General features: G+C 33.2%; 49 protein-coding genes (1 of these 49 running past the window's edge). 24 read left to right on the top strand and 25 right to left on the bottom strand.

Annotation, left to right across the window (positions count from 1 at the left end):
• Positions 1–1,108, top strand: the 3' portion of a protein-coding gene (locus tag WNY60_RS14690) for an MATE family efflux transporter (RefSeq protein ID WP_145005310.1). The gene continues 227 nt to the left of window position 1, outside the view; the window shows 1,108 of its 1,335 coding nt (coding positions 228–1,335); its start codon lies off the left edge, out of view; its stop codon occupies positions 1,106–1,108.
• Positions 1,109–1,386: 278 nt separating this feature from the next.
• On the opposite strand, the gene WNY60_RS14685 is transcribed toward WNY60_RS14690, so the two are convergent.
• On the bottom strand, positions 1,387–2,028 hold the full coding sequence (locus tag WNY60_RS14685) for a 2OG-Fe(II) oxygenase (protein WP_342862839.1): 642 nt from the start codon (positions 2,026–2,028) through the stop codon (positions 1,387–1,389).
• A gap of 93 nt (positions 2,029–2,121) precedes the next feature.
• Between WNY60_RS14685 and WNY60_RS14680 the strand changes: the two genes are divergently transcribed.
• Positions 2,122–2,574, top strand: a complete 453-nt coding sequence (locus WNY60_RS14680; RefSeq protein ID WP_145005302.1) for a 6-carboxytetrahydropterin synthase — start codon at positions 2,122–2,124, stop codon at positions 2,572–2,574.
• 144 nt (positions 2,575–2,718) lie between these two features.
• Complete coding sequence (locus WNY60_RS14675) at positions 2,719–3,474, top strand: UDP-2,3-diacylglucosamine diphosphatase (protein WP_342862838.1); 756 nt, start codon at positions 2,719–2,721, stop codon at positions 3,472–3,474.
• Here WNY60_RS14675 and WNY60_RS14670 read toward each other — a convergent pair.
• From WNY60_RS14670 to WNY60_RS14660, 3 genes are read right to left on the bottom strand one after another with little or no spacing between them, the layout of a single operon-like run.
• Entirely contained in the window at positions 3,471–4,739 is a 1,269-nt protein-coding gene (locus WNY60_RS14670; protein WP_145005295.1) for an MFS transporter, read from the bottom strand. The two genes, WNY60_RS14675 and WNY60_RS14670, sit on opposite strands and share 4 nt — an antisense overlap.
• A gap of 1 nt (position 4,740) precedes the next feature.
• Positions 4,741–6,432 carry a single-stranded-DNA-specific exonuclease RecJ gene (gene recJ, locus WNY60_RS14665; protein WP_342862837.1) on the bottom strand — a complete coding sequence of 564 codons (1,692 nt, stop codon included), beginning with the start codon at positions 6,430–6,432 and terminating at the stop codon, positions 4,741–4,743.
• A gap of 46 nt (positions 6,433–6,478) precedes the next feature.
• The gene (locus WNY60_RS14660; protein ID WP_342862836.1) at positions 6,479–6,898 is read right to left on the bottom strand and encodes an OsmC family protein; all 420 of its coding nucleotides are present in this window, start codon (positions 6,896–6,898) and stop codon (positions 6,479–6,481) included.
• Positions 6,899–6,959: 61 nt separating this feature from the next.
• Here WNY60_RS14660 and WNY60_RS14655 point away from each other — a divergent pair, with 61 nt between their 5' ends.
• Entirely contained in the window at positions 6,960–7,550 is a 591-nt protein-coding gene (locus WNY60_RS14655; RefSeq protein ID WP_145005284.1) for a carboxymuconolactone decarboxylase family protein, read from the top strand.
• 58 nt (positions 7,551–7,608) lie between these two features.
• Here the strand turns inward: WNY60_RS14655 and WNY60_RS14650 are convergent, their stop codons facing one another.
• A complete protein-coding gene (locus tag WNY60_RS14650) occupies positions 7,609–7,959 on the bottom strand; it encodes a HopJ type III effector protein (protein WP_342862835.1) in 351 nt (116 codons plus the stop codon).
• A 14-nt stretch (positions 7,960–7,973) separates the two neighbouring features.
• Positions 7,974–8,648, bottom strand: coding sequence for a 16S rRNA (cytidine(1402)-2'-O)-methyltransferase (gene rsmI, locus WNY60_RS14645; protein WP_145005276.1), 675 nt, complete (start codon positions 8,646–8,648; stop codon positions 7,974–7,976).
• Between the two features lie 95 nt (positions 8,649–8,743).
• Here rsmI and WNY60_RS14640 point away from each other — a divergent pair, with 95 nt between their 5' ends.
• The gene (locus WNY60_RS14640) at positions 8,744–12,133 is read left to right on the top strand and encodes a gliding motility-associated C-terminal domain-containing protein (RefSeq protein WP_342862834.1); all 3,390 of its coding nucleotides are present in this window, start codon (positions 8,744–8,746) and stop codon (positions 12,131–12,133) included.
• Here WNY60_RS14640 and WNY60_RS14635 read toward each other — a convergent pair.
• Positions 12,122–12,505, bottom strand: a complete 384-nt coding sequence (locus tag WNY60_RS14635; protein WP_099568301.1) for a DoxX family protein — start codon at positions 12,503–12,505, stop codon at positions 12,122–12,124. The two genes, WNY60_RS14640 and WNY60_RS14635, sit on opposite strands and share 12 nt — an antisense overlap.
• A 32-nt stretch (positions 12,506–12,537) precedes the next feature.
• Positions 12,538–13,269 carry a hypothetical protein gene (locus WNY60_RS14630; protein WP_145005267.1) on the bottom strand — a complete coding sequence of 244 codons (732 nt, stop codon included), beginning with the start codon at positions 13,267–13,269 and terminating at the stop codon, positions 12,538–12,540.
• A gap of 120 nt (positions 13,270–13,389) precedes the next feature.
• Between WNY60_RS14630 and WNY60_RS14625 the strand changes: the two genes are divergently transcribed.
• The 12 genes from WNY60_RS14625 (at position 13,390) to WNY60_RS14570 (ending at position 29,768) form a co-directional block, all read left to right on the top strand.
• Positions 13,390–14,037: a thymidine kinase gene (locus WNY60_RS14625; protein WP_145005264.1), complete on the top strand. Its 648-nt coding sequence runs from the start codon at positions 13,390–13,392 to the stop codon at positions 14,035–14,037.
• On the top strand, positions 14,030–15,136 hold the full coding sequence (gene alr / locus WNY60_RS14620) for an alanine racemase (protein WP_145005261.1): 1,107 nt from the start codon (positions 14,030–14,032) through the stop codon (positions 15,134–15,136). The genes WNY60_RS14625 and alr overlap by 8 nt, the downstream gene beginning before the upstream one ends.
• A 95-nt stretch (positions 15,137–15,231) precedes the next feature.
• Positions 15,232–15,633, top strand: a complete 402-nt coding sequence (gene mscL / locus WNY60_RS14615) for a large conductance mechanosensitive channel protein MscL (protein ID WP_145005258.1) — start codon at positions 15,232–15,234, stop codon at positions 15,631–15,633.
• 149 nt (positions 15,634–15,782) lie between these two features.
• Complete coding sequence (locus WNY60_RS14610) at positions 15,783–16,772, top strand: aspartate-semialdehyde dehydrogenase (RefSeq protein ID WP_145005255.1); 990 nt, start codon at positions 15,783–15,785, stop codon at positions 16,770–16,772.
• Between the two features lie 80 nt (positions 16,773–16,852).
• On the top strand, positions 16,853–17,944 hold the full coding sequence (locus WNY60_RS14605; protein WP_342862833.1) for a hypothetical protein: 1,092 nt from the start codon (positions 16,853–16,855) through the stop codon (positions 17,942–17,944).
• Positions 17,945–17,959: 15 nt separating this feature from the next.
• Positions 17,960–20,047 (top strand): FG-GAP-like repeat-containing protein, encoded by a 2,088-nt coding sequence (locus WNY60_RS14600; protein WP_342862832.1) that lies wholly within the window; start codon positions 17,960–17,962, stop codon positions 20,045–20,047.
• An 83-nt stretch (positions 20,048–20,130) separates the two neighbouring features.
• The gene (locus WNY60_RS14595; RefSeq protein ID WP_342862831.1) at positions 20,131–22,296 is read left to right on the top strand and encodes a prolyl oligopeptidase family serine peptidase; all 2,166 of its coding nucleotides are present in this window, start codon (positions 20,131–20,133) and stop codon (positions 22,294–22,296) included.
• A 146-nt stretch (positions 22,297–22,442) separates the two neighbouring features.
• A complete protein-coding gene (locus WNY60_RS14590) occupies positions 22,443–22,865 on the top strand; it encodes a hypothetical protein (protein ID WP_028282611.1) in 423 nt (140 codons plus the stop codon).
• A 133-nt stretch (positions 22,866–22,998) separates the two neighbouring features.
• Positions 22,999–24,081: an efflux RND transporter periplasmic adaptor subunit gene (locus WNY60_RS14585; RefSeq protein ID WP_342862830.1), complete on the top strand. Its 1,083-nt coding sequence runs from the start codon at positions 22,999–23,001 to the stop codon at positions 24,079–24,081.
• 25 nt (positions 24,082–24,106) lie between these two features.
• Complete coding sequence (locus WNY60_RS14580) at positions 24,107–27,358, top strand: efflux RND transporter permease subunit (RefSeq protein ID WP_342862829.1); 3,252 nt, start codon at positions 24,107–24,109, stop codon at positions 27,356–27,358.
• Positions 27,351–28,790, top strand: a complete 1,440-nt coding sequence (locus WNY60_RS14575; RefSeq protein WP_342862828.1) for a TolC family protein — start codon at positions 27,351–27,353, stop codon at positions 28,788–28,790. The genes WNY60_RS14580 and WNY60_RS14575 overlap by 8 nt, the downstream gene beginning before the upstream one ends.
• Positions 28,791–28,856: 66 nt before the next feature.
• A complete protein-coding gene (locus WNY60_RS14570) occupies positions 28,857–29,768 on the top strand; it encodes an ABC transporter ATP-binding protein (protein WP_342862827.1) in 912 nt (303 codons plus the stop codon).
• Positions 29,769–29,958: 190 nt separating this feature from the next.
• On the opposite strand, the gene WNY60_RS14565 is transcribed toward WNY60_RS14570, so the two are convergent.
• The 12 genes from WNY60_RS14565 to pdxA form a co-directional block, all read right to left on the bottom strand.
• Positions 29,959–30,420, bottom strand: coding sequence for a 3-oxoacyl-ACP synthase (locus tag WNY60_RS14565; protein ID WP_342862826.1), 462 nt, complete (start codon positions 30,418–30,420; stop codon positions 29,959–29,961).
• A complete protein-coding gene (gene mtgA, locus WNY60_RS14560; RefSeq protein ID WP_339807416.1) occupies positions 30,413–31,099 on the bottom strand; it encodes a monofunctional biosynthetic peptidoglycan transglycosylase in 687 nt (228 codons plus the stop codon). The genes WNY60_RS14565 and mtgA overlap by 8 nt, the downstream gene beginning before the upstream one ends.
• Before the next feature lies 1 nt (position 31,100).
• Complete coding sequence (locus tag WNY60_RS14555; protein WP_342862825.1) at positions 31,101–32,213, bottom strand: FAD-dependent oxidoreductase; 1,113 nt, start codon at positions 32,211–32,213, stop codon at positions 31,101–31,103.
• Positions 32,214–32,235: 22 nt separating this feature from the next.
• Positions 32,236–33,594: a hypothetical protein gene (locus WNY60_RS14550; RefSeq protein WP_342862824.1), complete on the bottom strand. Its 1,359-nt coding sequence runs from the start codon at positions 33,592–33,594 to the stop codon at positions 32,236–32,238.
• A 6-nt stretch (positions 33,595–33,600) separates the two neighbouring features.
• Entirely contained in the window at positions 33,601–35,490 is a 1,890-nt protein-coding gene (locus WNY60_RS14545; protein WP_342862823.1) for a hypothetical protein, read from the bottom strand.
• A gap of 22 nt (positions 35,491–35,512) precedes the next feature.
• Complete coding sequence (locus tag WNY60_RS14540) at positions 35,513–36,190, bottom strand: hypothetical protein (RefSeq protein WP_145005210.1); 678 nt, start codon at positions 36,188–36,190, stop codon at positions 35,513–35,515.
• Between the two features lie 87 nt (positions 36,191–36,277).
• Positions 36,278–37,630, bottom strand: coding sequence for an acetyl-CoA carboxylase biotin carboxylase subunit (gene accC / locus WNY60_RS14535; RefSeq protein WP_145005207.1), 1,353 nt, complete (start codon positions 37,628–37,630; stop codon positions 36,278–36,280).
• 85 nt (positions 37,631–37,715) lie between these two features.
• Entirely contained in the window at positions 37,716–38,195 is a 480-nt protein-coding gene (accB, locus tag WNY60_RS14530; RefSeq protein WP_145005204.1) for an acetyl-CoA carboxylase biotin carboxyl carrier protein, read from the bottom strand.
• A 33-nt stretch (positions 38,196–38,228) separates the two neighbouring features.
• Positions 38,229–39,224: a beta-ketoacyl-ACP synthase III gene (locus tag WNY60_RS14525; RefSeq protein ID WP_145005201.1), complete on the bottom strand. Its 996-nt coding sequence runs from the start codon at positions 39,222–39,224 to the stop codon at positions 38,229–38,231.
• A 176-nt stretch (positions 39,225–39,400) separates the two neighbouring features.
• On the bottom strand, positions 39,401–39,601 hold the full coding sequence (rpmF, locus tag WNY60_RS14520) for a 50S ribosomal protein L32 (protein ID WP_028282597.1): 201 nt from the start codon (positions 39,599–39,601) through the stop codon (positions 39,401–39,403).
• Between the two features lie 9 nt (positions 39,602–39,610).
• On the bottom strand, positions 39,611–40,150 hold the full coding sequence (locus tag WNY60_RS14515; protein ID WP_145005198.1) for a DUF177 domain-containing protein: 540 nt from the start codon (positions 40,148–40,150) through the stop codon (positions 39,611–39,613).
• A gap of 72 nt (positions 40,151–40,222) precedes the next feature.
• Positions 40,223–41,269 (bottom strand): 4-hydroxythreonine-4-phosphate dehydrogenase PdxA, encoded by a 1,047-nt coding sequence (gene pdxA, locus WNY60_RS14510; RefSeq protein WP_145005195.1) that lies wholly within the window; start codon positions 41,267–41,269, stop codon positions 40,223–40,225.
• A gap of 66 nt (positions 41,270–41,335) precedes the next feature.
• Here pdxA and WNY60_RS14505 point away from each other — a divergent pair, with 66 nt between their 5' ends.
• The gene (locus tag WNY60_RS14505) at positions 41,336–41,926 is read left to right on the top strand and encodes a riboflavin synthase (protein WP_342862822.1); all 591 of its coding nucleotides are present in this window, start codon (positions 41,336–41,338) and stop codon (positions 41,924–41,926) included.
• Here the strand turns inward: WNY60_RS14505 and WNY60_RS14500 are convergent.
• Positions 41,915–42,124, bottom strand: coding sequence for a hypothetical protein (locus tag WNY60_RS14500; RefSeq protein WP_145005189.1), 210 nt, complete (start codon positions 42,122–42,124; stop codon positions 41,915–41,917). The two genes, WNY60_RS14505 and WNY60_RS14500, sit on opposite strands and share 12 nt — an antisense overlap.
• A 218-nt stretch (positions 42,125–42,342) precedes the next feature.
• Complete coding sequence (locus WNY60_RS14495; RefSeq protein WP_342862821.1) at positions 42,343–43,893, bottom strand: hypothetical protein; 1,551 nt, start codon at positions 43,891–43,893, stop codon at positions 42,343–42,345.
• A gap of 148 nt (positions 43,894–44,041) precedes the next feature.
• Here WNY60_RS14495 and WNY60_RS14490 point away from each other — a divergent pair, with 148 nt between their 5' ends.
• Genes WNY60_RS14490 through leuB form a run of 4 tightly spaced genes read left to right on the top strand, consistent with a single transcriptional unit; the run spans position 44,042 to position 48,323 of the window.
• Positions 44,042–45,217 (top strand): 2-isopropylmalate synthase, encoded by a 1,176-nt coding sequence (locus tag WNY60_RS14490; protein ID WP_342862820.1) that lies wholly within the window; start codon positions 44,042–44,044, stop codon positions 45,215–45,217.
• A gap of 2 nt (positions 45,218–45,219) precedes the next feature.
• The gene (leuC, locus tag WNY60_RS14485; RefSeq protein ID WP_342862819.1) at positions 45,220–46,602 is read left to right on the top strand and encodes a 3-isopropylmalate dehydratase large subunit; all 1,383 of its coding nucleotides are present in this window, start codon (positions 45,220–45,222) and stop codon (positions 46,600–46,602) included.
• A gap of 1 nt (position 46,603) precedes the next feature.
• Positions 46,604–47,194: a 3-isopropylmalate dehydratase small subunit gene (gene leuD, locus WNY60_RS14480; RefSeq protein WP_342862818.1), complete on the top strand. Its 591-nt coding sequence runs from the start codon at positions 46,604–46,606 to the stop codon at positions 47,192–47,194.
• Between the two features lie 10 nt (positions 47,195–47,204).
• The gene (gene leuB / locus WNY60_RS14475; protein WP_342862817.1) at positions 47,205–48,323 is read left to right on the top strand and encodes a 3-isopropylmalate dehydrogenase; all 1,119 of its coding nucleotides are present in this window, start codon (positions 47,205–47,207) and stop codon (positions 48,321–48,323) included.
• Between the two features lie 136 nt (positions 48,324–48,459).
• Here the strand turns inward: leuB and amt are convergent, their stop codons facing one another.
• Genes amt through WNY60_RS14460 form a run of 3 tightly spaced genes read right to left on the bottom strand, consistent with a single transcriptional unit; the run spans position 48,460 to position 51,036 of the window.
• The gene (gene amt, locus WNY60_RS14470) at positions 48,460–49,692 is read right to left on the bottom strand and encodes an ammonium transporter (RefSeq protein WP_342862816.1); all 1,233 of its coding nucleotides are present in this window, start codon (positions 49,690–49,692) and stop codon (positions 48,460–48,462) included.
• A gap of 6 nt (positions 49,693–49,698) precedes the next feature.
• Positions 49,699–50,037 carry a P-II family nitrogen regulator gene (locus tag WNY60_RS14465; RefSeq protein ID WP_145005167.1) on the bottom strand — a complete coding sequence of 113 codons (339 nt, stop codon included), beginning with the start codon at positions 50,035–50,037 and terminating at the stop codon, positions 49,699–49,701.
• Between the two features lie 12 nt (positions 50,038–50,049).
• Positions 50,050–51,036 carry an outer membrane beta-barrel protein gene (locus WNY60_RS14460; protein ID WP_145005164.1) on the bottom strand — a complete coding sequence of 329 codons (987 nt, stop codon included), beginning with the start codon at positions 51,034–51,036 and terminating at the stop codon, positions 50,050–50,052.
• Between the two features lie 456 nt (positions 51,037–51,492).
• Between WNY60_RS14460 and gltB the strand changes: the two genes are divergently transcribed.
• Entirely contained in the window at positions 51,493–55,989 is a 4,497-nt protein-coding gene (gene gltB, locus WNY60_RS14455; RefSeq protein ID WP_342862815.1) for a glutamate synthase large subunit, read from the top strand.
• 3 nt (positions 55,990–55,992) lie between these two features.
• Positions 55,993–57,459: a glutamate synthase subunit beta gene (locus WNY60_RS14450; protein WP_342862814.1), complete on the top strand. Its 1,467-nt coding sequence runs from the start codon at positions 55,993–55,995 to the stop codon at positions 57,457–57,459.
• Positions 57,460–57,671 lie beyond the last annotated feature (212 nt).

Below are 57,671 nucleotides of genomic sequence, written 5' to 3'. Positions count from 1 at the left end.
ACATGTTGGCGCCAATAAATTAGACCAGGTTAAAGACTTACCTGCTCAAGCTATTTTATTAATTACCTCGTTAAGCTTAGTTATAATAGCAACAACATATCCATTTACATCGCAGATATTTAAACTTTATAATGCCTCAGGTCTGATTTTGGATTATAGTATAGAGTATTATAAAATTAGAGTATTTGGTTTTCCGTTTACCTTATTTGTTATCGCAGTTTTTGGCACCTTTAGAGGATTACAAAACACTTACTATCCCATGGTAATTGCAATTATTGGAGCCTTTTTAAATGTAATTTTAGACTTTATGCTAGTGTATGGTATTAATGGATTTATACAACCCATGCATATAAAAGGTGCTGCGTATGCTAGTGTAATAGCACAAATAATAATGGCAATCCTATCTGGCTATTTACTATTAACCAAAACTAATATTCCGCTTCGGGTTAAATTCCCATTAAACAAACAAATCAGCAATTTTGCTATCATGATATTAAACTTGTTTGTACGTACACTAGCCTTAAATATCACGTTATATTTTGCAACAAAATATGCCACAGGCTATGGCAAAAACTATATTGCAGCTTATACAATTGCAATTAATCTTTGGTTTTTAGGAGCCTTTATAATAGACGGTTATGCTAGCGCAGGAAACATTTTGTCTGGCAAACTTTTTGGTCAAAAAAACTATAAAGAGCTATTAGAATTAAGTAAAAAACTAATAAAATATGGGATTTACTTAGGTAGCCTAGTAGCACTAATTGGAGCTATATTTTACTATCCAATAGGCAGACTTTTCACCAAAGAACCCGAAGTTTTAAAAACCTTTTATAGTGTTTTTTGGATGGTACTAGCCATGCAACCCTTGTGTGCTTTAGCCTTTATATTTGATGGTATGTTTAAAGGTTTAGGAAAAATGAAAGACCTACGTAACTTACTATTATTATCCACTTTTTTTGTTTTTTTACCAGTCCTTTTTATTGCAGATTATTACAACTTAAAATTACATGGTATATTTATAGCCTTTACTTTGTGGATTATAGCGCGTGGTTTTCCGTTAATTATAAAATTTAGAAAACAATTTTTGCCTCTTGCACAAAACAACTAACTTTACAACATAATAAAATCGTATGTTATTAAGCTTACTACAAGTCAATATTGAAGACAAAATTAAAAATGCTCCAGATAATAATTATCAAATCGGTATTTTAATTGGATCGTATTTGCCACTTTTTATCTTAGTAGTACTAGCTTATTTGCTGTACAGATATAATAAAAATCGTAACAAAGAGTCTTAAAATTATGAGCAATTTAATTTTTCCATTACTAGCATTATTTGTAATTATAGCTTATTTCTATAATAAAATGCGCAACAGAAGACGCTAATTAACGCGTTTTAAGCCAACCAGTAATGCTTAATCTTTTAGTATTTACTGGTTTAACTTCGTGCTCTAAAATTTGACTTTCAAATATTACCACACGACCAGGAAAAGGATATACCACTCTCTCTACCTCATTACCATTATCGTCTAAATACAATACCAATTCGCCACCATTTTCTGGTTGCCAATCTTCATGATTTAAGTAGCACACAAAAGACAGCTTACGTCTATCATCATTTTTAAACGTATCTAAATGACGTTTATAAAACGTTGACTTTGGATAAATCGCATAATGAAACTCCTTATGTAAAATTCCCAAAAAACACGTTTTATTTAAATAACCAACCAAATCATTAATCTTATTAAAAAACAAAGATTCCGCTACATTAGCTCTAGCTTCCTCAATCCATAAAATCACGTCACCTCTAATAGATTTAACTATTACCTCATCAAATTTATTACCAATAGCAGCCTTTTTAAAAGCATCCTCCTCATACTTATCAAGTATAGACCCTCTTAAAGCAACAACTTCTTCTTCAGAAAAAAAATTATCAATAATCGTAAATTTTTGCTTTGCAATATCCTCTATAATTTGCTCGTACAATGGATTTTCAACAAAATCTAAAGCCTCAAAAATCTGATTCATAACCTGTTTTATATTTAAAAAAGTGCGCAAATGTAACCTAATAACCTTTCGCTTTTACAAATTCAATATCTTTGCGCAATAAAACTTAGGTTAATGAGCAATATTCGTATTACAAAACAATTTACTTTTGAGACTGGACACGCACTTTATGGTTATGACGGAAAGTGTAAAAACGTCCATGGACACAGTTACAAACTAGATGTAACAGTAATAGGTACACCAATTTCTGATAGCAACAATGTAAAATTTGGAATGGTAATAGACTTTACAGATCTAAAAAAAATAGTAAAAGAAGAAATTGTAGACGTTTTTGATCACGCCACAGTATTTAACAAAAACACACCACATGTCCAACTAGCCAAAGAGCTTCAGGACAGAGACCACAACGTGTTACTGGTAGATTATCAACCAACCAGCGAAATGATGGTCATCGATTTTGCACAAAAAATACAAGACCGTTTACCAAACAACATCAAACTGCACTCTTTAAAACTATCCGAAACCGCAACCAGCTACGCACAATGGTACGCCAGCGATAACCAATAAATAATTTGGGCGTTACCACAAGGGTCGCGCTTTCCACTATATCTTTTTTGCGCATAAGCGCGCACAAAAAAGGATACCGTATCAATCGCTAACGCACACACCTGCTAACGATAGGCATTATCAAGAAATAGTTATCTTTACCACATGCAAATTCCAAAAGGAAAAAAAATATATTTCGCCTCAGACAATCATTTAGGCGCACCAACAAAAGAGCTCTCTTTACCTCGCGAAAAAAAGTTTGTCGCATGGTTAGACATGGTAAAAGACGATGCAGCAGCTATTTTCTTATTAGGAGATATGTTTGATTTTTGGATGGAATATAAACGCGTAATACCAAAAGGATTTACCAGAACATTAGGTAAACTTGCAGAAATTAGTGACTCCGGAATCCCAATCTATTACTTTGTAGGTAACCATGATTTGTGGATGGATGGCTACTTTGAAGAAGAATTAAGCATCCCTGTTTACCACAAACCAAAAGAATTTACCTTTAACAACAAAACCTTTTTTATAGGACATGGAGACGGTTTAGGACCAGAAGACAAAGGGTATAAACGCATGAAAAAAGTGTTTACCAATCCTGTTGCTAAATGGTTATTCCAACGTTTATTACACCCAGATTTTGCTTTACGCTTAGGACAATATATGTCTGTTAAAAACAAAATGATCTCTGGTGACGATGATGCTAAATTTTTAGGAAACGATAAAGAGTGGCTAGTGCAATATTGCAAACGCAAATTAGAGACTAAACATCGTGATTTTTTTATCTTTGGCCACAGACACTTACCGTTAAACATAGACTTAGGCAACAACTCTAAATACGTTAATCTAGGCGATTGGATAAAGTACTTTACTTATGGGGTTTTTGATGGCGAAAATATGGAGTTAAAAGAGTATTAATCCTCTTTTTCATGATCTTCAACATCTTTTGTTAAATCAAGATCACGAAGTGGTTGGTTTTTAACACCAATTATAGCAACAATTATAAGTGTAGCTGTCCCACCAAATATTACCGCTAATGGCGCTCCTAAAAGTTTAGCAGCAATACCACTCTCAACAGCTCCTAACTCATTAGACGACCCAACAAACATTGAGTTAACTGCACCTACACGACCTCTCATATGGTCTGGCGTCTTTAATTGCAGAATAGTTTGTCTTACTACCATTGAGATTCCGTCAAAAACACCTGCTAAAAACAACATTAAAACACTAAGCCACATTAATTTAGAAGCACCAAAAACTATCATACAAACCCCAAAACCAAAGATAGAAACCAGTAACTTTTTACCTGTGTTTTTTGTTATAGGAATGTAAGTTGTCGCTAACATTGTCAAAATACTTCCTGAGGATAATGCAGCATTTAAAATACCTAAACCTTTTGGCCCAGCATCTAAAATATCTTTTGCAAAAACAGTAAAAATAGCGACAGCTCCTCCAAACAAAACAGCAATCATATCTAATGTTAATGCACCTAAAACCACCTTGTCGTTAAACACAAAACTAAGTCCTGCTTGTAAGCTTTCTTTTACTGTTTCTTTATTTCCGCTATTTAAAATTGGCTTTTTATTAATTAAAAACACCAGTACTAAGGACAACATTACTAAAAAGAATATAATACCAAGTGTATGATGAACACCAATCCAAGCTATTAAAAACCCTGCAGATAAAGCACCAAAAACACTTGCTCCTTTCCATGTACTACTACTCCATGTTGCTGCATTAGGATAAATCTTTTTAGGCACAAGTAAGGCTATCAAAGAAAAGATAGTTGGACCAAAAAAGGCTCTTAAAACACCTCCAAAAAACACCAATGCATAAATACTATATAAAATAGTTGGCATTTTCCAGGTGGCTTCAATGGTATTGGAGGTCAACCAAAACAGTCCAAAGCTAATTAAAGAAAATAGCGTAATACAAAGTGCAAATAGATTTCGTTTTTCTTTTTTATCTACAATATGCCCTGCAAAAGGAGCAAGAAAAAAAGCTGGTAAAAACTCGCATAAACCAATTATAGCAAGACTTAATTTATTATTAGTCATAGAGTAAACTTGCCATTCTATTACCACAAATTGCATAGACCAACCAAAGACTAAGGCAAATCTTACTAATAAAAAGATATTAAACTCTCTTATTCTTAATGCTGCGTATGGATCATTTTTAGCCATATTATTCTTTTAAATCTCTTAATTTTAATTGCAAAGACACATTGCCTTGCCAATGATTTTCATCCACCGAATAGACCGCTTTAAAACGTTTTTTATCTTTTATAAGATTTAATTTATCGCCTAAATTAAAACCAATACACACAAATTTTTCTCTGCCAGATTGGGTCACTGTACATCTAATATGCTTATCATCCTCTCCAACACATTTACCATAACCTGTATCTTTTAAATCTTCCGACATAAAAATAGGTGTCATGTTTCCAGGTCCAAAAGGCGCAAACTGTTTAATAATACGCCAAAATTTATCATCAATAGCACTTAACTCTAAAGTCGTATCAATTTTAATTTCTGGTGTTAGTAAATTTTTATCTATGGTTTTAGAAACCTCATCTTCAAACGCTTGTTTAAAAGCTTCGTAGTTTTCTTCTTTAAGCGTTAAACCTGCAGCATACATATGACCTCCAAACTGTTCGATATGGGCACTACAAGCCTCTAAAGCATTATAGACATCAAACCCTGACACTGATCTTGCAGAAGCTGCTAATTTGTCTCCACTTTTAGTAAACACTAATGTTGGTCTGTAATACGTCTCTATTAATCTTGAGGCCACAATACCAATAACCCCTTTGTGCCAATCTTCTTGATACACTACGGAGGTTAGTCTTTGTTCTTCTTTGTTTTCTATGATTTGTGCTAACGCTTCAACTGTAATTGTTTTATCAGTTTCTCTTCGGTCAGAATTAAATGCTTCAATTTCTTCAGCATAGGTAACCGCTGTATCAAAATCGATTTCCGTTAATAAGTCTACCGCATATTGCCCATGTTTCATGCGTCCTGCAGCATTAATACGTGGTGCAATAGTAAACACAACATCCGTAATAGTTAACGTGTCTTTTTTGAGCTGATTGATAATCGCTCTAAATCCTGCTCTCGATTTTTGATTGACCACTTTTAAACCATGGTAAGCTAAAACCCTATTTTCCCCAGTAATGGGAACAATATCTGCGCCAATTGCAGTCGCTACTAAATCTAAATACGGAAGTAAATCGTTGATAGTTTGACCATCTTTTTCGGCTAAAGCCTGAATTAATTTAAATCCAACACCACAACCACACAGTTCTTTATAAGGATAATTACAATCTGCTTGTTTTGGGTCTAAAACAGCTACTGCATCTGGTACAGTAGCACCTGGTCTGTGGTGATCACAAATTATAAAATCTATACTTTTTTGTTTCGCGTATGCGACTTTATCTACAGCTTTGACACCACAATCTAGTGCTATAATAAGACTAAAGTCGTTGTCTTCTGCAAAGTCAATACCTTGATAAGAGACACCGTAACCTTCACCATATCGATCAGGAATATAAGTCGCAACTAATGGTGTTTTTGTTTTTAAATACGATGACATTAACGCAACAGAAGTCGTACCATCTACATCATAATCGCCATATACCAATATGTTTTCATTATTAGCAATAGCGTGCTGTATTCTAACCACAGCTTTATCCATATCCTTCATTAAATACGGATCATGCAAATGGTCTAAACTAGGTCTAAAAAAAGATTTAGCGTCCTCAAAGTTTTCAATACCACGTTGCACTAAAAGCGATGCAATAGGTACATCAATTTGCAAACTATCCGCTAAAGACTTAACGATTTTAGGATTTGGTTTTGGTTTTAAGGTCCAGCGCATGTAATGGATTTAGAATATAAATTAGACTTTTTCTAAGTAAATAAGCTTACTTATTATGAAAATGCACATTGGATTTAACCTCAGAAAAACGCCTAAACATCTCCATAACACCACAATATTTTTCAATAGATAATTGTACTGCTCTATTTATTTTTTCTTCGTTTAAATCTTTACCTGTAAAGTGATAGTCTAAAATTACGGTATGATAATATTTAGGATGCTCATCGGTTAATAATCCTTCAACTTCCATTTTTAAATCATAAGTATCAATTTTCATTTTATCTAAAATAGATACGACATCTAATCCAGAACAACCTGCTAAGGACGATAACATTAGTGCTTTTGGAGATAGGCCTTCACGCGTTTTACCTTCTACATCTGTATCCATTAAAACATGATGACCACTTGGGTTATCAGAATCGAATAACATGTTTCCCTTCCAATTGGTTGTAATTTTATGCGACATAATTGAATATTTTTTCGTTTATTGATATCAATCAAAAATACTACTTAAAAACGAAAAAACGATGCCATTAGTAACACCTTTAACAGCAGATTACGATTTAGAAACTAAAGAATTGGCGACTTTCTTTAACGAGACTCTTGGATTTTGTCCAAATTCGGTATTAACTATGCAACGTAGACCTGCTATTAGTAAAGCCTTTATTAATTTAAACAAAGCGGTTATGGCTAATGAAGGTCGTGTTACCTCTGCCTTAAAACGAATGATTGCATGGGTAAGTAGTAATGCTACAGGTTGCAGATATTGTCAAGCACATGCTATTAGAGCAGCAGAACGTTATGGCGCAGAACAAGAACAATTAGATAATATTTGGGAATACCGCACACATCCCGCTTTTAGCGACGCAGAACGTGCTGCTTTAGATTTTAGCTTAGCAGCTAGTCAAGTACCAAATCAAGTAGACGAAACTATTAAAGCACGCTTACACGAACATTGGGATGAAGGTGAAATTGTAGAAATGCTTGGTGTAATCTCTTTATTTGGATACTTAAACAGATGGAATGATAGTATGGGAACTACTTTAGAAGAAGATGCTATTGATAGCGGAAACCAATATTTAGGAAAACATGGTTTTGAAGTCGGCAAACACGTGTAATTAAAGCTTACACTTAGTTAATAATAAAAAACCTCACTATATCTAGTGAGGTTTTTTATTAGATTTTCTTTTTAGTTAATGGGTTTTGGTCAAATTGCAACCCTTCAAAACCTGTTATCATAAAGTTTCTGACGTTTTGATGACCTGTTCCGTTTGGGTCTTTTAAAACGTCATCAAAATAATACTTTCCAAAACATGCCAAGGTTTCGGTTTTAGATAAAGCTTCTGCTTTTGCAAAAGCAAATACTTTGCATGAACCTGAATTTTCTCCTGCAGCATTTTGCACCAAACCATTTGCAAAAGCTGTTGGTGTAAAATCAAAATACGTATCCACGACTTGCATCGTTTCCGCGAAAGCGATAGTATTTGGTGTGTTTTTTAATTTTAATTTAAATGCTGTTATTGTCATCTTTATCCTATATATTATTTACTTTTTCCACCTACCACTATTACAATTTCACCTTTAGGTGGTTTATTAGTGTAATGGTCTAAAACCTGTTTTGCGGTTCCGCGAATGGTTTCTTCGTATAATTTAGTTAGTTCTCTAGACACTGATACTGGTCTGTCCTCTCCAAAATACTCGCAAAAATGACCTAAGGTTTTATTTAATTTGTGTGGACTTTCGTAAAAAATAATGGTTCTGGTCTCTTCGGCTAATAGCTTTAATCTTGTTTGACGACCTTTTTTTACTGGTAAAAAACCTTCAAAAACAAACTTATCATTAGGGAAGCCACTATTTACTAATGCTGGCACAAACGCAGTTGCTCCTGGAAGACAGTCTACTTCAATACCATGTTCTATACAGGCTCGTGTTAGTAAAAATCCTGGATCTGAAATGGCTGGTGTCCCTGCATCACTAATTAATGCAACAGTGGTTCCTGCTTTTAATTTTTGGACCAAATTATCCACCGTTTTATGCTCGTTATGCATATGATGACTTTGCATTTGCGTACTAATCTGATAGTGTTTTAATAACTTTCCTGAGGTACGTGTGTCCTCTGCTAAAATTAAATCGACTGCTTTTAAAACCTCTACAGCCCTAAATGTCATGTCTTTAAGATTACCAATTGGTGTTGGAACTATGTATAATTTACTCATGTTTTAACTGAATTCTAATTCAAATTTACAATCTTTTTGAGAGAGTTGAAGCAACCTTTTAGTAATTTAGACATCTATCAATAAACCAACCAACTATGAAAAAATCGTTTTGCTTAATTATGTTTTGTTTTTCATTTTTAATAAGCAAAGCGCAAACTACAGATTTATCAATAGTAGTTGCTGCACAAAACTTATCTGGCAGTTCAATTTCGCAAGTTAATATTTATCAAGATTTTCAATATATTATTACCATTTTTAATTCGGGAGGCAATGTTACTAATGCAACTTTTACACAAACATTAAATCCTAACTTAACGGTTTTAAGTACAAATAGTCAAAATCAAACTGGTGGAGCCAGCGTAATTACACCAATCACTTTAAGCGGAAACACAATATCTGGTACAATAGCAAACCTACCCTCAAATAGTAGTGTACAATTAAAGGTTGTTGTTAAGGCCTCTTTAACTCCTGGAGGTGTTGCTACCAACGCCACAGTTTTTTCGCCTGAAGGCACAACGGATAATAATTTATCCAACAACACGTCTGTTATATCTATTGACATAGTCGAACCTCCAATTAACTTTACGGTTGATTACAATCAAATTTCACCTACTTCAGGCACTTCAATAAGTGATTGGAACCAAACTATAACTTATCAATTTACTATTACAAATAATAGTGACATCCCTTTTCCATTACAAAGCTTTATAAGTAGATTTGATAATCCTTTTGGACCTTTAATTGGTGTACCCATAATACAACTTAATAGTTTAAATTGCATTAGTACTACTGCTGGTGTGCTGTGTCCTGACACCTCAACATATGCAGGTGTAACAGTTGGGATTACATCGTATCAACCTTTTTTTACCTTTACAACACCTATCGAGTTTACACCTGGAGGATCTATAACTTTTGAAATGGAAGTCCTTTTTTTAGATCCAACATGTGCGATACAGCTTGCCAATTTAGAATTGTCAAGTTTAATCGAACTAACGTTTATCCCTTCTGATATCAATCAATCTTCAGATAGTTCCAACATAATTACTAATCCATTACCACAAGGAAACCTTTGCGACATGACGGATTTATGTATAACTACTATACAAACTAATCCTGATCCTTTAGCAGAAATTAATTGGAACGAAGAAGTAACTTTTGTAACCACTATTTGTAATATGGGTCCTGAAGATGCTTATATGCGCTTTTTTCTTCAAAATTTAACCTTAAATACCGATTGGGACATTATATCCATAAATTGTGATGCTACCACAGGTCCTGTTGCCTGTACAGATTTTACTTTAACTGATCAGGATCAGTTTTGGGAAAGCAGCGAATTTTTCCTACCCACTAACACTACAATTACAGTAACTACTGTTGTAGTATTTATTGAACCAGACGACTGCTCGATACAATTAGACGATAATACTTTGGTACACGTAAGAAGTGGTGTAAATTTATTAGAAAGCACTATTATTGATCCAAATATTGGAAATAATGCTGATAGTGATTTCTTGTTATTACCTCCTTTAGAGGAATGTGATCCTGCCGAAACTGTTATGCTTAATATTACAAAAGAACAGACAAACCCAGTTTTACCAAGTGGTTTAACACCAACAAACACAATAGAATGGGGAGAAGTCACATATCAAGTTGTGGCGACTAATTATGGCAATGTAGATTCTATAATTTATTTAAGTGATTTTATTACTGAAGCCTCATCAGGAACATTAATTTCTGTAAATTGTATTAATACCACAGGTACTGCCACTTGTTATGATATTATTAATGCTAACATCGGAGAGTTTCTGGATGGTATTCCTGAAGCAGGAGAAAGCGATGTTTTTTGGGAAATTACTCCTGAAGAAAATGTGGTACTTCCTGCGCAAAGCTCAATAACCTATGAAGTGGTTGTAGATTGGCAACCAGAGTGTAGCACAGATCCTATTATTGTAAGAAATAATGTTTCAATAGAAAGCGTAGATTATAACAATGAAATTGATTTACTCAACAATACAGACCACGTTATTACATATTTAGCTCCTTGCATTGACATCGTTGTACAGACCTATCCCGAATTCACCTCTGTTGGTGTAAACAGTACATTTAATTGGATAATAGACATCACAAATAGTAACACAAGTTCAAACGCAACAAATATTGCTTTTGAAGATATATTAGGTCCAGAATTTACAATAAACGGAACACCAACTTGTATTGTGACGTCAGGCATAGCATCCTGCATGTCCGCATTTAATATTTCTGGTAATACTATTTCTGGTAATATTACAAATATGGAAGGAGGCTCTACAATACAAATAGCAATTCCGGTAACAGCTCCAAGTTATGGTGGTGCATTTACAAATACTGCACAAGCCATAGCCAACATTAACGAAAATAATGAGCTAACTCCAGACACCAACCTGTCTATTAGCAATATGCAAGTTATTGCTCCAACGGTTTTAAAAACCTTTACTCCAGACCAAATAATTGTAGGTCAACAAAGTATATTAGAGTTTACAGTATTTAATGTTTCTGGTAACGCAGCACAGTCAAATATAAACTTTACAGACAATTTACCTCTTGGATTAACTATAGCAGGTCCAATATCTTGGACAGATAGTAATGGATGTACTGCAACAATTACTAGCTCATTAGGCGGAACATTTGTTGGCGTATCTGACTTAATTATTCCAGAAGGTGTGGCAAGTTGTAGTTTTTCGGTTTTGGTCACCTCTACAATGGAAGGTATATACAATAATAACAGTAGCAATTTTAGCAATCAAAATAATATTGATAGCTCTCAAGCAGATGCAACATTAACTGTTTTAGAGGATACATCTAATGTTGATATTGAAGTATTAAAATCTGTAACTCCAACACAAACTTCTATTGGTCAAGAGGTTACTTTTACCATTAGCGCTAGTAATGTTGGAACAACCGAAGCTACAAATATTATGATTTTTGAAAAACTGCCAATTGGCTATCAACTTACAACTGCTAACACAAGCTTTGGAAATTATGACGTAAATTCGTTTTTATGGAGTATAAGCCACTTATTACCAAATCAATCAGAGAGTTTAACAATAACAGCTCAAGTTATATCTTCCAATAATCTTCTCAACACTGCTACTTTAACTGAAGTTTTACAGATTGATAGGGATGACACAAATAATCAGGATTGGGCAATAATTTCTGTTGATGATTGTTTACAAATCCCTAAAGGGTTTTCTCCTGGAAGTGATATGGTAAACGACACCTTTGTAATTCCATGCATTGAAGACTATCCAAATAATGATTTAAAAATTTACAATAGATATGGTACATTAATATACCAAAGTAACAACTATATTAATGAGTGGAACGGAATGCCAAATCAAGGTCCTTTAAATCAAAACAAAATGTTACCTGTTGGCACTTATTATTATGTGTTAAATATTTCAACAATAAAAAATCCTTTGGTAGGATATATATATTTAAACTATTAGTTTGTTTTTTTGACGAACCGATAACCCTAAAAAATAAGAGATTAAAACTATAATAACAGCATAAAAAGACATACCAAAAAGACCATGTCCTGCATTGTAATGTGCTACTGTTGCTAATAAAGCATCAAAGAAAAATCCAGCGTAAGCCCATTCTGTTAACCATTTATTTTTTCGCCATAAAATCATAACAACACCAAGTATTTTGGCTATTGCTAAAGGAATTACTAAATAGGTTGGATAATTTAGTGCTTTAAAAAAACCTTCAACCATCTCTATATTAAAAAAGTACATCTGTGCTGAATATAAAAATATCACACAAACTAAAATTGTAGCAATCCAATATAATAAGGTCTTAATAGACGTTTGTTTCATTTAATAAAATTAAAGTATTATTAACCTAAAAACTACTTAAATCTAGCTTCGATAATTTCCATAAAACGGACTTCGTAATCTTCTTTACCAACCCAATTATTGTAATCTGGTTTAACTACATTATTAATTAAATTAAACGCTTCGTCTAAAGTTGTAGTCGTATTAAGTTGTGATAATACTCTATTATAATCGTCAGGTTCGCCATCAAATAAATGCTTAATAAATGCTAATTTATCGTTTAATCCAATGTTTAAACCAGATTTAAGTTTATCGTTTAAACTCTTTTTTTCATTTATATCAGATTTTGACACAGGATCAAAAACAGGAATCTCATCAAAGCCTGCGGTTATCTCTTCAAAATCATTTTTAGTATAATTTTGCTTTGGTATAACTGCTTCAATTAGGTCATCCACTTGGTGAGTTTCTTGTGGCATTTGAGCAACCATATCCTTTATTTTCTCCATGACTGGCTCCATAATATCATCCTGATCTGCATCATCCAAATTGATATAGGTTTTATCATCTACCTCTATGTTATCACTTACTTTGTTATTAAAAGCAGAATCTAACATATCAAAAAATGAAGAGTCATTACCAATAGTCGGTAAACTATCTTCAAAGTTTTCGTTAGCAAATTTTAAAACGGTTAACTTTTCATACAAAACAGCAACTTCTGCATGCATCCTATTAACGTCTTCTTTACCAACTAGTTTTAGAATCCTGTGTGCAATACTCATTAATTCTGATTCTAATTTCTTCTTCATGGTTTTATTTTTTTTTATAATTTTTGAATTAATTGCAAGTTAGCCTTTTGATTTTTAATAAATTTGACCCACCTTTATACAAAACGTAAATGCTTTACGTTTTAGTGCTAAATTTACAAAATGTTTCTTGAAAATACAGTAAATCAAAAAGAACAATTTGGATGGATTGAAGTCATCTGTGGATCAATGTTTTCTGGAAAGACTGAAGAGTTAATCCGAAGACTTAAACGCGCTCAATTTGCTAAACAAAAAGTAGAAATCTTTAAACCAGCTATTGATGTTCGTTACGATGATGAAATGGTAGTATCGCACGATGCTAACGAGATTAGATCCACTCCTGTACCTGCTGCAGCTAATATTCCAATTCTTGCGGATGGCTGTGATGTGGTTGGTATTGACGAAGCTCAGTTTTTTGATGACGAAATCGTTCGTGTTTGTAACGACCTAGCTAATAAAGGCATACGCGTAATTGTTGCAGGTTTAGATATGGACTTTAAAGGTAATCCTTTTGGACCAATGCCTTATTTAATGGCAACAGCAGAATATGTTACAAAAGTACACGCTGTTTGTACCAGAACCGGAAACCTAGCACAATATAGTTTCAGGAAATCTGCAAATGACAACCTTGTTTTGTTAGGTGAAACTGAAGAGTATGAGCCACTAAGCAGAGCTGCGTATTATAAAGCAACACTTAGAGAAAAAGTGAAACACATAAAGGTAGAAGATGCCCAAGAGATTGACACAAAATCTAAAATCTCTAATGAATAAAGCTCAAGAAACAGTTTTAGAAATAGACCTTAAAGCACTAAAACATAATTTTAAGTTTTTAAAATCAAAACTCTCCGGAAACACCAAATTTTTAGCGGTTGTAAAAGCCTTTGCCTACGGAAGTGACGCTGTAGAAGTTGCAAAATATCTGCAACAATTAGACGTAGATTATTTTGCTGTAGCCTATACCTATGAAGGTGTAGCACTGCGTGATGCAGGAATTACAACACCAATACTAGTATTACATCCACAACCTGTAAGTTTTGACGACATTATAACACGTTGCCTAGAACCAAGTCTATACTCACAAAGAGTTTTAGACCTTTTTATTGCTTCCGCAGAAACACATAAGCAACACAACTATCCTGTACATTTAAAATTTAACACTGGATTAAATAGATTAGGTTTTGGTTTGGAAGATATTTTTAAAATAGTTGAAACAGTATCTAAAACCGAAGCGGTACACATCACCAGTTTATTTTCTCATCTCGCAGAAAGTGAAGTCTTGGATGATAAAGCATTTACTGTATCTCAAATAGAACATTTTAAAACAATATACAAACAAGTCTATGCCAAATTAGACTACAAGCCATTTTTACACCTTTGTAACACCTCTGGTATTATAAACTACCCAGAAGCACACTTTGATATGGTAAGAAGTGGTATTGGATTAAACGGTTTTGGAAACGATCCAAATGTAAACAAACACCTAAAACCAATAACAGCTTTAAAAACAAACATCTCGCAAATTCATCATATAAAAAAAGGAGAAAGCTTAGGTTATAACAGAGCTTTTATAGCACAAACAGATACAAAAACTGCAACGTTACCAATAGGTCATGCAGATGGTATTAAAAGACAATATGGTAACAAAAATGGATTTGTAACCATTAATAATCAAAAAGCATATATACTAGGTAATGTTTGTATGGACATGATTATGGTAGACATCACTTCCATAGATTGTAATGAAGGTGACGAAGTTATTGTATTTGATAACAAGTACACTGCTGAGGCTTTAGCAGAAAATGTACAATCCATTTCCTACGAATTAATTACTGCCATCTCTCAACGTGTAAAACGTGTATTTCGTCGATAAATGTCATTTACATATATTTGATAAGTACCAGTTATGTTAAAATTTTAACTAAATTCGAATATCATTAATATTAACTAACATTAAAAATTAAAATTATGCTTAAAGAATTTAAGAATTTTATCATGACAGGAAACGTAATTGAATTTGCGGTTGCTGTAATTATGGCTGGAGCATTAGGCCAAGTAATTAATGGCTTTGTAAATAACGTTGCTATGCCATTTGTAGGACATTTTGCAGGAGGAATTGATTTTGCTGCTAAAAAACTTGTACTTGATGAGGCAGTAGTAGACGCAGCTGGTGTTGTTACAAAACCAGAAAATGCAATAATGTATGGTAGCTGGATTAATACAATAATTAACTTGATAATTGTTGGATTTATCATGTTCTTAATTGTTAAAGCATACAATAAAACTAAAAAACCAGTTGAACCAGCTGCACCAGCAGGACCATCTGATAACGAATTATTAATGGAAATTAGAGATGCTTTAAAAAAGTAATCTAATTTTTAGTATTATCATAAAAAACCGATTTTAGTTTTAAAATCGGTTTTTTTATGCTCAAATTTTTACGAAAAAATTAATACTAATTATATTACTTTTTTAGTTAAATACCCTAATTTTAGCCTTTAATTTAATTTGTATTTAAAATGAGAGTAGCTGTAGTTGGAGCAACCGGAATGGTTGGAGAAGTTATGCGTAAAGTATTAGAAGAAAGACAATTTCCTATATCAGAATTTATACCTGTAGCTTCAGAAAGATCCGTAGGTAAATCACTTTCATTTAACGGTAAAGATTATAAAATTGTAAGCTTACAAGACGCTGTAAATGCCAAACCAGATATTGCTTTATTTTCGGCTGGTGGAAGCACATCATTAGAATGGGCTCCAAAATTTGCAGAAGTAGGTACCACTGTGATTGATAATTCTTCGGCTTGGAGAATGGATCAGGACAAAAAACTAGTGGTTCCGGAGATTAATGCAAATCAACTTACTAAAGAAGACAAAATAATAGCCAATCCTAATTGCTCGACCATACAAATGGTTATGTGCTTGGCTCCTCTTCATAAAAAATATAAAATTAAAAGAATAGTCGTTTCAACTTACCAATCCATTTCTGGTACAGGAGTAAAAGCTGTGCAACAATTAGAAAATGAATTAAATGGCGTTACAGGAGAAATGGCGTATCACTATCCTATCTTTAAAAATGCAATTCCGCATTGTGACGTATTTGAAGACAATGGATACACCAAAGAAGAATTAAAGTTAGTTAACGAAACCCAGAAAATATTAAACGATAATACTATTGCTGTAACAGCTACTGCAGTTAGAATACCAACAGCTGGTGGACATAGTGAGTCTGTTAATATTGCATTTGAAAATGATTTTGATTTAGCTGAAGTTAAAACGCTTTTAGGCCAAACCGAAGGCGTAGTCGTACAAGATAATTTAGACACTAACACCTATCCAATGCCTTTATATGCCAATGGTAAGGATGATGTCTTTGTAGGTCGTATTAGACGCGACTTATCTCAGGCAAACTCTATTAATATGTGGATTGTTAGTGACAACCTGCGTAAGGGAGCAGCTACAAACACTGTTCAGATTGCAGAATATTTAGTAAAACACAACTTAGTTTAGATATAACAATCTAAATTTCATTAAGTTAATACCATTTTTAGGTCAATTAATTTATATATTAGTGACCATATATTTTTTATATGGTCAAAAACTACACGAGCTTATTAGTTATTGCTTTTTTTACTTTGTTGCAATTTTCTTGTAGCTCAGAAGAAACGTATATCCCAATCCAAGAAAGTACAGAGACCTCTCCTGTTATTTTTAATCCAGAAGCAACACCTTTTAATACATTATCAGAATACCATTTTTTTAAAGACAACCTTAAAGACTTAACTCCTGTTGTAGGCGTCCTGCCATATCAACCTATTAATTCCTTATTTACAGATTACGCGCACAAAAAAAGATTTATTTGGATGCCTAAAAACCAAAAGGCAACTTATGTTAATGATTATTCAATTTTAAATTTTCCTGATGGCACTGTTTTTATAAAAAACTTTTATTACCAAAATACATTACCTAGTAATTTATCAAGGATTATTGAAACACGATTAATGTATAAATCTTCCGAAGGTTGGAAATTTGCAAATTATATCTGGAATGATGATCAAACAGAAGCATACTTTGATTTAGCTGGAAGTTATACAGATGTTACTTTTATTGAAAACGGAGTAACAAAAACCACCACTTACAGAATTCCGTCTGCTGCAGAATGCTTTACTTGCCACAAGTCTGAAGTTAACTCCATTCCAATTGGTCCAAAACCACAAAATCTAAATAAAGATTTAGCATACGCTGATGGTGTAAAAAATCAATTACAAAAATGGATAGAAATTGGTTATTTAGAAGACAACTTACCTAACACGATCAATACTGTTTCTAACTGGCAAGATGTTACTTCTACACTTAGTGACAGGATTAGAGGTTACTTAGATATTAATTGTGCACACTGCCACAGTCAAGATAGACATTGTGACTACAGACCTGTTAGGTTTGCATTTGGAGATTATCAAGGAGATACTAGTTTAGGTGTTTGTGTAGATCCAGATACACCAATAGCACCTTACTCTAAAATTGTAGAACCAAATAATATAGCACGCTCATTAATTCACTTTAGATTAAATAATACACAAGAAGAATATAGAATGCCTTTATTAGGTAGAACACTAATACACCAAGAAGGTGTTATTCTTTTAGAGCAATGGATTACTTCACTAACACAAACCTGCCAATAAACTAACCGTCTAACCATGAAAAAACCACTACTTACTATTTTAATTTGCTTAGTTACATTTATAATTAAAGCACAAACAAACAGCAACAGCTGCTTGGATACAAATACAGACACAGCTATAGTTGGTCCTGGGACATTTACCCTTAACGGAATTATTGATGGTACAGAAATACCTTCTCCTATTTGTGCAGCAAACGGAACTGGGGCAACAAATGGAGAATGGTACAGGTATATACCAACTAACGACTACTCTGTAACCATCAGTACAGACTTAACTCAAAATTCTGGTAAAGACACACGTGTACATATCTATTCAGGAGCTTGTGGTAGCCTAACCTGTGTTGCTGGAGATGATGATTCTGGAACTAATTTCTTATCTGTTGCGACATTTAATGTAATAGTTGGTACATCATATTACATTGCTTTTGATGATAAATGGAGTGACTCAGGGTTTGATTGGGAATTAACGGAAGGTGCAGTGGTTATTCCACCTCCTCCTGCTCCTGTTACATTTAGTCAACAATCACTTTCTACAAACGGTTCAAATCGTGCTGTTGTTGATATGAATGGGGATTTTCTAGATGATGTTGTTGCTGTTACAGCTACAAATATTAATATTAATTATCAATTAGCGACAGGTGGTTTTAATACTGTCAATATTGCAACCACTTCTGCTGATTTCACACCAAACTGGAGTCTTGCTGCTGCAGATTATGACGCCAATGGTTATACGGATTTATTATATGGAGCTGGACAAGGTGTAACCTTTATGAAAGCAAACGATACTGGAACTGGATTTACAGAAATTTCAGGCTCAGAATATGTTTTTTCCCAAAGATCAAATTTTGCAGACCTTAATATGGATGGTCATTTAGATGCATTTGTTTGCCATGATGTAGAGCCTACTGTGTATTATATTAACGATGGTAATGGTAATTTGCAATACTATCAATCAACCGTAGGAACTGCTCCTTTTAATTTAGGAGATTACGCATCTGGTGGACATTATGGATCAATTTTTGTTGATTATGATAACGATGGAGATAGTGATATGTTTATCGCCAAATGTGGTGGTGAAGAAGCTAGAAGAAAAAACCAAATGTATAGAAACGACTCTTATTACGATGCTTCAAATACATTAGTAGTCAATTATACAGAGGTAGCCTCTCAAATTGGATTATCAGATCCAATGCAAACATGGTCTTCATCATGGGGAGATTTTGATAACGATGGTGATATGGATGTGTTTGTTGGAGCTAGTTCTGGAACTCATAAATTAATGAGAAATGATTTAGACACAACAACTGGAATAGTAACCTTTACAGATGTTACAACTGGATCAGGAGTATTAGATATGACTGCTACAGGTATTGAAAACGTAACTTACGATTTTGATAATGATGGTATTTTAGACTTAGCTTCAAATGGAAATATATTAATTGGTAATGGTGACATGACTTTTAATCTTTATACAGGTCTATTACCTACAGCAGGATCTTTTGGAGACTTAAACACAGATGGATTTATTGATGCTTTTAGTAGTGATGGTTCAATTTACATGAATGACACCACGATTAATAATTGGATAACATTAAATACCGTTGGAAACGTTAGTAATATAAATGGAATTGGAGCTAGAATAACAATAGAAACAACCTTAGGTAGTCAAATTAGAGATGTTAGAAGTGGTGATGGATTTAGATACATGAACACCTTAAATACTCATTTTGGGTTAGGTACAGCAACCACTATTACAAGCTTAACCGTAGAATGGCCTTCTGGAATAGTAGATGTTATTTTAAATCCTACAGTTAATCAAACTTTAAATATAATTGAAGGTCAAAATCAATTAAGTATTGATGAGTTTTTATTGTCTGACCTAATACTTTACCCTAACCCAACGACTCACAGTTTAAATTTAAATTATGAAAATCATCTTTTAAAAAACACAGAGTATTCTGTTTTTGACATGAATGGAAGACAAGTATTAAAAGGAATATTAAATGCTAACGTTTTAGATGTTTCAAATATTCAATCAGGAAACTATATTTTAAAAATTATTAGTAACGGAAATATTAAAGCTCAAAAATTTATAAAGAATTAAAAAAATCTTAAAAAGCACATGTTAGTAGTTTACATGTGCTTTTTTAATTAATTTTATTCACACAATTAAACCATCCCTTCAACATGAAAAAACTAGCTATTGGTATTTTAACCGTAATAACTATTATGTCCTGTAAAAAAGAAGCAGAAAAAAAAGAAAAAAGTATTGTTGTTGAGTATCCAACAACAACCAAGGTTGATACTGTTACTAACTATTTTGGCACAAATGTTAAAGACCCTTACCGTTGGTTAGAAGACGATAGAAGTCCAGAAACAGAAGCATGGGTAAAAGCAGAAAATAAAACTACTTATGCTTATTTAGACAATATTCCTTACAGAAAAAAACTAAAGCAACGTTTAGAGAAGTTATGGAATTATGAAAAAATTGGAGCGCCTTTTGTAGAGGGTGACTATACCTATTTTTATAAAAACGATGGCTTACAAAACCAGTATGTAATCTACCGTTATAAAACAGGAGAAGACCCAAGTACAGCAACCGTGTTTTTAGACCCAAATACATTTAAGGAAGATGGTACTATATCGCTTGGAGGTACTAGCTTTTCTAAAAACGGAAAGATACTAGCCTACGCAATTTCTGAAGGTGGAAGTGATTGGCGAAAAATTTTAGTAATGGACACACAGTCTAAAACAATTATCGAAGACACCTTAGTAGATATAAAATTTAGCGGAATGTCTTGGTACAAAAACGAAGGCTTTTATTACTCAAGCTATGACAAACCAAAAGGTAGCGAGTTATCTGCAAAAACAGATCAGCACAAAGTATATTACCATAAACTAGGGACGTCGCAAAAAGAAGATCAGTTAATTTTTGGAGGAACAGCTTCTGAAAAACACAGATATATCTACGGAAGCGTAACAGAGGATGATCGATATTTAATAATATCGCCACGTGTATCGACCTCTGGAAACAAATTATACATTAAGGATTTAACACAACCAAACTCAAAATTAGTAGAGATTATTGGCAACACAGATAGCGACACTTATGTAATTGAAAACGAAGGCTCAAAATTATTTTTAGTTACAAATCTAAACGCTCCAAACAAAAAAATAGTTACTGTTGATGCTTCAAATCCGACACCAGAAAACTGGGTGGATTTTATACCTGAAACTAAAAATGTATTAAGTCCTTCAACAGCTGGTGGATACTTTTTTACTGAGTATATGGTAGATGCAGTATCTAAAGTAATGCAGTACGGCTACGATGGTAAATTAGTAAGGGAAGTAAAACTTCCTGGTGTAGGAAGTGCTAGTGGATTTGGTGCTAAAAAGGAAGAAAAAGAATTATACTATTCATTTACAAACTATGTAACTCCAGGAAGTATTTATAAATATGATATTGAAACCGGTACTTCAGAGCTATTCCGTAAACCTAATATTGATTTTAATCCTGAAAATTACGAAAGCAAACAAGTCTTTTATAACTCAAAAGACGGTACAAAAGTACCAATGATTATTACACATAAAAAAGGATTAACGCTTGATGGTAAAAACCCAACAATCCTATATGGTTATGGTGGTTTTAATGTAAGTTTAACACCTAGTTTTAGCATTGCTAATGCTGTATGGATGGAACAAGGTGGTATATATGCTGTACCTAATCTTCGTGGTGGAGGTGAATACGGAAAAGCATGGCACGATGCAGGAACACAACTTAAAAAACAAAATGTGTTTGATGATTTTATTGCTGCTGCAGAGTACCTTATTAATCAAAAATACACCTCATCAGACTTTTTAGCTATTAGAGGTGGCTCTAATGGAGGTCTTCTAGTTGGAGCAACAATGACCCAACGTCCAGATTTAATGAAGGTATCTTTACCTGCGGTTGGTGTTTTAGACATGTTACGTTACCACACGTTTACAGCTGGAGCAGGTTGGGCTTATGACTATGGCACTGCAGAAGATAATAAAGAAATGTTTGATTATTTACTAGGCTACTCTCCTGTACATAATGTAAAAGAAGGCACACAATATCCAGCTACGATGGTTACAACAGGTGACCATGACGACAGAGTTGTACCTGCACACAGTTTTAAATTTGCTGCAGAATTACAAGCTAAACAAACCGGAAACAATCCTGTTTTAATCAGAATAGAAACTGATGCAGGACATGGAGCAGGAACTCCCGTTAGTAAAACAATAGAGCAATATGCTGATATTTATGGATTTACACTATACAATATGGGTTTTGAAGTATTACCAACAGAAATCGAAAACTTTAAAGATTAAAACAAACACATACAACGTATTAAAAACCTGTAGGTTCAATATCCTACAGGTTTTTTGTATGTTATATTTCTAGTCTTAAATAACACATAAAAAACAATCTTTATTTTGGTGATATTAGTCAATTGATATAATTTTGCATCCATAAAATGAAACAAATTATCTCTAAATATTTGACGCTAATAATACTCTTGTTATTCTCAGGAGTAATAAACGTATTTGCAAATAGTACATTAGATAATAATTTCACTTTAATTAGTACATCTAAATCTGAAACAACAAACCCAGTTTCAATAGATGACATTTCAAGTCAATCCGCTCACTTTTCAATTTTCAATAATCAAGACAACCAATTAATTTTTGATTATACAGAAAGTGAAGAAGCAGAAAATGAAGAATCGGTAACAAATACCACTATAAATTCTTTTGGTAGCTATATAGCTGCATTTTTAAACGCTCAATTATTAAGCGATTTATCCTCTCAACTTCAAGCAGAGGCTAACCATTACAAACAAACTTTTTGTCAACCTTCGACAAAACTTCACATTAGATTAGAGGTTTTTATAATCTGATTTTCTTTCTTTTTTAAAACCAATTTGCAATTGGTTTATTACTTACAAAACATTTAACATAACACAAATAGCCAGTCATATGCCTTATTGGCAATGACTTGCTACAATCACATTTTATTTTAAATAAAAAATTATGAAAAAAATCTTCATTTTCATGGGTTTATTCGCATGTCTATTTCATACAAGTTGCGAAACTAAAAAAGAAGAAAAGAAAGAACATGTTGCTTTTCTTGTTACAAATCCTATCAAAAAAGACACCACTATAATTAAGGACTATGTTAGTCAAATTCACTCCATAAGACATATAGAATTAAGAGCTTTAGAGAAAGGTTATCTCAAAAGTATATTTGTAGACGAAGGTCAACACGTTAAAAAGGGACAACCTATGTTCCAGATAATGCCAAATATTTATCAAGCCGAATTACAAAAGGCTAAAGCCGAATCTAATGCTGCACAAATTGAATTACAAAACACTAAACTATTAGCAGAAGGCAATGTCGTTTCTCAAAATGAATTAGCTATGGCAAATGCCAATTTAGATAAAGCAAATGCTGAAGTTGCTTTAGCACAAACTCATTTAGGTTTTACTAAAATAACCGCACCTTTTGATGGTATCATGGACCATTTAGAAGCAAGAGAAGGAAGTCTTTTGAACGAAGGAGAGTTACTAACCACGTTGTCTGACAATAGTAAAATGTGGGTGTATTTTAACGTACCAGAAGCGGAATACCTAGATTATATAACAAGCACAGACAAAGACGTTAAAAAAGAAGTTGGCTTACTAATGGCTAATAACAAACAATTTAACCAAAAAGGCATTGTTGAAACTATAGAAGGAGAGTTTAATAGCGAAACCGGAAATATTGCTTTTAGAGCCACGTTTCCTAATCCTGATGGTATTTTAAGACATGGCGAAACTGGTAGTGTATTAATGTCTATCCCTTTTAAAGATGTTATAATTATACCACAAAAAGCCACTTTTGAAGTGTTAGATAAAACCTATGTTTTTGTAATAGATAAAAATAATGTAGTAAAACAAAAAGAAATTACAATTGGAGCAGAGCTACCACATCTATTTATAATAAGCAAAGGGCTTTCGCAAAACGACACGATTTTATTAGAAGGTATAAAAATGGTTAAAAACAATCAAAAAATAGAAACCAAGTTTTTAGAGCCAACCAAAGTAATGTCTGAGTTAGACTTATACGCTGAATAATTTTAGAATTTAATCTTCAAAAGACATGTTTAAACAATTTATAAAAAGACCCGTTTTGGCTATTGTCATTTCGGTTATCATCTTATTTATAGGTGGTTTAGCTATCAAGCAACTCCCTATATCTCAATTCCCTCAAATAGCACCAACAACAGTAAATATTTTTATAGCATATCCTGGTTCTAGTTCAGAGGTATTAGTAAACTCTACCTTAATTCCGCTAGAAACAGCCATAAATGGTGTGCAAGACATGCGTTATATAGCATCAGATGCAACAAGTGCTGGTGAAGCTACAGTACGTGTGATTTTTGAACCAGGAACAGATCCTAACGAAGCTGTTGTTAGGGTTAAAACACGTGTGGATCAGGTCATGCCATTATTACCAGAGTTAGTGCAACGTGAAGGTGTAATTATAACACCTGTGCAACCTAGTATGTTAATGTACGTTAACCTATCTAGTACAGATAAGCACAACGACGAAAAGTTTTTATATAACTATGCATATACCAAAATAATCCCAGAAATACAGCGTATTAAAGGGATTGCAAGTGCACAAATTTTAGGAAGCAGAAAATACGCAATGCGTGTTTGGTTAAAACCAGATCGTATGCGTGCCTATAATATTTCTGCAGAAGAAGTTTTAGAAGCAATGGAAGAGCAAAGCATTTTAGCTAGACCTGGTCGTTTAGGTAGAAGTTCTGGTAAAACTGCACAATCTTTAGAATATGTACTAACCTATCAAAATAGATATAACGAACCTGATCAATATAAAAACATCATTGTTCGAGCAAATAAAGAAGGTGAAACCATTCAACTTAAAGATATTGCTGATGTAAATTTAGGTAGTGAATTTTTTGACATTTATTCTAATTTAGATGGTAAACCATCCGCCTCAATAGTCCTAAAACAAACGTTTGGTAGTAATGGTAGTGATGTTATTAAAGAGGTAAAAGCCAAATTAGCAGAGCTAGAAGTAGATTTACCACCTGATGTAGATTTCCAAATTAGTTATGATGTGTCTAACTTTTTAGACGCGTCTATAGAGCAGGTTTTACATACCCTTAGAGATGCCTTTATTTTAGTAGCCATTGTTGTCTTTTTATTTTTAGGAGATTGGCGCTCGACACTAATACCAATCATTGCAGTACCTGTATCCTTAATTGGTGCCTTTTTTGTAATGCAATTATTTGGGTTGTCAATTAACTTAATTACTCTTTTTGCATTAGTATTAGCAATTGGTATTGTAGTAGACAATGCTATTGTTGTTGTGGAAGCAGTCCATGTTAAAATGGAAGAAGACCACCTCACACCCTACAAAGCATCTTATGAAGTATTAGGCGAAATTGGAGGAGCAATTGTAGCCATAACCTTAGTAATGGTTTCGGTTTTTATACCTATTTCATTTATGACAGGTCCTGTTGGTGTATTTTATCGTCAATTTTCGATTACTATGGCTGGTTCAATTGTAATTTCAGCAATTGTAGCATTAACATTAACACCAGTTTTATGTGCAATGCTACTTAAAAATAACCATGGGAAAACTAAAAAATCTATTGTAGATAAATTTATACTTTGGTTTAATAATGGTTTTGAAAAACTTACAGGAAAATACGTAGCAGTACTAAACAAAATAGTAGCGCGACGTATTATAACTTTTGGGATATTAGCAGCATTTTGTGCAGGAATATATTTTACTAATAAAGTATTACCTGCTGGTTTTATACCTAACGAGGATCAGGGAATGATTTATGCCATTATCCAAACGCCTCCTGGAGCAACTTTAGAACGTACAAATGAAGTTGCTAAAAAACTTCAAAAAATTTGTGAAGAAACCGAAGGTGTAGAATCTGTGTCATCACTTGCTGGTTATGAGATTATGACAGAAGGTCGAGGCTCTAATGCTGGTACGTGTTTAATTAATTTAAAACCTTGGTCAGATCGTCACCACTCTGTGCATGAGATAATGGAAGAACTTGAAGATGAAACCAAAGATTTAGGAGCTGTTATCGAGTATTTTGAGCCTCCTGCAGTACCTGGTTTTGGATCTTCTGGTGGATTTGCAATGCGCTTACTAGACAAAACCAACTCTACAGATTATCAACATTTTGAAAAGATTAATAACGACTTTATAGCTGCATTGTCCAAACGTAAAGAGCTTACTGGATTATTTACTTTCTTTTCTGCAAACTATCCTCAATATGAGTTAAAAATAAACAACAAAATTGCTATGCAAAAAGGAGTAACTATTAGTAAAGCAATGGAAAATTTAAATATTTTAATTGGTAGTACTTACGAGCAAGGTTTTATTCGATTTGGTAGATTCTTTAAAGTATACACACAAGCAGCACCAGAATATAGAAGACTACCATCTGATCTAGAAAAGCTTTATGTTAAAAACGAAGAAGGAGATATGGTACCATACTCTGCTTTTATGTCTATTGAAAAAAAATTAGGACCAAATGAAATTACACGATATAACCTTTACAATTCTGCGTCAATAAGAGGGTTACCTGCTTCAGGATATACAAGTGGTGACGCCATAAACGCGATAAACGAAGTAGCTAAAAAAGAGCTACCCAATGGATATGACATCGCTTGGGAAGGCCTGTCCTATGATGAAGCCAGTAGAGGTAATGAATCGACTTATATATTTATTATAGTTTTAGTATTTGTCTACTTTGTGTTAGCTGCACAATACGAAAGTTTTTTATTACCATTAGTGGTTATTTTATCACTTCCTGTGGGTGTTTTTGGATCATTTTTCCTATTAAAAGCAATGGGATTAGCTAATGATGTTTATGCACAAATTGGAGTAATCATGTTAGTAGGACTACTTGGTAAAAACGCAGTATTAATTGTGGAGTTTGCAGTACAAAAACAAAGACAAGGCGCTACAATTCTAGAAGCAGCAATTGAGGGTTCCAAAGCTAGATTTAGACCTATTTTAATGACGTCCTTTGCTTTTATTGCAGGATTAATTCCCTTAATAATAGCAACAGGTGCTGGAGCAATTGCTAATAAAACCATAGGAAGTTCATCATTAGGTGGTATGTTAATAGGGACTATTGGCGGAGTATTAATTATTCCAGGATTATATTACATTTTCGCCAAAATGGCTGAAGGAAAAAGTCTAATAAAAGATGAGTCGCTTGAGCCTTTATCTGAAGAATTTATTAGAAATAGTGAATCTGCTGGACAACAAACTAAAAAGAATACTGAGCAGATTGTTAAACTAAAAAATCTATTAAAAAAACTAAGCAAAAAAAATAAAGATGAATAATAAAACCATAAAACATCTTTTTGTTGTTAGCATCATGATTGTACTATTATTACAATCATGTGTGCCAACACAAATAGCGATAAGAGAAGAAAATAAAACCATTTCTGAGACTTACAGTAACAATAGTAGTGATACACTAAACACAGCAGTCGTAAAGTGGAAAGACTTTTTTTCCGACCAAAATTTAACAAACTTGATAGACTTGGCATTAGCTAATAATCAAGAATTAAATATGATGCTACAGCAAATTAATATGGCTGAAAACGAAATAAAAGCTAAAAAAGGAGACTATTTACCTTATGTAGGTATTTACGCTGGTGCGGAAATTGATAAAGTTGGTGAATTCACCAGAAATGGTGCTGTAGAGCAACACTTAGACATACGTGAACATGAAGAGTTTCCGGAACCATTAACCAACTTTTCGGCAGGACTTTCTGCCTCTTGGGAATTGGATATTTGGAAAAAACTTAGAAATGGTAAAAAATCAGCAGTTTTAGAATATTTAGCAACTATCCAAGGTAAAAACTTTATGGTTACGCAATTAGTTTCAGAAATAGCAAGTGCCTATTATGAGCTTATTGCTTTGGATAACCAACTTACTATAGTTAAACAGAACTTAGACTTACAACAAAGTGCTTTAAAAATGGTAAAGCTTCAAAAAGAAGCTGCTAGAGCAACACAGCTAGCTGTTAGACGCTTTGAGGCTGAGGTTTTTAAAAATAAAAGTAATAAATATCAAATTCAGCAAAAAATAGTAGAAACAGAAAATTTGATTAATTTTTTAGTTGGAAGATACCCACAAACAGTAATCAGAAATTCTAATGATTTTATAACTAAAGAAGTAGACGTTATGCACTCTGGTGTACCCTCACAATTATTAGCCAATCGACCAGATATTAGACAAGCTGAACTAGAGTTATCTGCCTCAAAGTTAAACGTAAATATAGCTAAGGCAAATTTCTATCCTTCCATTGGTATTAAAGCTGGTGTTGGATTAGAAGCTTTTAAACCTAAATTTTTAACTAGCACACCAGAATCTTTAGCGTATTCTTTAATTGGAGATATAATCGCTCCATTAATTAACCGAAATGCAATTAAAGCAGAATATAAAACTGCCAGTAACAAGCAACTTCAGATTATTTATGAATACGAAAAAACGATTTTAAATGCGTTTATAGAAGTAGAAAATCAATTATCTAATGTAGAGAATTTAAACAAAAGTTACCTTTTAAAAACACAACAAGTGGAGGCACTTACGGAAGCTATAGATCTTTCTATTAGACTTTTTAAATCTGCAAGAGCAGAATATACAGAAGTACTCCTTACACAAAGAGAAGCATTAAATTCTAAAATTGAAATTATAGAAACTAAACGCGACCAATTATTAGCTAATGTAAAACTATATCAAGCTTTAGGTGGTGGATGGAATTAAAAAACAATAATAAATTTCAAAACCGTTCCATTTGGAGCGGTTTTTTTATACTATTTTTGCACGACTATGCTAGCAGTAAAAAATCTTTCTTTTTCGTATAATAAAACACCTGTTTTAAAAGACATCTCTTTAATTGCTAATCAAGGTGAACACGTTGCTATTATTGGCGAAAGCGGTTCTGGAAAAAGCACTCTTTTAAATCTTATTTTTGGCGAATTTGACTTAAATGAAGGTCAGATTTTCTGGAAAGACCAAGAGATTTTAGGTCCTAAATATAATCTTGTGGTTGGTTATGAATTCATGAAATATGTCTCTCAAGAATTTGACTTAATGCCTTATATAACCGTTGAAGAAAACATTGGTAAACACCTTTCTAATTTTTTCCCAGAAGAAAAAAAAGAACGTACTGCAGAGTTGCTAGAAGTTGTAGAACTTACAGAGCTTGCTAAAACCAAAGTAAAAACCTTAAGTGGTGGTCAAAAACAGCGCGTCGCATTAGCACGTGCATTGGCAAAACAGCCAGAAATTATTTTATTAGACGAGCCTTTTAGTCATATTGATAACTTCCAAAAACAATCGCTTAGACGCAATGTATTTAGATATTTAAAAGACAAAAACATCACATGCGTTGTTGCAACACATGACAGAGAAGATGTTTTAGGTTTTGCAGACAGAATGATTGTTTTGTACGACAACAAAATTGTTGTTAATGATAGCCCAGAAAATTTATTCAAAAATCCAGAAGCACCATTAATAGCTTCGTTTTTTGGCGAGTTTAATATAATTAACGATGCAATAATATACGCGCATCAATTAAAAATGGTAACCAATTCTGAGCTTAAAGCTACAGTGTTGCACTCTTATTTTAAAGGACACTATTACTTAATTGAAGCCTTATTAGGTGATGACATTGTATTTTTTGAAAGTAAAACAAACTTAGAAAAAAATACTACTCAGTATTTAGAAATCACAAAATAGCATAACCGCTAAAAGCACCATGATGTGTCAACGAAAAAGAGACAGCTAACAAGACTCTATTATGCTGTAATTTAGGCACACCAATGTTGTTTTTAATACTAGTTCCTTATTCTAAATTTAAGGGAATTATATTCAACTTTTTTCTAATTCAATTTCACTAAAGATACCTCGAAAATTGTTGACTTAGACGTTAGTTAACATTTGTTATTGAAAAATTTTGTGCCCTAAAAACAATATCATCGCCAATGGTTTTACCTAAAAGCAATTGTGCAATAGGCGTATTGGCTGCAATTGCGTAAAATTTTTGAGTGTCAACCTCTAGCTCTCCAGCACTAATAGCAATGTAATAATTGGATTTTGTAGTATACACAACACTACCTAAACCTATAATTTTAGAGGTCTTTTCTGTACTTATTTTTGCTAATAATTGATTTACTTTTTGGATTTGAGCCAATTGATGTCCTGCTTTTTCGCGTTCTAATTGTACCATAGCTCGCCCAGTTTCATGCTTATCTCCAGCGCTACTTTTAGTCTCAGAGGTTAAGGATTCTTGCAGTTCTAAAATGGTTTTATTAATGGTATCCAGTCTATTTTGAGTAAACAAAACACAACCATTATGTAATGCTTGTTTAACTTTTTCAGTGCTATTCATCCTCTGTTTTATAATTTAAAGGACCATAAAAATTCATCTGTTTTATTATCCAACTTTTTCTAGAGGCTATGTAATTAGTAACAGGATTAGCCTTGTATTTTCTTGGGTTTGGCAAAATTGCAGCTATTGCAGACGCTTCCAATTTTGATAATTTAGATGCTGGTTTTTTAAACCAATATTGTGCTGCTGCTTCGGCACCATAGACACCATTACCCATTTCTATACTATTTAAATAGACTTCCATGATGCGCTCCTTGGACCAAACCAACTCTATTAAAAAAGTAAAATACGTTTCTAATCCCTTGCGTAGCCAACTACGTTCTGGCCACAAAAACACATTTTTTGCTGTTTGTTGGCTAATGGTACTTCCACCTTTAATACGTTTTCCTTTTTTATTGTTTTCGTAAGCTTTTTCAATTGCTTTTAAATCAAATCCATTGTGACTTAAAAAAATTTGATCTTCGCTACAAATCACTGCTAGTTGTAAATTTTTAGAGATATTTTCTATTGGCTCCCAATCGTGATTCAATAATTTTGGACTGTCTTTTTCAAAATATCTAATGACCATTAATGGTGTTATTGGTACAGGCATCCACTTGTATAAAATGACCACACCAACGGTTGAAATAATAAACCAAAGTAAACATTTAGCTAAAAACTTGAATATTTTTTTAAACATATTACTCTATTAGGTTTGCTAATTCTTCTCCTATTAAACTTCCAATTGCAACTCCCATTCCGCCTAATCGCACACCACAAAACACATTATTACTAAGCTGTTTTACAATTGGTTTTTTTTGAGCTCCTACACCCATAATTCCGCTCCATCGATGCTCTATTTTAAATGATATATTAGGTAAAATTGTAGTGTTTAAAAGTGATTCTAATTTATTTTGAATTAAGTCCGTTTGTTCCAAATCCGTAGTTTCTTCTGCTTTAAAATCTAGATTACGACCACCTCCAAATAGTATTCTGTTATCGATGTTTCGGAAATAATAATACCCTTCATCCAAATGAAACGTGCCTTTTATATGAAGGTTTTTTATTGGTTTTGTAATTAACACTTGTGCTCTTGCTGGTTTAACTTCAGGAATGTTTAAAACCGAAGCGAAGCCATTTGTTGCTATTAATAATTTTGATGTTGAAAAACTAAATTGATTGGTATCAACTTTTACAGTATTGGCATCTTCTGAAAAACTAGACACCGAAACATTATTAAGTATTTTAATGCCTTTTAAGAACGCTTTTTGTAGTAAAGCCTCCATCATAAGACCTGTGTCTATTTGTCCTTCAAATTGATTAAAACAGTACTGATTCTTAATATTATTAAAGCGAAAGGTATTGTCTTTTAAACTAAATACGTTGTCTCCAAAAACAGGTTTCAATAAATTATTGACTAACGTTTTTTGTTCTAGACAGATTTCAAATAAATCACTGTTAGTATTAAACAACTCATAACCTCCTAATTGTTGATAATCTATGGTTTTGTCTCCTAGGTTTTCTCTTAATTTTTGTAATCCTTTGACACGTTTTTTAACCAAGTCTAAGACCTCTTGTTCACTATGTGTTTTAAGGTCATCTACAATTTCTGACAAGCTACCAAAACAGGCAAAACCTGCATTTTTAGTACTTGCGCCTTGAGGTAAGGTACCTTTTTCTAAAATTAAAATGTTAGCTTTTGGAAATCTTTTTCTTAAATGTAAAGCGCAATTTAAACCCACAATTCCACTACCAACAATAGTGTAATCTACGTTGGTTAGCCATGATTTTATTTCCCAATAACTTAATGTCATTTTAATAAGATACTAAATTTGTTTATTCTTTTTGATTAATAAAAAATTGTGCGAGCGCATTTATGTCTTCGTTTTTTAAATTGAATTGACCATCAATTGCTATCGTTTCGTTTTTAGAATTATTTCCAACAATTTTTAAGGTTGTCAGTTTTTCTAAATAACTATTCAGTAACGGAAAATGATTCTGCTTTTGCAGCCTTTCAAAATTAACTTTTAAAGCAAAAACTTCCGAAGTTTCGCTTAATTTAGATTTTACTGTATTGGATAAATTGGTACTTGCTTGCAAACTTTTAGCGTTAGTAGAATCTATTTTAACTTGATACAAAGGAAATATATCTTTACTTAATTTACCATCTTTTACTATGGCTATTTTTTCTAAATATTTATAAAGTTTTGAAGCGTCAGATGTTAATTGCAAATTAATTTCTGGTACTTGTTTTGTTACCGTTGTTAAGGTTTCTACTTTTTCAAAATCGTCATTATACTCATAAGTTATTACTGAATCTAATTGTGTTGTCGATTTAGCAATTTCTAGAGCCATATGACCTTTATAATATGTATCTAAACTGTCTGTATCTACAGCTTGATTTTTGTGTTTAAAGCTGACATACTTTAGTGTTGAAAGTAGATTAAGATTAAATGTTACACTAGCATCTTTAGAAAAATTTGTGCTTTTATAAACTTTTGGTGTATCCAAAAATACAGGCAACACAAAATCACCTTGTATTACAGCTTTTCCAGATTGAAAATTAATAGCCAAATGATCTGTTTTTGTGAGGTAGTTAAAATGTCCATCTGCATCCTGTAATTTCTCCCATTTTACATCTAACTTTGTTAATGTTTTATGGTCTACCAATATATCTTCAAATACTTGATTTACATCTTCTTTACTTGGGTTGTAAGCTAAAACTGCTTGTGTTTTGTTAAATGCTATAATCACACTATTATTAAATAATGTTGCAACAGTATAGTCTTGGCTGTCTTTAAAATCTTCCGCTTTATAATTAGCTTTAAGGTAGCCCTTAAAGGTGTTTTGTTCTGAAATTTTAAAGGATGTAAAAACTGTAGTTATAGGTTGTCCCTTAACAGTGTATAAAAAGATGTTTGCTGGAATATTGAATCCTTTTTTTTGTTTGTCATCGTCATCATAAATAGTGTCTTTCTCTCTTTTTGATTTTAAATAAAATGAAGGATTTGCTATTGCATTTAACACTAGTGATTGAGCGATACCGTCTATATTCACCTTAACTATTTGATTGGCCTTATAATGAATCACATCTTGGTAAGACGTGTAATTACGGTACATTAAAAAGCCTTTAAAAGCCAAAAGCAGCACACTAATAATAATGGCTGCTTTTTTTAATATTTTCTTAATTTTCATTAATAATTATTTTGCAAATTTTTCGATGATATTAAAGATATATTTTAAAGCATTTTCTTCGGTTGGAGGCACACCAACAACCATTTCGCTATTAACTGTATTTCCTTTAATTTTTGATGCAGTGATATAAGCATCCTCTGTAGTATTTAAAAACCATTCTAGCTTACCACTTCTGTCAATTCCCATCTCTTCTATTGGTAGTTGTTGTGCTAATTGTTTAGCGCTAACAAATACAGAATAAGAATTGTCTAACATCATTTTTTTAGTTTTAGATGTTACTTTAGCATCAAATGTACCTGAGACGATTTTATTCATTTCTACTTGAGATGTACCTAAAAAAGCAATTCCGTCTTTAATTACAAAGTGAATAGCCAGTGGGCTTCTTGGGACTTCAAATGTGTAATAACCATTATCAAAAGTTGCCATATCTTTGTTTACAGTATATTGGATTAATTTATTAAGCATACTAGGCTCATCCGTAGATGCCATTAATAAAAAATCTGGAATTGTTTCTGTTTTTGTTTTTTCAACTTCAACATACTCATAATCGTCATTATATTGGTAAGTAGTATAGGTAACTTCTTGCTGAGATATACCTGATAATAAAAATAGTAAATCTCCATTAATTACTTCACCTACAGCTTCCTCATCTAATAATAAAGAAAATAAATCTATACCCAAACTAGCTTCTTCTCCGTAGTATGGCATGTTGCTATACATAGACTTCATTAATTTAGGATACTCTTCTAACATGGCTTCTGTGTCTATAGAGTAGCTCATAAAGCCAATCATTCTGTCTTCATTTACATAATCTAAAAACTTTTTATTAAGTTTTCTAGAGGTCATTTTTTTATAACTATCTGCCATTTGATCAGACATAGTGTACTTTGTATTTAGTACCATTTTGTCGTTTTCTAAAAACAATTTAGCTGTTAATCCATTATTAGCATACATGCTTGATAAATCAAAACCAACTAATTGATTGTAGTACATAGACCCTAACATATTAGAATATAATTGACCAAAGTCATTGACCCATAATGTAGCTTCTGCTTTACTGTCTAGACTACTTAAATATGATTTATTTTTTAAGATAGAACGATTTGGTTGTTGCGTTAAAAGCTGCTCTGCCTTTAATAAAGCCCAATTTTTATTTATAGCACTTTTAATTTGGTAGTTAGACGTATCATTATTGTAATCATATTCCACAACCTCAGTAGCTTCCTCTTCAATATACTCGTCCTCATAAACCTCTTCACTTTCTGTAGACTCGATAACCGTTTCTTCTATTTCTTCCTCATATGCTTCTTCAGCCTCAATAACTTCATCATCGTAATCCTCTGCAGTTGTTACAACAGCATCATCTATTACGTATCCATAGTAATCATCTTCTGTTAGTCCGTAACGCTCCATGACTTCTGGGTTTTGAAAATACGCCTCGTTAGTGCTTCCTACAACCATAATTAATGTTGAGCTATCCCAAACAATACCGCCTTGATTATGATCTTTAAACGATCTTATTCCGTTAGCGTTTGCGATTTCTTTTTTGCTTTGAGTTGTTAAAAAACTTTCAAAAGCAGTTACATTTTTTAAAGGAACGATAAATGCATTGTAATTAATACTATCATTAGCTTGGAAAAAATAATGAGCAGAGCCATTTAAGTCAAAACCAAAATCTTCCAACGAGTTGTATTTAGTCTGCTTTCTAGATAATTCTTTTAAAATCTCAGTTCCCATAAACGAGTTATTTAACTCATCTATTGACATTAATTGTAACAAATTATTTCCTTTTATTGTGGCAACAACAGCTGCATCACTTGGGATTTTTGATGTTGAATTTTGTGCAAAAGAAAATACAGATGCACATAGCATGATTATACATGATAATTTTTTCATTGGTTGGGTGTTAGTTTAAGGATTATTTTTTTAATTGGATATGAGTGGTAAAATCTCCTGTACCATTAATCACATCCATTGCACTTACGCGTTGCATGACTGCTTTTTTAGAATTAGAAATTTTAGCTTGTTTATTATTTTGACTGATTACCTCGTTATCAAATCTATAAATCACTGTATAAGACGCATCATTAAACACCTTTTTATTCTCGGTTTTTAATTTATTATACTGTTTTTTTACTTCTGAAGAATAGGTGTATTTTCTTTTAAAAACACCGTTTTTATCATCAAAAAGATAAGAAGTAGATGCAGCGTTACTTTTTTGTTGACTAGTTATTTTGTTAGTAATCTTATTGATATTATCGATTTTATTGAAATCACATTTTACTGAAAACACAAAATTTTCGTAATCTGCTGTTTTAACAATATTAGTAATACCTTCTGCTTTTTTAAGCTCCGAAACCATATCGTTTAATCCTTTTTGTATATCTGCTTTTGAAGGCACTTTATAACCATTAACAGAGTCTAACAACATGATTGAAGCTAATTTTGATTTGCTTTTACTCATGTTTAGTGTAAAGGTCATTGTACCTGTACCATCATTATTTAGATCAATCTCTTCAATAATTTCAAAACAAGATGTTATTGAAAAAAACACCAATAACAAAAGACTGTATTTTAGGTAACTAGGACTTTTCATGTAAATTGCTTTAGTATTCAAATATACTGAAGCTATTTGTTATATGCATAAAAAAAAAACTCCGAAATTAATTTCGGAGCCTTAGTTTTATTCTTCTATTTGCTTTTCTATAACAAAATCTTCCATAAATTTAGTGGTATAATTACCAGCTAAATAATCTGGATGATCCATTAATTGTCTATGAAAAGGAATGGTTGTTTTAATTCCCTCTATAACAAACTCGTCTAAAGCACGCTTCATTTTATTGATAGCTTCTTCTCTAGTTTGAGCTGTTGTGATTAACTTAGCAATCATTGAGTCATAATTTGGAGGAATACTATAACCTGCATATACATGCGTGTCTAGTCTAACACCATGACCACCTGGTGCATGTAATGTTGTGATTTTTCCTGGTGATGGACGGAAGTCGTTAAAAGGATCTTCTGCATTTATACGACACTCAATAGAATGTAAATTTGGAGTATAGTTTTTTCCAGAAATTGGCACACCTGCTGCAACTAAAATTTGCTCACGGATTAAGTCAAAATCAATAACTTGCTCTGTAATTGGATGCTCTACTTGGATACGCGTATTCATTTCCATGAAGTAGAAATTTCTATGCTTATCTACTAAAAACTCTACTGTTCCTGCGCCTTCGTATTTAATATATTCTGCTGCTTTTACAGCTGCTTCACCCATTTTTTTACGTAAAGCTGTTGTCATAAAAGGAGAAGGTACTTCTTCTGTTAACTTTTGGTGACGACGTTGGATAGAGCAATCTCTTTCTGATAAGTGACATGCTTTTCCTGTGCTATCTCCTACAATTTGGATTTCGATGTGACGTGGCTCTTCAATAAGTTTTTCCATGTACATATCATCATTTCCAAAAGCTGCTTTAGATTCTGCACGAGCAGACTCCCAAGCATTTTGCAAATCTTCTTCTTTCCAAACAGCACGCATACCTTTACCACCACCACCTGCAGAAGCTTTAAGCATTACAGGATATCCTGTTTCTTTAGCTACTTTTAGGCAGTCTTTAAAGTCTGCTATTACACCTTCGCTTCCTGGTACTACAGGTACACCTGCAGCAATCATAGTTGCTTTAGCGTTTGCTTTGTCTCCCATTCTGTTAATCATCTCTTCAGATGCACCAATAAATTTAATTTGGTGTTCTTCACAGATTTTAGAAAACTTAGCATTTTCAGATAAAAATCCATAACCAGGATGGATGGCATCTGCATTTGTAATTTCTGCTGCAGCAATAATATTTGACATTTTTAAATAAGACTCACTACTTGATGGAGGTCCAATACAAACTGCTTCATCAGCAAATTTGACGTGTAAACTCTCAGCATCTGCAGTAGAGTATACTGCAACGGTCTTTATGCCCATTTCTTTACAGGTTCTGATAACACGTAATGCTATCTCTCCTCTATTGGCAATTAATACTTTTTTAAACATCTTGTATAAATTAGATAATTAGACGATTTGATTATTCGATTTTATACTACTTTATAAGTAGCTAAAAAATACTAATAATCTAAAATTAAGATGGGTCTACTAAAAATAATGGTTGATCAAACTCTACAGGAGAAGAATCGTCCACTAATATTTTAACGATTTTACCTGATACTTCAGATTCTATTTCGTTAAATAATTTCATTGCTTCGATAATACAAAGTACATCACCTTCTGCAATTGTTTGTCCTACCTCTACAAATAATGGTTTGTCAGGAGATGGTTTTCTGTAAAAAGTCCCTATAATAGGAGATTTAACAGTGATATATTTTGAATTTTCATCAGCTGCAGGTGCTGCTGCCTCTGTAGAGGCTGGTGCTGCTGGTGCTTGTTGCATTGCTTGCTGCATTGGCATTTGAGCCTGCATAGGAATTTGTTGAACGTAAGTTGTCTCTGTTTCTGATCCCGTTTTTATCGTGATTTTTACATCGTCAGTTTCTAATTTAACTTCACTTGCTCCTGATTTAGCAACAAATTTAATTAAGTTTTGAATGTCTTTTAAATCCATAATTATAAGTTATTAATCTTTATTTTAGTTAGTTTAAGAGTTGTAAGCCCATTTTAAATAAATAGAACCCCAAGTAAATCCACCTCCAAAAGCAGCAAATATTAAGTTATCTCCTTTTTTAAGCTTGGATTCAAAATCGTTTAATAATAATGGTAATGTTGCAGAGGTTGTATTACCATATCTGTGTATGTTTTTTAAGACTTTATCGTCTTGTAAGCTCATTCTGTTAGCTGTTGCGTCAATAATACGCATATTAGCTTGGTGTGGCACCAACCATGATACATCATCATGACTAAGGTTGTTGCGTTCCATTATTTTTTCGCAAACATCTGCCATATTAGAAACAGCAAACTTAAATACTGTACGTCCATCTTGGTGTACAAAGTGTTGTTTATTGTCTATGGTTTCCTGTGAAGGTGGTAATATTGATCCACCTGCTTCAATTTTTAAAAATTCTCTACCAGAACCATCACTTCTAAGGTATTCATCCTGAAAACCTAAACCTTCTGTATTTGGCTCTAATAAAACAGCTCCTGCACCATCTCCAAAAATAATGCATGTAGCGCGATCTGTGTAATCTATTATAGACGACATTTTATCTGCTCCAATAAGTAATATTTTTTTATAACGTCCAGACTCTATATAGCTAGTTGCTGTGGACAAACCGTAAAGAAAGCTAGAACACGCTGCTTGCAGATCATAAGCAAATGCATTGGTTGCACCAATTTGGGTTGCTGTATAAACCGCTGTTGCAGCCACAGGTAAATCTGGTGTTGCAGTTGCGACAATAACTAAGTCTATTTCTTTAGGGTCTAGATTGCGTTTTTTAAGCAGGTCTTTAGCTGCATTAATGGCTAGGTAAGATGTCCCTTCGCCTTCTAGTTTAAGTATTCTACGCTCTTTTATTCCTGTTCTTGATGTTATCCATTCATCATTTGTGTCTACAAGAGTTTCTAGTACCTTGTTAGACAAAACATAGTCTGGTACATAGGCACCAACAGCAGTAATTGCAGCAGAGATTTTGCTCATTTTTTAGCTATTTTAGTCAAAAAAAGGTCTAAAATGACCCATATTGACTTAATTATAATAAAATTACTCTTTTTTAGACTAATTCTATGCAAAGTAAATGCTTTTTAACGTAAAGAAAAACAAATCATAAAAAAAACGCCCACAAGTGAGCGTTTTTCTATATGCATGCATAGTAATTATGCTACGTTTTCTTCAACTGAGTTGTCAATTAAAACTTGACCTCTGTAGTAAAGTTTACCTTCACTCCAGTGCGCTCTGTGGTATAAATGAGCTTCACCTGTTGTTGGGCAAGTTGCAATTTGTGGCGCAACTGCTTTATAATGTGTTCTTCTCTTATCTCTTCTTGTTTTCGAGATTTTTCTCTTAGGATGTGCCATTTTATATTATTATTTATCCGTTAATAGTTTTTTTAATGTATTCCAACGAGGGTCTGTTTCCTCTTTGTCTTCTTTTTTATCTTTTAGCTTTGGGCTAAGTTCATCTAATTTGTCAAGTATTTCAGAATCTAATGTTCCGTCTTCCACACCTGGATGTATACGTTTACTTGGTAATGCTAAAACAACTGACTCATATATATATTGTTGTACATTTAGTTCATATTCTCCATGTGGAATGATTAATATGTCTATATGCTCATCATTATACTCGTCTCCAAATTTTACTACCAAATCAAATTCTGTTGTTATTGGCAGGTCAAATGGTTCGTTTGTAACATCACAATTGACGTTTACTGTTCCTGAAATATCAAAATGTAACTCTAATAATGTTGATTTTTTTTCTAAAATTAAATCTACTTTAATATTACAAGAGTTAAAGTCTTCATATTCAAAATGATTAAAGAACGTTTGATCTATACTATAATCAAAATGATGTTTTCCTATTTTTAAACCTACAAATGGTATTGTAAATTCTTTTAATTGCTTCATTACCACATCTATTTTGAGCCTGCAAATATATAAAATTTTCTTTATTAAAAAGACTTATAAACATTTTTTTGTTTATATCTTTCTTTTTGAAAATCCTAATGGGTTTTTGGTAAGCTCTTCGTATTCTTTTCTGTTGTTAAAAATCTGTATTCCTGTAAAAATAGCTTCTTTAAAAGAACTGATATCTGCGGTTCCTTTTCCTGCTATTTCATAGGCTGTTCCATGATCTGGAGATGTTCTTACACGATTTAATCCTGCGGTATAATTTACACCTTGACCAAAAGATAACGTTTTAAATGGTATTAATCCTTGATCATGATATGATGCAATTATAGCGTCAAAATTTTTATAATTGTCTGATCCAAAAAAACTATCGGCTGCATATGGACCAAAAACTAGCTTACCTGTCGCTTTAATTTTTTGTAATGTTGGTCTTAAAACGGTATCGTCTTCACTTCCAATTACACCATTATCACCTGTATGTGGATTAATGCCTAAAACAGCAATTTTTGGTTTACTAATTTTAAAGTCCTGAACTAATGATTTATATACTGTCGCAATCTTTTCTTCGATAAGTTTAGGGGTAATGTGATTAGCAATATCTTTTACTGGTACGTGATCTGTTAATAACCCAACCCTTAATCCTTGAGTTACCATAAACATTAAACTATTACCTTCTAGCTCTTGGTTAAGATAGTCTGTATGACCAGGAAACTTAAAAGTGTCCGATTGTATATTATGCTTGTTAATTGGAGCTGTAACTAATACATCTATTAAATCATCCTTTAGCGCTTTTGTTGCTTGAACTAGAGATTTAATTGCGTATTCACCTATTTTAAGATCCTCTTGACCAAAATTTATGTTTACGTTTTCTTTCCAGCAGTTTAAAACATTGACACGTCCAGGTAATGCTTGATTTATATTATGGATACCATTTAAATTAATATCCAATTTTAGGTGATTTTTTACAAAACTCATGGTTTTGATCGAAGCAAAAATAATTGGCGTACAAAAATCTAACATCCTATTATCTTCAAATATTCTTAAAACCACTTCGGCTCCAATACCATTTAGGTCTCCTATTGATATTCCTAGTCTAATATTTTCTTCTTTCTTCATTAATACTAATAACTATTGTTTGTAAATTTACCAAAGCAAATTTAACCAAATAATACGATTAAGTTTATGTTTACCGGAATAATTGAAACACTAGGTACTGTTAAGCAATTAACAACAGTTAAGGACAATTTAGATATTACTATTGAAAGCACCATTACCAATCAGTTAAAAATAGATCAAAGTGTTGCACACAATGGTGTCTGTTTAACTGTAGTTGAAATAAATGATGACCAATATAAAGTTACTGCAATTAAAGAAACTTTAGACAAAACCAATATTGGAGATTTACAAATAAATGATATTGTAAATATTGAACGTGCTATGAAACTTGGAGACAGATTGGATGGTCACATTGTACAAGGTCATGTAGACCAAACAGCACTATGTATAGAAGCCAAAGAAACTAACGGAAGCTGGCTGTATACTTTTAAATACGATCCAGAGCTAAACAATATTACAATAGAAAAAGGATCTATTACAGTAAATGGAGTAAGTCTAACTGTTGTAAACTCTCAAAAAAATAGTTTTAGCGTAGCCATAATACCTTACACGTATGAGCATACAAATTTTAAACAGTTTAAAATTGGCACTAAAATAAACTTAGAATTTGACGTTATTGGAAAGTATATAAAGCGTCTAAACGAATTAAATGTTTGATGACTTACGCTTAGATATCAACTTATAAACACCATATAACAAACCTATAACTACAAGCACAATAATATTACCATCTATTGGCAACCCTACTGGAGGTACTTGTTGTGCTGGAGGTGGTGGAGTTACTATCTGAGCTACACCAACTATGCTTATTATTAAAAATAAGACTGTTGCTATTAATGTTTTATTTTTCTTCATTGCCGATTTGAGATTGTAAATGTAATAAAAAAAGCATGCTATCAAAACATTTGATTCTCTTTTTTAAACAAAAACACCTTTTAAATACTGTTTTCTTCGGTAAACTGCGCTTTTAGCTGTAAATTTTGAATTATTTGACTATTTGATAACATCAGTTTTTATTTAAAAATCACTTTATTTTTTACCTACAAACTATTTATTTTTAGCAATATTATAAATTATGACTTAGTATATAGTTCTAAATATTTGTCTCGTACAATTTTACCCACTGGCTTATTTTCAATTTTACTTTCTAACCACGAGATAATATCTAAATATAAAAAAGCACGACGTTCAAAAGGATGGTCTTCATATTGTTTTAAAGTTTCTAATAATTTTTTAAACTCCTTTTTAATATCCTGAGGATAAATATCTTGTAATCCTCTAATAAATTTTATCATCTCTTTTTGCACTTCATGTAAGTCGTTCATTTTAATTAAAAACTTGTAAGTGCTTTTTAATAAGGTTTCTAAATGATAATCCAATCCTGCCTCATAATGTGCTACTAAATTTAAAACTCTAGAAAAACACAATAAATCCTCACGCATTGACAATGATTTATTTGAAATAATTTTATCTAAGTATTTAATACATTCCTTATTATTACTAGCTCCAAAATGTAAACTTGCAAACTTGTAATAAAATATCATTTTATGATGTGCATCTATTTTATTATCAAATTGAACTAATTCAGCCTCAATTTCCGGAATCAATATTAAGCCATCATCAAAACTACCATCTATAAAGTGTAAATTTATTTTATGAAAATTACCATACAAAAAAACTAAAGAAGCTACATTTTCGTCCTTGGGAAAATTAGATTGGTTAACAACAGAATGAAAGCTAGCCAACTTAGTTTCAAATTTTTCTTTATTTTTTATAAAATATAAAGCCTCTAACAAATAGTTATTTCCTTTTAAAAAAAACACGGGATTTAAGCTAATCATATTAGGGTTTTCATAAAATAAATTCACCCATTTTAAAGCATATTTATAACAGTTTAAAAAGTCCTGTGTTAAAAAACTATACCACAAATACGCTTTATAATACCATAATTTTTCTCTAAACCCCAAAGCGGATAAATCTACTTTAGGCAATCTGTCATTAAAATAAGTCGTGACAGCTTTGCTTTCTTCCTCATTTTTTACATAACCCGTTTTTAATATTATACTATAAAGCTGTAATGATAAATTAGATAGCTTACTAGCAACAACATTTAACTCACTTAACTCTTTTGCCTGAATAGTTAATTGATCTGCCCTATTACTAATACTTCTAGTTATGTACTGTGTTTCGATAATTTTCTCAAGTTCGACAATCTCAAAAGCAAGGTTTTTTTCTTCATTAATTATTGCTAACTCTTTGGCCTTGTCTAAGATTTTAAGACTCTGTCTATACAATCCTTTATGATATAATATAGATGCAAAATCCAATTGTTCTCTTATTTGAGAGCGAATATTTTGATGGGAAGGGTTTAATTTAAGACTAATTAATATTTGCTTATACAAGTGTGCTTTAACATTAGCTAACTGCTGTTTTTTTACCACTCCACTTTTTAAAATAACGTTTTCATTATACACTGAAGCTTTGTCTAAAAGATTAAAAAGGTTTAAAAATTTAGAATCAGAATTCACTCCAAGTCTACCCACGTACAATTTAAATTGTCGCTTTTCAGACTTAGTTAAAGACTTAACTAATAAAAATAAATTATCTTTTTGCTCTTTAGTCATCAACTAATTGTTTTTTTATGTATCTGATTTTTAGTAGTTTACATTGTATTTCGTGTCTTGAACATCGTAGCTTCTCCTCCAATGCTAAATCAAATAGTTAACCAAAGTATACATTAGTAATTCAAAAGAAAAATAATTCTCTCTAAAAATGTCAAAAAACGCAATTCAAATATTTGATACAACGCTACGTGATGGCGAACAAGTACCAGGTTGTAAGCTAAATACAGAGCAAAAGGTAATTATTGCTAAGCAATTGGACCAACTAGGTGTTAATGTAATCGAAGCAGGTTTTCCCGTCTCTAGTCCAGGTGACTTCAAATCGGTAGAAGAAATATCAAAAATCGTAAAAAATGCTACCGTTTGCGGCTTAACTAGAGCTGTAGAAAACGACATAAAAGTAGCTGCCGAAGCATTAAAACATGCTAAACACCCAAGAATCCACACAGGAATAGGCACATCTGACTCACACATAATTCATAAATTTAAAACTAACAAAGCGGATATTATACAACGTGCTTACGATGCTGTAAAATATGCAAAATCCTTTGTTCAAGACGTAGAATTTTATGCTGAAGATGCTGGACGTACAGATAACGAGTATTTAGCACGAGTGTGCGAAGCTGCAATAAAGGCAGGAGCAACAGTACTAAATATCCCAGATACAACAGGATATTGTTTGCCCAGTGAATATGGCGCAAAAATTAAATATTTAAAAGAGAATGTAAAAGGCATTGAAAAAGCCATTTTATCTTGTCATTGCCATAACGATTTAGGTTTAGCAACTGCCAACTCTATTGAAGGCGTTATTAACGGAGCAAGACAAATAGAATGTACAATAAACGGAATTGGAGAGCGCGCTGGTAATACTGCACTTGAAGAAGTCGTCATGGTCTTAAAACAACACCCTTACCTAAACCTAGACACTAGTATAAAAACCGAAATGCTTTACGGACTTAGTCAATTAGTATCAGAAAGCATGGGGATTTACACGCAACCTAATAAAGCCATTGTTGGCGCTAATGCTTTTGCACACAGCTCAGGTATACATCAAGATGGTGTGATTAAAAACCGTGAAACTTACGAGATAATCAATCCTAAAGATGTTGGTGTTACAGAATCTGCAATTGTTTTAACCGCCAGAAGTGGTCGTGCCGCTTTAGCATACAGAGCAAAAAATGTGGGTTACGAACTAACTAAGCTTCAATTAGATGATGTTTATGCCAACTTTTTAAATTTTGCAGATAGAAAAAAAGAAATAAATGATGGTGATATCCATCAGATTATTGAAACCAGCAAAATGTATCAACAAATAATTTCGGCTTAATTATGGGACAAACATTATTTGACAAAGTTTGGGATGCCCACGTTGTAGAAACCGTTAAAGACGGACCACAAGTATTATATATTGACAAACACTTAATACACGAGGTGACCAGTCCGCAAGCTTTTAATGAGCTAGAAGCGCGCAACATCCCTGTTTTTAGACCAAAACAAATTGTTGCCACTGCGGACCATAATACGCCAACACAAAATCAACACTTACCAGTTAAAGATTTATTGTCTAGAAATCAATTAGAACAACTATCTAAAAACTGTAAAAAAAATAATATTACACTTTACCAACTAGGACACCAATACAATGGGATCGTCCATGTTATGGCTCCAGAATTAGGAATTACCCAACCAGGAATGACAATGGTTTGTGGTGACAGTCACACCTCAACACATGGTGCTTTTGGAACCATCGCTTTTGGTATTGGAACCAGTCAAGTGGCACAGGTTTTTGCTAGTCAATGCTTACTTTTAACTAAGCCAAAAAGCTTGAGAGTGACCGTTAACGGTAAACTTAAAAATGGCGTATTACCCAAAGATGTTATTTTATACATCATTGCCAAATTAGGCACAAACTCAGGCACAGGTTACTTCTGCGAATATGCGGGAGATGTTTTTGAAAACATGTCCATGGAAGGCAGAATGACTGTTTGTAATATGAGTATTGAAATGGGCGCTCGAGGCGGAATGATTGCCCCAGACCAAACCACTTTTGACTATGTAAAGGATAAAGAATTTGCGCCAAAAGGAGATGCTTTTGACAAAAAAGTAACCTATTGGAAAACACTACCAACGGATAAAGATGCTGTTTTTGATAAAGAATATGCTTTTGACGCGGAAGATATAGAACCTATGGTAACTTATGGTACCAACCCAGGAATGGGAATTAAAGTGACTGAAAACATACCAAGTATAAACGATGCCTCTTTTGAAAAATCTTTACAATATATGGATTTCAAAAAAGGAGAATCTTTAATCAATAAACCCATTAACTATGTCTTTATTGGAAGCTGTACCAACTCTAGAATTGAAGATTTCAGAGTAGCTGCAAGCTACATAAAAGGAAAACAAAAAGCAGATAATGTTACTGCTTGGTTAGTACCTGGTAGCAAACAAGTAGAGGCTCAAATTATAAAAGAAGGTCTTAAAGATGTATTTGATGCAGCTGGCTTTGAGCTAAGACAACCGGGTTGTTCCGCTTGTTTAGCCATGAACGACGATAAGATTCCGCAAGGCGAATATTGTGTTTCAACATCAAACCGAAACTTTGAAGGAAGACAAGGACAAGGCTCTAGAACTATTTTAGCTAGTCCTTTAGTTGCAGCTGCAACAGCTATTGAAGGCAAAATTGTGGACATAACAAAACAACTAAATTAAGATGGAAAAGTTTACAACATTACAATCTCAAGCTATTCCGTTAGCAATAGAAAACATAGATACAGATCAGATAATTCCTGCTCGATTTTTAAAAGCAACAGACCGAAAAGGCTTTGGAGACAACCTTTTTAAAGATTGGAGGTTTAACAAAGATGATTCAGTAAATGAATCTTTCTCTTTAAACAACCCTAAATATTTAGGAAGCATTTTAGTTGCGGGAGATAATTTTGGTTGCGGCTCTAGTCGCGAACACGCAGCTTGGGCTTTAAGCGATTATGGCTTTAAAGTTATTGTTTCAAGTTTTTTTGCGGATATTTTTAAAGGAAATGCTTTAAATAATGGACTGTTACCTGTTCAAGTTTCAGCAGAATTTTTAAAAGTACTATTAGACGTTACCACTGAAAATCCAGAGACTATTTTAGAAGTTAATCTTGAAGCGCAAATTATCTCCGTAAAAGACACTTCTTTCAAGGAAGCTTTTGACATTGATGCTTACAAAAAAACCTGTATGATTAATGGTTATGATGATATTGACTACCTATTAAGTAAAAAAGAAACTATTTCGGCTTTTGAAGCCAAAAAAACATACTAATAATTATACTATGAAATTAAACATAGCAGTTTTACCTGGTGACGGTATAGGTCCAGAAGTAACTAATCAAGCAATCAAAGTTTTAAAAGCTATTGCTTTAGAATTTGATCACACATTTTTATTTAAAGAAGCTTCTGTTGGCGCAATAGCAATTGACAAACACAACAACCCTTTACCTGACAGTACTCTAGACTTATGCCAGTCTAGTGACGCCATTTTATTTGGAGCTATTGGAGCCCCTAAATATGATAACGATCCTACAGCCAAAGTTAGACCTGAACAAGGCCTATTAAAACTAAGAAAAGAACTTGGTTTATACGCAAACATTAGACCCGTAAAAGCGTATGACGTACTGCTAGATAAATCTCCTTTAAAACAACATATAATAGAAGGAACAGATATAAGCATATACAGAGAGCTTACAGGCGGAATTTACTTTGGTAAAAAATATTTAAGTGAAGACGGAAATACTGCGTCTGATTTATGCGAATATTCTAAACACGAAATTGAGCGTATTGCACATTTAGCATTTAAAAACGCACAAAACAGAAAGAAAAAGGTAACACTAGTAGATAAAGCTAATGTTTTAGAAACGTCTAGATTATGGCGTAAAGTTGTTACTGATTTAGCAAAGGATTACCCAGATGTAACCTTAGACTTTTTATTTGTGGATAATGCTGCCATGCAAATGATTTTAAACCCAAAACAGTTTGATGTTATTTTAACCGAAAACTTATTTGGAGACGTTATAAGTGACGAAGCCAGTGTAATTGGCGGCTCTATTGGATTACTGGCATCAGCCTCCATTGGTGACAAATATGCCATGTTTGAACCCATACATGGATCATACCCACAAGCAACAGGAAAAGGGATAGCAAACCCAATTGCATCTATATTAAGTGCAGCGATGCTTTTAGAGCATTTTGACTTACATGAAGAAGCTAATTTAATTAAAGAAGGAGTTGAAAAATCTTTAAAATTAGAAATTACAACACCAGACTTAAATACGTCCTACGACAATATTTCTACTGCTAAGGTCGGCGATTTTATTGCAGATTTTATAAGCAACCCAAATGATACGAATATTAATTTCAATAATATTCACTTAGGACAATCTACGATTATTTAACACTATTTTTGTTAGTCTAAAACATGCTCAGCAATTTAATTGCTGAGTTTTTTTTGCTTTATATTATTTCAAATTAATCACAAAAAAAACCTGAAAACAAAATGTCTTCAGGTTTTTTCAACAAATTAACTAAATCTTAATGTTCATTTAATCTAAAGTCTGGATACGCATCCATACCATGCTCATGAGCATCAAGTCCTTCTAATTCTTCTTTTTCAGAAACTCTAATTCCAACTGTTTTCTTCATTATAAAAATAATTAAAAATGAAGACACAATACATATTGCCGCATAAGATCCAACACCGATTAACTGGCTAAAAAATTGCGATCCACTAGCTAATTCTCCAAAAATACCAACTGCTAAAGTACCCCAAATTCCACAAGCCAAATGCACAGCAATTGCACCAACTGGATCATCTAGTTTTAATTTATCTATTAATGATACTGCAAAAACAATTATTGCTCCTGCTATGACTCCTATTAATATAGCATCTGTTGGACTCATTTGGTCTGCTCCTGCAGTTATACCAACTAATCCTCCTAAAATACCATTTAAAAACATAGTTAAATCAAGGTTTTTATAAAGTACCGTAGATACTAAAGCTGCTACAACACCTCCTGCTGCTGCTGCAAGACAAGTAGTTACAAGTGTTAGCGATGTTAAACCTGGATCGGCAGATAACACAGACCCACCATTAAACCCAAACCACCCAAGCCAAAGTATTAAAACTCCTGCAGTTGCTAATGGTATATTGTGTCCAGGAATTGCTTGAAGCTTTCCGTTTTTAAATTTCCCAATTCTTGGACCTAATAAGCAAACAGCAACTAACGCTGCCCATCCACCAACAGAGTGCACTAAGGTTGATCCTGCAAAGTCATAAAAAGGCGTTTCTAAACTGTCCAAAAATCCACCTCCCCATTTCCATGAGCCAGCAATTGGATATACTAATCCAACATATATTATTGTAAAAATCATAAAAGGTCCAATCTTCATACGTTCTGCTACTGCACCAGACACAATAGTTGCTGCTGTTGCTGCAAACATCCCTTGAAATAAGAAGTCTGTCCAATACGTATACCCTTCATTATATGCTAAATCTAAAGCACCTTCTGCTGTTACTGGCGCATCCAATCCAAAACCAGCAAATCCGATAAACCCATTAAATTCACCTGGGTACATTAAATTAAAACCTACTAAACAGTAAAGTAATAGACCTACCGTAATAATAAATATGTTTTTAAATAAAATGTTTAATGTGTTTTTTTGTCGTGTTAACCCTATTTCTAAAAATGCAAATCCTAAATGCATAAAGAAAACTAAGGCTGTACAGATCATCATCCATACATTATTTATTGTAAGTAATTCCATGTTTTTTTATTTTAAAGTGTTTCCGCCTTTTGCTCCTGTTCTTATTCTATAGACCTCATCAACTTGTGAGACAAATATTTTACCATCACCAACCTCTCCAGTCGATCCTGATTCTAAAATGGCCTTTATTGTTACTTCCTCAAAATCATCATTAACAACGATTGATAAATAGCGTCTTTGTATATCACTTGTGCTATAAGAAACCCCTCTGTAAACATGTCCCTCTTTTTCGTTACCTAATCCTGTAACATCCCAATAGGAGAAAAAATTTACACCAACTTCATGCAATGCATTTTTAACTGCAGAAAATTTAGATTTTCTGATTATTGCTTCTACTTTTTTCATAATTAGTTTTTATTAGAATTTATATATCGCTGCCAAAACAAAAGAACCTAAGCTTTTTGTAGCCATTAAATCTGTATCAATAAAATCGTCTTCAGAACTACTATCAAGTCTAAATTCTGGTTTAATAATTAAGTCTTCGTCAATAACTAAACTACCTGTAAGCGTTAATCCAATAACACTTGGATCATCATCTACAGATTCGCTTTGCGTTTGAAAATACTCTCCTCTTAATCCTATAGTAAAGGTGTCACTAAGACCATATTGAGGATACAAATCCACACCATAAAATCCTTCACCGTCATTATCTGCATACGCTGCATTGATACCAACAAAAAAGTCTTCTGATGCATCAAAACCTCCAGTATAATCTACTTCAAAACCTAATCCAGCAGCATCATATAATAAATTTAAATACTGTCCGTCATATCCTAATTGCGCACCTACTGCATAACTTCCATCAGGATTAAACTCCGTAACATCCGTTTGATTAAACACCCCTAGCATTAAGCTAAAATCTTCTGACAAAGTAAAGTCTGCTTTCAAACCTGTATGAGAGAATGGTCCATTAGAAAACAAATAAGAGGTACTATAGTTAAAATTTCCTGCTGGTGCAATAACTTCGTAACCTAAAAACGTATTAAACTTTCCTAAGGTTAGTTTGGTGTTTTCGCTAATATTATAAAAAGCAAACAACTGATTTAATACTGTTGCACTTGCAGCCTCACCTCTTGGTCCAAAGACTAAATCCGCAACAGCTCCAACACGTCCTTTTTCGTAGGATGCAATAATATTTCCCATTCCTAAAGAGAATCCACCCGTATCTGCAAAAGATGTTGCGGGCGCAATTTGATTTTCATCATTTGGCGCTGTTAAATTTGTTCTGTAGTATGCATCCACACTACCTTCAAAAGCAAACTTTTTTTCTGGGGTATTAGCATCCTCTTGAGCAAACAGCGTTGTTGCAACCAAAAGAAGCGATAGGGTCAATAATTGTTTCATAAAAATCGGTATTAAATTGGTGTTAAATCAGTTAGTTATTATCCCAAATCTATGTTAAAAAAAATTTAACCCCTAAAAAACATAGGGTTGTGTGCTGATTTTTATTATAATTTTATTTTACACCCTATTTTTTATAGGGTATCATAAAATAAATGTCTGTTTACTAACAATATCGCATCACACTAAATAACTAATTCTCACAAAAACAACTGTTTATTTATAAATTATTCAGTTTTTTATATTTTACGAAATCGTTTTCGCAATAAACATTAGTTTTTATTGCGTTTATTGTATTGATGATTTATCAGTATTAGCGACATAAAATTGATTAAAGTGTATTAAATAATAGTCTAACTCAGAATTTCGGAAAAGTGTTTCTACTTTTTTTAAATTCAGTTGATAGCGTGTATCTTGGGTATGTAATAAGGCCAAAAAAGCCTTTAAAACTGACTTATTATGCTAAAAAAACAAGGACTTTATTTACCAGAATTTGAACACGATAATTGTGGTGCAGGATTTATATGTAGCTTAACGGGAAAACGATCTAACGACATCATCCATAAAGCTCTTGAGATTTTAGTAAAATTAGAGCATCGTGGAGCAGTAAGTTCTGATGGAGTAACTGGAGATGGAGCAGGTATTTTAATTGATATTCCGCATAAATTTTTTAAGATTTTCTGTGAGTTTGATTTACCTGAAGCAGGAGAATATGCAGTGAGTAATGTATTTCTTCCTAAAAAAGAAAATCAACGTCAATATTGTATTGATGTTTTTGAAAAAGAAATCCAAAATCAAGGTCTTAAATTAATCGGCTGGAGAGATGTACCAGTTAATAGTACTGTTTTAGGTGAAATAGCAAAAGTTACAGAACCTTTTGTAAAACAAATATTTATAGGAAAGTCTAGCGAATCACAAACCGAAAGAGAATTCAACATAAAATTATATGCTGCACGAAAAATTGCAGAACACACTATATATGATTCTAAATTATCAGAATCACAATTCTTCTACCTACCAAGTCTATCTACTAAAATCATAATATTTAAAGGCTTATTAATGCCGGAACATATTAACGAATATTATTTAGACCTATTTAACTCGGCTTTAGACACTAGATTAGCATTAGTACACCAGCGTTTTTCTACCAATACATTTCCAACTTGGGATTTAGCACAACCTTTTAGATACATCTGTCATAATGGAGAAATAAATACCGTTAGAGGTAATGTATCGCGTATGTTTTCTCGTGAAGAAATCATGGAAAGCCCATTATTTGGAGATGACATTAAAAAGATAATCCCTACTATTTTAAGAGGAAAATCAGATTCTGCGACATTAGATATGGTTGTCGAATTACTGTTAATGACGGGACGTTCGCTTCCAGAAGCAATGATGATGTTAGTACCCGAAGCTTGGGAGAAAAACCCACACATGTCGGATTCTAAAAAAGCATTTTACGAATACAATTCATGCCTAATGGAACCGTGGGATGGACCAGCTTCAATCCCATTTACAGACGGTAATTTTATAGGTGCTGTTTTGGACCGAAATGGATTACGTCCTTCAAGATACACCGTAACAAAACAAGGAAACGTTATCATGTCTTCTGAAACCGGTGTTGTAGACATTGCTCCAGAAAATATAGAATTCCATGGTCGCTTAGAACCCGGAAAAATGTTTTTAGTAAACATGAGCGAAGGTCGTATTGTTAATGATGAAGAAATTAAAGAAGAAATAGCAGCCAAACATCCTTACAGACAATGGTTAAACGAAAATTTAGTCCATCTTAGAGATATTGAAGCTAAAGAAGGTCATATTAAATATGATGAAATTGATCTTAAAAAACGTGAAGTTGTTTTTGGATATACTGAAGAAGATTTAAACACCATTATTCGTCCGATGGCACAATTAGGAAAAGAACCTATTGGATCCATGGGAAGTGATACACCAATTGCTATTTTATCAGAAAGACCACAATTAATTTATAACTATTTCAAACAGTTATTTGCTCAGGTTACCAATCCGCCTTTAGACGGAATTAGAGAAGAGTTAATTACAGATATAAGCTTAACGCTTGGTAGTGACGTCAATATATTTGATATCAATGCCGAACATTGTAAAAAATTAAAAATTCAGAATCCGGTTATTTCTAAACACGATTTAGATAAGATTAGAGATTATGATACTAATCCTGATTTTAAAGTCGAATCTATTTCGATGTTATATGAAGTAAACAGAGGATTAAACGAGCTTGAAGTTGCATTAGAAAACCTAGTGAATAAAGCTTCTAAAGCGATAGATAACGGAGCAAATATTATTATTTTATCAGATCGATTTGTAGACAAAAATCACGCACCAATTCCTGCGCTTTTAGCCTGTTCGTACCTAAATCACGCTTTACATAAATTAGAAAAGCGCTCAAGAATTAGTTTAATTATTGAGTCTGCAGAACCTCGTGAAGTCCACCACTTTGCTTTATTGTTCGGTTATGGTGCAAGTGCTGTAAATCCATACATTGTAAACGAAATTGTTCAAGAACAAATAAACAATGCAGACCTTAGTGAATTAGACTATTTAACTGCCATTAAAAACTACAATAAAGCAGTTGGTAAAGGGATTTTAAAGGTAATGAACAAAATTGGGATTTCAACTTTAAACTCGTATCGTGGCTCTCAATTATTTGAATGTATCGGAATTAAAACCTCTACAGTCGAAAAATATTTCCCAAATACACCAACACGTATTCAAGGTATTGGCTTAAGAGAAATTGAACAAGAAATTGTTAAACGTCACAAAAGAGCTTTTCATAAAAATACAGAACCACAAATTGAAGTTGGAGGAGATTACAGATGGAGACGTGGACAAGAAAAACACATGTTTAACCCATTAACAGTTGCCAAGCTTCAAGAATCGGTAAAAACCAATAAAGCATCTACATTTAAGGAGTTTTCAGACTTAGTAAACGATCAATCTAAAAACCTAATGACTATTAGAGGTTTGTTTGAGTTTGATCAATTTGACCCCATTCCTTTAGAGGAAGTAGAACCTTGGACAGAAATTGTAAAACGTTTCAAAACCGGAGCCATGTCTTATGGTTCTATTAGTAAAGAAGCACATGAAAATTTAGCGGTTGCGATGAACAGAATTGGAGGGAAATCTAATTCTGGTGAAGGAGGAGAAGACCAAGAACGTTTCTACAAAAGCTCACAAGGAGACTGGAGAAACTCAGCAATCAAACAAGTCGCTTCAGGACGTTTTGGTGTCACTTCCAACTACTTAACAAGTGCAAGCGAAATTCAAATAAAAATAGCACAAGGCGCAAAACCTGGTGAAGGAGGTCAATTACCTGGACCAAAAGTGAATCCAGAAATTGCAAAAACAAGAAACTCGACACCATATGTTGGTTTAATCTCACCACCACCACATCACGATATTTATTCCATTGAAGATTTATCTCAATTAATTTACGACGTAAAATCAGCAAATAGAGAAGCTAGAATTAATGTAAAACTAGTATCGGAAATTGGTGTTGGTACAGTAGCAGCAGGAGTTGCTAAAGCAAAAGCAGACGTTATTTTAATTGCTGGTTTTGATGGAGGGACAGGAGCAACACCTTTAACTTCACAAAAACATACTGGTTTACCTTGGGAACTTGGTGTTGCAGAAGCACAACAAACCTTAGTGATGAATGACCTAAGAAATCGTGTGGTTTTAGAATGTGACGGACAATTAAAAACAGGTCGTGATGTAGCAATAGCATGTTTACTTGGCGCGGAGGAATTCGGTTTTGCAACAGCACCTTTAGTAGCTTCGGGATGTATTATGATGCGTGTGTGTCATTTAAACACATGCCCAGTCGGAATTGCTACTCAAAATCCTGACTTACGTAAAAAGTTTAAAGGAAAACCAGAACACGTCGTTAACTACATGTATTTTGTAGCACAAGAATTACGTGAGATTATGGCTAAATTAGGATTTAGAACTATTAATGAAATGGTTGGACAATCTCAAAAACTAAACAGAAACAAAGCCATAGACCATTACAAATCTTCAGGAATTGACTTAACACCAATCTTACACAAAGTAGAAGTGGCAGAAGATGTGCAATTATACAACACCTATTGTCAAGACCACAACCTGAATGTACACTTAGATTTTAAAATTATAAAACAAGCACATCAAGCGTTATTTAGAAGACAAAAAACAAACTTAGCTATGCCTATCACAAATATAGATAGAGCAGTTGGAGCAGTTATAAGTAACGAAATTTCTAAAATTTATGGTGCAGATGGATTACCAGAAGACACAATAGATATTGATTTTACAGGTTCCGCAGGTCAAAGTTTTGGAGCTTTTGCAACCAAAGGTTTAAAATTCACCGTACACGGAAACACAAATGATTACCTAGGTAAAGGGTTATCCGGAGCTAAATTAATTATTAAAGTGCCAGAAAAATGTACCATTGTTCCGGAAGACAATATCATTACAGGAAACGTAACGTTGTATGGCGCAACTTCTGGAGAAGTTTATATAAATGGTAAGGCTGGAGAACGTTTTTGTGTTAGAAACTCTGGAGCACAAGCAGTAGTCGAAGGTATTGGAGATCATGGTTGCGAGTATATGACTGGTGGTGTTGCTATTATCCTTGGTACTGTAGGTCGAAACTTTGGAGCAGGAATGAGCGGAGGAGTTGCTTATGTTTTAGATGAAAAAGGAACCTTCAAACAGAATTGCAATTCGGAAGATTTAAATATTGATCCAATTGAAAATGAAGCGGATAGTCTTCAGCTAAAACAATTAATCGAAAATCATTTTGAAGCAACAGGAAGCCCATTAGCAGCACGCATTTTAAAAGACTGGAGCAATTACCTTCCTAAGTTTAAAAAAGTGCTACCAGAAGAGTATAGACAAGCCTTAGTGAGATTAGAACAAGAACAACTAGAATTAGCGTAAATTATGGGAAAGATAACAGGATTTTTAGAGTTTAAGCGTGAGAACGAAAGCTATATAGCGCCAGAAAAACGCATAGAGAATTACAAAGAATTTACGGTTCCGTTACCAGAAGACCACCTGAAAGATCAAGGCGCACGTTGCATGGATTGCGGAATTCCGTTTTGCCATAGTGGTTGTCCGCTTGGGAATTTAATTCCAGATTTTAACGATAAAGTCTACAAAGGAAAATGGAAAGAAGCTGCTGAAATTTTACACAAAACCAACAACTTCCCAGAGTTTACAGGACGTTTATGTCCAGCACCTTGCGAAGAAGCCTGTGTTTTAGGTATTAACGAAGACCCAGTAACCATAGAGAATATTGAAAAAAACATAGTAGAAACCGCCTTTAATGAAGGGTGGATTGTAGCAAATCCCCCAAAAATTAGAACCGAAAAAACAGTTGCTGTTATTGGCTCTGGACCAGCAGGATTAGCTGCTGCACAACAATTAAATCGTGCAGGACATACCGTTACCGTTTTTGAACGTGACGAAAAAGTTGGTGGTTTATTACGCTACGGAATTCCAGATTTTAAAATGGAAAAAACCGTGATTGACAGACGTGTTGCTGTTTTAGAAGAGGAAGGAATCACTTTTAAAACCAATGCTCATGTTGGTGTAAACATAGACGCAAACCAACTTAAAGACGATTTTGACGCAGTAGTTTTATGCGGTGGAGCAACGGTAAGAAGAAATATCCCAATTCCTGGAGCAGACCTAAAAGGGGTAACGCAAGCGATGGATTTCTTAAAACTAAATAATCAATACGTGGATGGTTTAGTGGATTTTAAAGATATTATTTCTGCAGAAGGAAAAGACGTTATCGTTATTGGTGGTGGAGATACCGGAAGCGATTGTATTGGAACCTCTAATCGTCATGGAGCAACTTCGGTTACAAATTTTGAAATATTAAGTAAACCTACTGAAGGTCGTCCAGCACACCAACCTTGGCCGTATTGGCCAATGAAGCTAAAAACAACCTCATCGCACCAAGAAGGTGTAGAACGTTTTTTTAGCATTTCTACTAAAGCATTTATTGGCGATAAAAAAGGAAACTTAACAGGCTTAAAAACGGTTGAAGTAGAATGGATTTTTACTCCAGGAGAAAGACCACAACTTAAAGAAGTTCCAAATACCGAAAAAGAATGGAAATGCGACATCGCATTATTAGCTCTTGGATTTATAGGCGCTGAAAAAACATTAGCAGACCAGTTTGGATTAAAAATGGATTTTAGAACCAATATTGAAGCAACAACAAAAGATTACAAAACAAATATCCCTGGTGTTTTTGCAGCTGGAGATATGCGTCGTGGACAATCATTGATTGTTTGGGCAATTTCTGAAGGAAGACAAGCAGCTTATCACATCGACACGTATTTGATGGGAGAGTCCTGTTTACCTTTAAAGGATGATAGCGATTTGCCTCGAGTTTAAATAAACGTAACGCTTTGTCACATTGAGCGCAGTCGAAATGCTATTAAAACTTAAATCTTAAGGTTTTCGACTGCGCTCAAACTGACAGTGATATAGCTAAAATACTTTCTTGTTTGAACGACTATTCACAAAGGGGAATAAACTTAAATTAAATCCTACAGAAGTAGGATTTTTTCAATTTCTAGAATCAGCACAAAAACTAATGTCACATT

The sequence above is a fragment of the Olleya sp. AS48 genome, from assembly GCF_038900355.1.
Taxonomy (GTDB): Bacteria; Bacteroidota; Bacteroidia; order Flavobacteriales; family Flavobacteriaceae; genus Olleya.
Note: the sequence above shows the minus strand (reverse complement) of the source record. Positions and strands in the feature narration are given on the sequence as shown.

Excerpts from the sequence above, each read along its gene's own strand:
- rpmF (WP_028282597.1), bottom strand. The coding sequence starts at position 39,601 with ATGGCACATCCTAAGAGAAAAATCTCGAAAACAAGAAGAGATAAGAGA.
- WNY60_RS14595 (WP_342862831.1), top strand. The coding sequence starts at position 20,131 with ATGAAAAAACTAGCTATTGGTATTTTAACCGTAATAACTATTATGTCC.
- WNY60_RS14490 (WP_342862820.1), top strand. The coding sequence starts at position 44,042 with ATGTCAAAAAACGCAATTCAAATATTTGATACAACGCTACGTGATGGC.
- leuD (WP_342862818.1), top strand. The coding sequence starts at position 46,604 with ATGGAAAAGTTTACAACATTACAATCTCAAGCTATTCCGTTAGCAATA.
- leuB (WP_342862817.1), top strand. The coding sequence starts at position 47,205 with ATGAAATTAAACATAGCAGTTTTACCTGGTGACGGTATAGGTCCAGAA.
- WNY60_RS14585 (WP_342862830.1), top strand. The coding sequence starts at position 22,999 with ATGAAAAAAATCTTCATTTTCATGGGTTTATTCGCATGTCTATTTCAT.
- WNY60_RS14655 (WP_145005284.1), top strand. The coding sequence starts at position 6,960 with ATGCCATTAGTAACACCTTTAACAGCAGATTACGATTTAGAAACTAAA.
- rsmI (WP_145005276.1), bottom strand. The coding sequence starts at position 8,648 with ATGAGTAAATTATACATAGTTCCAACACCAATTGGTAATCTTAAAGAC.
- amt (WP_342862816.1), bottom strand. The coding sequence starts at position 49,692 with ATGGAATTACTTACAATAAATAATGTATGGATGATGATCTGTACAGCC.
- alr (WP_145005261.1), top strand. The coding sequence starts at position 14,030 with ATGAATAAAGCTCAAGAAACAGTTTTAGAAATAGACCTTAAAGCACTA.
- WNY60_RS14685 (WP_342862839.1), bottom strand. The coding sequence starts at position 2,028 with ATGAATCAGATTTTTGAGGCTTTAGATTTTGTTGAAAATCCATTGTAC.
- WNY60_RS14680 (WP_145005302.1), top strand. The coding sequence starts at position 2,122 with ATGAGCAATATTCGTATTACAAAACAATTTACTTTTGAGACTGGACAC.
- WNY60_RS14450 (WP_342862814.1), top strand. The coding sequence starts at position 55,993 with ATGGGAAAGATAACAGGATTTTTAGAGTTTAAGCGTGAGAACGAAAGC.
- WNY60_RS14505 (WP_342862822.1), top strand. The coding sequence starts at position 41,336 with ATGTTTACCGGAATAATTGAAACACTAGGTACTGTTAAGCAATTAACA.
- WNY60_RS14540 (WP_145005210.1), bottom strand. The coding sequence starts at position 36,190 with ATGAAAAGTCCTAGTTACCTAAAATACAGTCTTTTGTTATTGGTGTTT.
- WNY60_RS14460 (WP_145005164.1), bottom strand. The coding sequence starts at position 51,036 with ATGAAACAATTATTGACCCTATCGCTTCTTTTGGTTGCAACAACGCTG.
- WNY60_RS14465 (WP_145005167.1), bottom strand. The coding sequence starts at position 50,037 with ATGAAAAAAGTAGAAGCAATAATCAGAAAATCTAAATTTTCTGCAGTT.
- WNY60_RS14650 (WP_342862835.1), bottom strand. The coding sequence starts at position 7,959 with ATGACAATAACAGCATTTAAATTAAAATTAAAAAACACACCAAATACT.
- WNY60_RS14555 (WP_342862825.1), bottom strand. The coding sequence starts at position 32,213 with ATGACATTAAGTTATTGGGAAATAAAATCATGGCTAACCAACGTAGAT.
- WNY60_RS14565 (WP_342862826.1), bottom strand. The coding sequence starts at position 30,420 with ATGAATAGCACTGAAAAAGTTAAACAAGCATTACATAATGGTTGTGTT.
- WNY60_RS14605 (WP_342862833.1), top strand. The coding sequence starts at position 16,853 with ATGGTCAAAAACTACACGAGCTTATTAGTTATTGCTTTTTTTACTTTG.
- WNY60_RS14600 (WP_342862832.1), top strand. The coding sequence starts at position 17,960 with ATGAAAAAACCACTACTTACTATTTTAATTTGCTTAGTTACATTTATA.
- WNY60_RS14570 (WP_342862827.1), top strand. The coding sequence starts at position 28,857 with ATGCTAGCAGTAAAAAATCTTTCTTTTTCGTATAATAAAACACCTGTT.
- pdxA (WP_145005195.1), bottom strand. The coding sequence starts at position 41,269 with ATGAAGAAAGAAGAAAATATTAGACTAGGAATATCAATAGGAGACCTA.
- WNY60_RS14660 (WP_342862836.1), bottom strand. The coding sequence starts at position 6,898 with ATGTCGCATAAAATTACAACCAATTGGAAGGGAAACATGTTATTCGAT.
- accC (WP_145005207.1), bottom strand. The coding sequence starts at position 37,630 with ATGTTTAAAAAAGTATTAATTGCCAATAGAGGAGAGATAGCATTACGT.
- WNY60_RS14575 (WP_342862828.1), top strand. The coding sequence starts at position 27,351 with ATGAATAATAAAACCATAAAACATCTTTTTGTTGTTAGCATCATGATT.
- WNY60_RS14635 (WP_099568301.1), bottom strand. The coding sequence starts at position 12,505 with ATGAAACAAACGTCTATTAAGACCTTATTATATTGGATTGCTACAATT.
- leuC (WP_342862819.1), top strand. The coding sequence starts at position 45,220 with ATGGGACAAACATTATTTGACAAAGTTTGGGATGCCCACGTTGTAGAA.
- WNY60_RS14675 (WP_342862838.1), top strand. The coding sequence starts at position 2,719 with ATGCAAATTCCAAAAGGAAAAAAAATATATTTCGCCTCAGACAATCAT.
- WNY60_RS14670 (WP_145005295.1), bottom strand. The coding sequence starts at position 4,739 with ATGGCTAAAAATGATCCATACGCAGCATTAAGAATAAGAGAGTTTAAT.
- WNY60_RS14515 (WP_145005198.1), bottom strand. The coding sequence starts at position 40,150 with ATGAAGCAATTAAAAGAATTTACAATACCATTTGTAGGTTTAAAAATA.
- mtgA (WP_339807416.1), bottom strand. The coding sequence starts at position 31,099 with ATGTTTAAAAAAATATTCAAGTTTTTAGCTAAATGTTTACTTTGGTTT.
- accB (WP_145005204.1), bottom strand. The coding sequence starts at position 38,195 with ATGGATTTAAAAGACATTCAAAACTTAATTAAATTTGTTGCTAAATCA.
- WNY60_RS14550 (WP_342862824.1), bottom strand. The coding sequence starts at position 33,594 with ATGAAAATTAAGAAAATATTAAAAAAAGCAGCCATTATTATTAGTGTG.
- WNY60_RS14495 (WP_342862821.1), bottom strand. The coding sequence starts at position 43,893 with ATGACTAAAGAGCAAAAAGATAATTTATTTTTATTAGTTAAGTCTTTA.
- gltB (WP_342862815.1), top strand. The coding sequence starts at position 51,493 with ATGCTAAAAAAACAAGGACTTTATTTACCAGAATTTGAACACGATAAT.
- recJ (WP_342862837.1), bottom strand. The coding sequence starts at position 6,432 with ATGCGCTGGACCTTAAAACCAAAACCAAATCCTAAAATCGTTAAGTCT.
- WNY60_RS14630 (WP_145005267.1), bottom strand. The coding sequence starts at position 13,269 with ATGAAGAAGAAATTAGAATCAGAATTAATGAGTATTGCACACAGGATT.
- WNY60_RS14610 (WP_145005255.1), top strand. The coding sequence starts at position 15,783 with ATGAGAGTAGCTGTAGTTGGAGCAACCGGAATGGTTGGAGAAGTTATG.
- WNY60_RS14580 (WP_342862829.1), top strand. The coding sequence starts at position 24,107 with ATGTTTAAACAATTTATAAAAAGACCCGTTTTGGCTATTGTCATTTCG.
- WNY60_RS14625 (WP_145005264.1), top strand. The coding sequence starts at position 13,390 with ATGTTTCTTGAAAATACAGTAAATCAAAAAGAACAATTTGGATGGATT.
- WNY60_RS14640 (WP_342862834.1), top strand. The coding sequence starts at position 8,744 with ATGAAAAAATCGTTTTGCTTAATTATGTTTTGTTTTTCATTTTTAATA.
- WNY60_RS14590 (WP_028282611.1), top strand. The coding sequence starts at position 22,443 with ATGAAACAAATTATCTCTAAATATTTGACGCTAATAATACTCTTGTTA.
- WNY60_RS14525 (WP_145005201.1), bottom strand. The coding sequence starts at position 39,224 with ATGAGCAAAATCTCTGCTGCAATTACTGCTGTTGGTGCCTATGTACCA.
- WNY60_RS14545 (WP_342862823.1), bottom strand. The coding sequence starts at position 35,490 with ATGAAAAAATTATCATGTATAATCATGCTATGTGCATCTGTATTTTCT.
- WNY60_RS14500 (WP_145005189.1), bottom strand. The coding sequence starts at position 42,124 with ATGAAGAAAAATAAAACATTAATAGCAACAGTCTTATTTTTAATAATA.
- mscL (WP_145005258.1), top strand. The coding sequence starts at position 15,232 with ATGCTTAAAGAATTTAAGAATTTTATCATGACAGGAAACGTAATTGAA.